Source organism: Streptomyces sp. AC550_RSS872 (assembly GCF_019049285.1).
In the GTDB taxonomy this organism is placed as follows: Bacteria; Actinomycetota; Actinomycetes; order Streptomycetales; family Streptomycetaceae; genus Streptomyces.
Genome location: NZ_JAGMUL010000055.1, coordinates 1 through 41,589 on the forward strand (window position 1 = coordinate 1; position 41,589 = coordinate 41,589).

Here is a 41,589-nt window from a genome sequence, read left to right on the forward strand (position 1 = left end):
GTCTCGGGCCGCGGCGGACTCCTCCTGGGCGCCGGCGGCCTCCGTGGGTAAGGGGGCGGCGGTCGTCGGCTGCGTGGAGGGGGAGGGGGTGGGGGACGCGCTGGACCGTGACGGGGAGGGGGGCAAAGACGCGGTCGCGGTCGCGGTCGGGGTCGGGGAGGGAGAGTGCGGTGTCGGCTGCGTACGCGGCGGAGCCTGCGGCTGCGATGCCTCGCTGGTGGACGGGGCCGGAACACTGGCCCGTACGCCGTCCGGCAGTGCCCTGTCCCGGGACGGCCTCTCGTAGGTGAACACGCCGCTCGCCAGTCCCGCGGCCGCGATCACGGCCACGACCGCGCCGCCCGCGCCGAGGAGGACCGTGCGGGTACGGCGGTGACGGGGCGCCGCTGTGTCCGGTGCGTCGGCTACGACGATGTGAGGGTCGGCCGGGCCGGACTCGAACAGGCTGAGGTCCCGTCTGCTGGGCGGGACGGCCGGCGCCGGCGGTATCGGCCGTAGCGGCATCGTTTCGTCGGGGCGGGGTGCGGCGGCAGCGTCGTCGCCGTCGGCCTCCGGCTCCAGCTCCACGTATGGGCGTATCCGAAGCGGATCGAAGTCCTCCGCCGCTGCCGCCTCCGCGGTGCGGGCGTCGCGCAGAGCCTCGGACACGCGTGGGCCGCAGCCGCAGGACGGCGTGTTGTCGGCGGCTCTCGGCGTACCGCACTCCGGGCAGGGGTGACCGTGCCGGCCTATCGGGCCCTCCTGGTCTTCCGGACCCTTCGTGTCCGTCCGCTCTGTCACGCGTTCGTCCCTCCCCCTCGCGAACTCCCCACACTATGCAGACGTTCCTCACGTGGTCTCCGGAAGCCCCCGGAAGGGCTGATTCCAAAGGGACTCGACAGGCCATAACCGGCTATAGCGATCACGATGGGGGGTGTAACGAGACCCTCGGGAGGTCTTCATGGCCGGGGACGCGCACGGTATGCCGGGAAATGTGCGTGGCGCGCAGCCCCCGGGGCGGGGAGCCGACACGCACGAGAACGTGCCCGGCAACGTCCTCGTCTCCATCGGCGCGCTGCTGCTCGGCATGCTGCTCGCCGCGCTCGACCAGACCATCGTGTCGACCGCCCTGCCCACCATCGTCAGCGATCTCGGCGGCCTGGAGCATCTGTCCTGGGTCGTGACCGCGTATCTGCTGGCCTCCACGGCCGCTACTCCGCTGTGGGGCAAGCTCGGTGACCAGTACGGGCGCAAGCGGCTCTTCCAGATCGCGATCGTGATCTTCCTCGTCGGGTCCGCACTGTGCGGAATGTCGCAGAACATGGCTCAGCTCATCGCCTTCCGGGCCGTGCAGGGGCTGGGCGGCGGCGGGCTGATGGTGCTGTCCATGGCGATCGTGGGGGACATCGTCTCGCCACGGGAGCGCGGGCGGTACCAGGGGTTGTTCGGGGGTGTGTTCGGGGCGACGAGTGTGCTCGGCCCGTTGCTGGGCGGAGTGTTCACGGAGCATCTGAGCTGGCGGTGGGTGTTCTACGTCAATCTGCCCGTGGGGGTTGTCGCGCTGGTGGTGATCGCGGGTGCGCTGCGGATTCCTCGGAAGTCGACCCGGCACGTCATCGACTATCTGGGGACGTTTCTGATCGCGTCCGTGGCCACGTGTCTGGTGCTGGTCGCTTCCCTCGGGGGGACCACGTGGGGGTGGGGGTCGGCGCAGATCGTCGGGCTCGCGGTGCTGGGGCTGGTGCTTGCCTGCGCGTTCGTCGCAGCTGAGCGGCGGGCCGCCGAGCCGGTGCTTCCGTTGAAGCTGTTCCGGGTACGGACCTTTGCCCTGTCGGCCGTCATCAGCTTCATCGTCGGGTTCGCCATGTTCGGCGCGATGACCTATCTGCCGACGTTCCTCCAGGTCGTGCAGGGTGTCAGTCCGACCATGTCCGGTGTGCACATGCTGCCGATGGTCGCCGGCATGCTGCTGGCGTCGACCGCGTCCGGGCAGATCGTCAGCCGTACCGGGCGGTGGAAGGTGTTTCCGGTCGCCGGGACCGGGGTCACCACGCTGGGGCTGTTGTTGCTGCACCAGCTCGCGGTGGACAGCTCCACCTGGGAGATGAGCTGCTTCTTCTTCGTGTTCGGGCTGGGGCTCGGGCTCGTCATGCAGGTGCTCGTGCTGATCGTGCAGAACGCCGTCTCGTACGAGGATCTCGGCGTCGCCACGTCCGGGGCGACCTTCTTCCGGTCCATCGGGGCGTCGTTCGGCGTCGCCATCTTCGGCACGATCTTCGCGGGCCGGCTCGACGACAAGCTCGTGGAGGCGTTTCGGGGGGTGCGGCTGCCGAGTGGGGTCTCGTTGGAGGGGCTGGAGGCCGATCCGCGCGACATCGCCCGGTTGCCGGAGGCGTTGCGGCCCGCCGCGCTGGAGGCGTACGCGTCCTCGATCACCGATGTCTTCCTGTACGCCGCGCCTGTGGCGTTGGTCGGGTTCGTGCTGGCCTGGTTCCTGCGGGAGGACCGGTTGCGGGGGTCGGTGACCGCGCCCGATGTCACCGAGACGCTCGCCAGTAATCCCGTGGAGCGGTCGTCGTACGACGAGGTGTGCCGGGCGTTGTCGGTGCTCGGGACGCGGGAGGGGCGGCGGGAGGTGTACCGGGAGATCACCGAGCGGGCCGGGTACGACCTGTTGCCCGCGGCCAGTTGGCTGTTGCTGCGGATCAAGAAGTACGGGTGGGTGGAGCCGGCGGTGCTCGCCGAGCGGAGTTCTGTGCCGTTGCCGGTGATTCTCGGTGCCGCTCGGCAGGTGGAGGAGCGGCGGTTGGCCGTGCGGGAGGGGCTGGACCTGGTGCTGACCGAGGGTGGGCGGGAGGTTGCCGCGCGGTTGGCTCGGGTCCGGGAGGAGTCGTTGGCGGAGTTGTTGGGGGACTGGTGGGGGCCGGGGCGGTCCACTGATCTGGTGCAGCTGGTGAAGGAGATCAATGAGGAGTTGTGCGGGTCGGACCGGGAACAGCCGGGGGCCTCCGGCGGTTGAGCGGGGGTGCCTGCGGCGGCCCGTTGCGGTGGGTGGGGGCTGGTCGCGCCCACGCGGCGGAGCCGCAAATCGATACAGCCCGCGCCCCTGAGATGCCTGCGGCGGCCCGTCTCGGTGAGTGGGGGTTCGTGTAGCGCGGGTTCGGTGGGTTGGTGGGGGTGGGGCCGCGCCGGGGGGTGTCCGTCCTCGGTCGGGCGGCTCGGTTCCTTGAGAAGGGCTCGGCGTCGACGCCCGCCGCTGCGGGCGGACACCCCCCGACACGGCCCCTTCGCGCCGTACGCGGCTGACGGTTCGTCCCCTCGTCGTCAGTACAAGGGCTTGGTGAACCAGTGCTCCGCGTAGACGTCGTTGTTGTGCGGGGGTGTTTCGGAGTAGCCGAGGCGGGCGTAAAGGGCTCGGGCCTCCCTCAGGTCGCTGCGGGTGTCCAGGATCATGCGGGTGGCGCCCAGGGAGCGGGCGGTGTTCTCGGCGGCCTGGACGAGCAGGGGGGCGCCGCCCTTGCCGCGCATCGGCTCGTGGATGAACACCCGGGTCAGTTCGGCGGTTTGTGGGTTCAGAAGGCGTACGCCGGCTGTGCCGGCCGGCTCGTTGTTGTGCCGGGCCACCAGCAACTGGCCCTTGGGGAGCAGGAGTTCGCTCCCGGTGTGGGCGGCGATCTCGCGTTCCAGTTCGGCCGGGTCCGTACGGCGCCCCTCGTGCAGAAGGTAGTAGCGGTCGCTGACCTCCGTGTAGTACGCCCGCCAGAGCGCGGTGGCGGTGGGGGAGTCAGGGGGTTCCGGGGCGACGGTCCAGGTCATGGGGTCATTGTGATGACGGGGGGCGGTGGCACCGCAAGCCGATATGTGTGGCCTCTCGGGCAGGCAGGGCTCTGTTGAAGCGGCGGCTATCCGCGTTCCCCGGCCGAGGTCGCCCGGGTGAACGTCAAGTGGGTGACTCCGCTGGGCGAGGAGATGGCCTCGATGTCGTAGGCCTGCTCCAGGCCCTCCAGTCCGTCCCAGAGGCGTTCGCCTCGGCCGAGCAGGATCGGGGTCACCACGATGTGCATGTGGTCGACGAGCTCGGCGGCGAGGAAGTCGCGGAGCAGGGTGACACCGCCGCCGATGCGTACGTCCTGGTCGCCCGCCGCCTCGCGGGCCGCCTCGAGTGCCTCGGCGGGCGACGCGTCGAGGAAGTGGAACGTCGTGCCGCCCTCCATCTCGATCGACGGGCGAGGGTGATGGGTGAGGACGAAGGTCGGCGTGTGGAAGGGCGGGTTGGGGCCCCACCACCCCTTCCACTCCGGGTCCTCGTGCCAGCCGGGCGGGCCGAACTTCCCGGCGCCCATGATCTCGGCGCCGATCCCCGGACCGTGCTGCCGTGCGAAGGCGTCGTCGACGCCGCCGGTTCCGCCGGGACGGCCGGTCATGCTGTGCCAGAAGCCGGTGGCGAACATCCACCCGTGCAGCCTTTCACCGGCGTGACCGAACGGTGTCTCCCGGCTCTGACCCTCACCGGTGCCGAAGCCGTCGAGCGAGATGGAGAAGTTGTGGACGCGGACGAGTGACATGGCCCTTCCTTTCCTTGTGCGGTCAACGCCTTTCACCATGACGTCGATCGGGGCGGCGCCGAATCGACACGCCGGGGGTGGCCGATTCGACGGCCGTTTGAGGCGCTTCCCGCGGGCAACCCGGCATACATGTCCACAGGTGTGATCATTCTGGTCGTGGTAGTGGCGGTCGTCGCGGTGATCGGCGCGGCCGTCCTTGCTCCGCGTGCTCGGGGTACGCGGAGCGGTCGGGGTCTGAAGCGGCGCTTCGGGCCCGAATACGAGCGGGCCGTGGCCCGGCACGACGGGGACGTCAAGGCCGCCGAGCGGGAGCTCGCCCAGCGGGTGGAGCGGCACGGCGGGCTTCGCGAGCGGGCGTTGGAGCCGGAGGAGGCCGAGCGGTTCGAGGCTCGGTGGACGGCGGCCCAGGAACACTTCGTCGACTCGCCGAAGGACGCCGTCGATGAGGCCGACCGGTTGCTCGCGGATCTGGCGCAGGCGCGCGGGTTCCCGGACGGCGCGCAGTACGAGGAGCAGCTCTCCGCTCTGTCCGTGCACCATGCGCACCACGTACACGGGTACCGGCATGTGCACCGGGTCGCCCACGCGCGGGTGAGCGAGGGGCCCGAAGGCGGGAAGCCGGGTACGGAGGAGATGCGGGAGGCCATGGTCGAGGCCCGGGGGCTGTTCGAGGATCTGACCGGGCCGGTCGGGCGTCGGCCCCGTGAGTCCGGGAGGGGCTCCGACGGTCATCGCGCCCATCTGCCGTGGGCCCTCAGCGGGCGTCATGTGAAGGGGAGTTGAGTGGCATGACGGATGTGACGAGGACCGGGCGCGAGGTCACCGCGCTCATGCCGCATGACGAGTCCGACAAGTTCGAGCTCAGGCTCCAGCACGCCGTCGCCGGGTTCGTCGACGGTCCCCGGGCCGCCGTCGAGGAGGCCGACCAGCTGGTCGAGGATCTCGTCGGGCGGGTCAGCGACGCCATGGCGCAGCGGCGTCGCACGCTGCGTACGTCCTGGCAGGCGGCCGACGAGCAGGCCGACACCGAGCAACTGCGGCTCGCGCTGCGTGACTACCGGGAGCTGGCGGAACGGCTGCTACGCCTCTGACACTCCTGGCACAGGTGACTAACCCTCTGTCCGGCGCCTCTCCTGCCACTCCCGTACCACCTGTTCCACGTCGTACGGCTTGCGGCCCAGGGGAGGGCCGGGCGGCGGCTTGAGGAGCATGTCACGGATCTTGGCGTTGACGTCTGTGATGATCTTTCGGACGGCTGATTCGGACCTGGCCGCGTAGGCCGCCGTCAGGGCGTCCTCCGCCTCCTTGCGCAGGGCGAGCGCCGGGGGCAGGACCGACAGGCCCTCGCGGGCCATCTTGCGTTTGACCCACCACAGTTCGTCGTACGGGGATTCCAGATCGTTCGGCAGGGGTTTGCCGGCTCCGGGCAGTTTGTCGAAGTCGCCGCGCTGCTGCGCATCTTGGATCTGCTTGTCGATCCAGGAATCGAACGGGACGCCGGGGGGCTTTCGCTCGGTCATGAGTTCATTGTGCCGGACGCGGCGGTGCCGGTCGATTTATCATGCGGCGTCGGTGGCCAAAAAGGCTGCCCCTCAAGGATGTTTCAGGAGGAGCGCACGTGCTCGAACTCACCATGGCCGCCGTGTCCGCGGCGGACGAGGGTGCCACGGCCGGCATGCTCATGGCCGACGCGCCCAGCGAGCCGGGTGCCGTGCTGCGGGTGGGCCGGGACAGGACGGTGTGCCGGCTCTCGACGCCGGACGACTGGCTGTTCGTGTCCCGGGTCCACCTGGAGTTCCTGTGCGGGCCGGACGGGGCGTGGCAGGTGACCTGGCTGCGCGGCTCGCAGCCCGACCCGTCCTCCGAGGTGCGGCTGACCGTCGGCGAGTACGCCCAGCCGATCGGCTACGGCGGGACCGTGCCGTTGCCCCGGGGCGGCAGCGGCGAGATCGTCGTCCAGGACCGCACCGCGCCGCGCAGCGTCAACGTCGGCTTCTATCACGAGGCTTGAACGTGCCGGGGCGGGCGGCTCACGCCAGGACGCGGGCCAGGGCGAAGCCGTCGTAGCCCTTGGCGCCCACCGTCTGGATCGCCGTACCGCTCAACCTCGGGTGGCTGCCGATCAGTTCGAGCGCGGCGCGGGTGCCCCGGACGTCCGGGGCCCTGTCGTCGGGGTCGGCGACCCGGCCGCCGCGCACCACGTTGTCCACGATGATCAGGCTGCCCGTGCTCGTGAGCCGGAGCGCCCAGTCGACGTAGTGCGGGTTGTTGGCCTTGTCGGCGTCGATGAAGACCAGGTCGAACGGGGCCGGGTTCTCGTCGGCCAGCTTGGGCAGCGACTCCAGGGCCGGGCCGACCCGCACCTCGACGATCTTGTCCAGGCCCGCCCGCGCGATGTTGCGGGTGGCGACCTCGGCGTTCTTGGAGTCGTACTCCAGCGAGATCAGGCGGCCGTCGGCGGGCAGGGCGCGGCCCAGCCAGATGGTGCTGTAACCGCCGAGGGTGCCGATCTCCAGGATGTTGCGGGCGCCCTGGATCTGGGCGAGGAGCTGGAGGAGCTTGCCCTGCGACGGGGTGACGTTGATGTGCGGGAGTCCGGCCGCGTCGCTGTCGCGCAGAGCCGCCTGGAGGGGGTCGTCCTCGGGGGAGAGGTGGGCGGAGAAGTACTCGTCGACTTCGTCCCAGAGCTGCGACTCGCTCATCGCCTTGCCTTTCGTATGGCTAGTTAGATGTGCTAACTACCCGTGTTCCGCGGCACTGATTCCCAGGATGGTGGATTCACGCGGTCCGCGCAGGCGGCCGACGGTTCGATGGCGGGTGCGGGTTGTGGTGGGTTGCTCGCGCAGTTCCCCGCGCCCCTGGGTTGGCGCCACATGCGACCTGCACCCGCCATCGAACCGCCACCCCCGAGCTATTGGGCGGAGCCCCGAGCGGGGCCCCAGGGGAGGCGGGGGAATCGGCGCACGACTATCGTCAACCGGGCAAAAGGAGAGCAGACGTCAGGTGAAGCGGGGGTTGCCTGCGTCTCTCCCGGGGCGGTGCAAGCGTGGGACCTGAGACGACCGGGGCGGGAGGCCGACGGGGCGTGGCGAATGCTGAGCGCGGTGGGCGAGCGGCGGAGGCGCTGGGAGGAGCTACCGCCGTCGGGGCGGTCCAGGCACGCGTCCGGGTGGCACGGCTCGGGCTGTGGCTGATCGCCGCGATTCTCGCCGTACGGCAGGTGGCCGTCGTCCTCAGCACGCCGCGCGGGGAACGGCTGACGGATCTGGAGACCTGGGTCGGGCCCGAAGGCGTCCTGCATGTGAAGGGTTCGCTGTACGAGTCGACACAGTTCACCGGTACGCCGTTCGGCGGACTCGTCCTGAAACCGCTCACCCGCGCCGCCGAGCAGGCCCTCGGCTGGGGCTGGACCTTCGGCACGCTGCTGCTGGTCGTCGCCCTCGGCCTGGTCGCCGCCCGCGCCCTGCCGCAGCCGGTGAGCCGCCGTACCTCGCTGCTCGCGGCCCCCGTCGCCGTCAGCCTGCTCATGCTGTCGCTGCCGGTGCGCAACGCCCTCTACCTCGGCCAGACCAGCATCATGCCGGTGCTGCTCGTCCTCCTCGGCTGCTTCGCGGTACGGGGCGAACGCGCCAGCGGCGTCCTCATCGGCCTCGCGGCCGCGCTTCAGCCGACCCTGCTGCTGTTCACCCCGCTGCTGTGGTTCACCGGCCGCCGCCCGGCCGCGCTGTCCACCGGCGCCACGTTCGCCGCGTGCACGGCGGCCGCCTGGGTGGCGATGCCCCGTGACTCGTACACCTACTGGGTGCACCACATGGCCGGCGTCGGCCTCGGCGGACGCGCCGACGACCTCGGCAACCAGTCCCTGCACGGCGCCCTGCTGCGGCTCGGGCTGACCGGGCCCCTGGAGATCGCGCTCTTCCTGCTCCTCGGAGCCGCCGTCGCCGTCCTCGCGCTGCGCCGCGCCGTGCGCTACGCCCACGACGGACAGCTCCTCCTCGCCGTCGCGATCACCGGCTGCGCCGCGATAGTCATGTCCCCGACCGCCTGGCAGCACCAGCTGCTGTGGGTGCTGCTCGCGGTCGTCGGGCAGGTCGGCAAGCGGGCGGGCGACCGGTACGTGTGGCCGGTCGCCGTCGTCCTCGTGATGACGCTGCCCGCCAAGATGATGGTGCCGGACAAGGTGATCCTCCACCCGCTGCGCGCCGACCTGGTCCTCCTGGCCGCGCTCGCCACGGCCGCCGTCGTCCCGTTCCTGTCGCGTACGTCGCCGTACTGGCAGACGCCGATCCCGACCCGGTACGCCGACCCGGTTCCCTCTCGCTTCCGGCACATCCCGCTGGTGGGAGCCCTGCGCCGGGTGATCACCCGCCCGAACCTGCTCTTCGAGCTCCTGCTGATCCGGGTCACCTACTACGTGTACGCCCAGATCCGCCTCGCCGCGGCCGGCGACTCCCACTCGGCCGGCCGGGTCACCGCCGAGGAGCACGGCCGGGAGATCCACTCCGTCGAACGCGCCCTGCACCTCGATATCGAGCACTGGGCCAACCACGCCGTCGTGAAGGTCGACTGGCTCCGGAACTTCTTCGACTTCTACTACGAGTCGTTCCACTTCGGCGTGCCGCTCACGATCCTCGCCGTCCTGTACTGGCGCCGCCCCGTCGAGTACCGCTGGGCCCGTACCGCGATCGGCTTCGCGACGGTGTTCGCCCTGATCGGCTTCTGGCTCTACCCGCTCGCCCCGCCCCGCCTGATGCCCGGCCTCGGCTTCATCGACACGGTCCACGGCCCCCAGGACTTCACCCGGCCCGACTACGGCACGCTGACCGAACTCACCAACCAGTACGCCGCGATGCCGTCCCTGCACTTCGGCTGGTCCCTCTGGTGCGGCCTCGTCATCCTCGTCCTCGCCCCCAAGTGGTGGATGAAGGCCCTCGGCCTCCTCCACCCCCTCTTCACCGCCATCGCGATCGTCGTCACCGGCAACCACTGGGTCCTGGACGCGGCCGGCGGAGCGGTGGTCGTGGGCGCGGGCTTCGGGGTGACGTACCTGTTCCAGGGGCCGCGCGCCCGGACGGTGACGGCACAGGCGGAGAAGGACCAGGTCAGCAGTGGCTCCCCGACCCCGCTGAAGGACGGTACTCCGAGCTGATCCGGTAGTCGCCGGGGGCGGAGACCGAGAGGCGGGTGAACTCGCCCCGCGGCGCGAGGCAGCCGCCGCCGTCCACGCGCAGCCACGGCGAATGGGCGATCCGTACGGTGGTCGTGCCCGCCCGGGGGAGGCGTACGACGAGGTCGGCGCTGGACGTCGACACGACCGTCGCGGGGGCGGAGACCAGCGGTACCGCGTCCCGCACCCGGTACACGCGCCAGTGCGCGTCCTGCCATACCGGCTCCAGCCACTCGGGCCGGTCCTCGCGTATCAGGCGGGCCTCGACCTTGGCGTAGCCGTCGGGCCTGCCGAGGGGGAGGACGACGTAGCCGACGGCCCAGCGGTCAAGCCAGGCCCGGTAGGTGGTGGCCGAGAAGGAGCCGTCGTAGAAGAGGCGGGCCCGCTCCATGTCGAGCTGGCGGTTCCAGCCGCGGGCCATGTTGACGTACGGGGCGAGGCCGCTGGCCTCGCGGTGGTTGCGGGCCGGGACGACCTCGACGCGGGTGCGGTCGGCGCCGAGGCGGTCGAGGGCGCGGACCACTCCGTGGGTCTCGGTGGCCCAGGCGGGCACCTTCGTGGAGACGTAGAGGTCGTCGCCGGTCTTCTTGCCGACCCAGGCGACGGAGAAGACGAGCGCGGTGATCAGCAGGTTCCGTCGGAGCTTCGCGAGGCGGGGCTGGGCGACCAGGACGGCCAGGAGAGCCGCGGGGGCGAAGAGCTCGGCGAAGCGCTCCACGTTCGTGCCGATGGGGGAGGGAATGAGGTACGTCAGGACGGCCCCCGCCGCGTACACGGCACCGCTCCACCGGGCGACCCGCCACGACCGCGGGGCGAGGAATGTCACGGCCAGGCCCAGGAAGAAGGGCGGCCATATGCGGTCCGCGAACATCAGCTGCTCGCCCTTGAAGGGGAAGAGGAGGGTCGTCGCGCCGACGGTGACCGCGGGCGGGAGAAGCAGGGTGAGAGCGCGGCGGTAGTCCCGGGTCAGGAGGAAGGCGGCACCCACGACCACCAGGAACAGGCCGGCCACCGGGCTCGCCATCGTCGCGAGGGCGGCGTAGGCGCCGGCCAGGACGATCCGTCGCTCCCGGGAGAGCAGCAGACACGCGGCGAGTCCGAAGGCCACGCCGAGGGCGAAGGTGGTGCGGCCGGAGGCCACGTTGCACCACAGGGCGAAGGACGCGAGCAGGGCCGGGCCCAGGGGTCTTCGGAGCCCCTCGACCCGGGTGATCAGGACGGCCGCGAGCCAGGTCGCCGCCAGCCCCGAGACGACGGTGACCGCCCGGACGCCCAGCGAGGCCATCAGGTACGGGGATATCAGGCTGTAGTTGGCGGTGTGGGTGCCGCCGTACCAGAAGAGGTTGTAGGCCGAGCCGCCGTGCCGCGTCGCGAAGTCGGTCCACGCGTACTGGGCGGCCAGGTCGCCGCCTCCGGTGGCGAGGAACGCCCACCAGAGGGCGTAGAAGGGGACGGTGGGGAGTGTGGCCAGGAGCGGGATGCGGTGGCGGGTCCACACCCTGCGCAGCAGCTGGTTCCGGGCAGGGGGCGCCGCCTGCGAGGCTGGGGCGTGGGTGAGTTGCTCGGCTTGGGCCACGTGATCGAAGACGTGGAATGGGGGAGAAGCGTTCATCGGCGGGTGAAGACGGCCACGTCGCTTCCGAAGGTGCAGGCCAGGGTGTCGGATCCGGGGAGGAGCAGGGCTTTGGAGGCTCCGGAGACATGGATGACGTCGAGAGCGGTGCGGTCAGTGAGGTCCCATATGCGGATCGTGTTGTCATAGGAGCTGGTGACCGCGACCGGGTGGCCGTCGACCAGGGTGCACGTCACCCAGAACGTCGGCTTGCTGTGGCCGGTCATCGGCTCGCCGAGCGGCTGACCTGTTCTGAGGTCCCAGACCCGTAGGGCGTGGTCCATTCCACAGGTCACCAACAGGGGGTGATCGGCTGTCCCGCCGCACGCCAGGGACCTCGCGTGGTGCTGGAACTCGGCGACGGGCCGTTGGGTTGCCAGATCCCAGATCCGCGTACCCTCGCTGTCCGAGGTGATGGCGAGCGGGCGACCGTCCAGGACGGTGCATGTGCGTTTTGTGTGCAGCTCCCGGTCACCTCGAAGAGGCGGGTAGAGGGCCTTACCCGTTTCGAGGTCCCACACGCAGGTTGTGCCGTCCAACGACCAGCCAAGGGCGACAAGGCGACCCTCGACGACCGCGCACGTCACACCAGTCACGTCGGTGGTGGAGCCTTCGAGCGGTGGGCCTACGGGCTGCCAGGTCTCCAGGTCTCGGGCTTGCAGCCTGCCGTCCAGGGAGCCGGTGACGACGACCTGGCGACCTCGCAGCACGGTACATGCCGTGGCAGCCCACGACCTTTGCGCGGGGCCCTTCAAGGGTTCGCCGACGGGTAGGCCCGTGCTCACGTCCCATCTGCGCACCGTGTGGTCGGCGGCGCTGGTGACAAAGACCGGTCGACCCTTGAGGACCCCGAGATCTGCGGCGCAGATCAAGTCGGTGTGACCGATCACGGGTCGGCCGAGGGCCTTGCGGGTGGTCAGGTCCCAGATCCGAACCGTGTCCCACGCGCTGCTCACCACGATCGGCTGTCCGGCCAACGACGTGCAGGTCAGCGACCCCATTGCCATGGTGTGGCCAGTGAGGAGCGCGATCTCCCGACACGTCGTGAGGTCCACGACCCTCATCGTGTAGTCGGAGCCGACGACGGCGACCGGACGGCCGTCCAGCCTTGTGCACGCCACCGCCTCAAGCCAGTTGTCAGGACCTTCGAAGGTTCCCAGAAGCCGCCATGTCTCCAGATCCCACAAGTGCACCTGCTCTGTGACTCCGCAGAAGACGACGACGGGGTGCCCGTCCAGTTCCGTGCACGCCATCTTGCTCGCCCAGAAAGGGCTGTCCGACGGCAGCCGCATCAGCTCTCGACGAGTCGCCAGGTCCCACATGGACAGGTCGGGGCCTGTGACGACGACCGGGCGGTCACGCACCGTGGCCACTGCCAGTGGGCACACACGATCACCCACGTCCATGGGCTCGCCCATCGGCCGTCCGGTGGTGAGGTCCCAGATCCGCACGGTGGTGTCGGTGGCGTCTGATCCGGTGACGGCGATCGGCCGGCCGTCCAGTGCCGTGCAGACCACTGCCGCCACGCTGCCGGTGTGGCCGGTCATGGGTGTGCCGATGGGGCGTCCGGTGGTGAGGTCCCAGATTCGCACGGTCTTGTCATCTGATCCGGTGACGGCGATCGGCCGGCCGTTCAGTGCCGTGCAGGCCACTGACCTCACGCTGCCGGTGTGGCCGGTCATGGGGGAGCCGATGGGCCGTCCGGTGGTCAGGTCCCAGATCCGCACCGTCGTGTCCGTCGAAGCGGTGACGGCGATCGTGCGGCCTTCCACCTCCGCGCACGCCACGTCCAACACGGCTCCGTCGTGGCCCGTGAGAACGTTGCGCAGATTGCCGTCCACATGGGAGCCGGACGCGGCGACGGGTTTCCAGGCCGACTCCGGGGACCGGCTGTTGAACGCTTCCAGTAGAGAGGGCTCGTTGTAGCGGGCGGCGTCCAGGGCGAGGACCTGGCGGCGCGCGCCCGCGTCGAGGTGCCAGTGCACTTCGAGGGACGCACGGTAGATCGCGGCGTGGAGCCGGGCGGTGTCACTCTCGACTTCCAACAAGAGGGGCACAAGGGAGTCGGTGTCGGCGTGGACGAGGTACTCGGGTTCCGCCACCAGACCGTCGAGCAGGCCCGCCCGGGACGCGTGGACGGCGATGTGGCGGAGGGCATAGGGGTGGGCGCGCGCCCAGTCGCGGCCGCCGTCGAGCCCAGGGGGCACCGCACGCCGCAGAGCATCGGTGAACGCCCGATGCGCCTCCCCCAAGTCCCGCCCCTGCCGCAGATACTCCGCCATCGCCTCGTGATACAGCCGGTACACCGACCGCCCGTCCTCGACGGCCTCCACCACATACGCCCCCGCGTCCCGCCGCAGCTGACGCAGGTCCTCGTTGGTGTACCGCCGCCCCGACAGCTCCGAGGCGAGTGGCGCCCAGATGTCCTCCCAGGGCAGGCCCTGGCCCTCGGCGTAGGCCAGCGGTCGCAACAGGTCGAGGATCTGGTCGGCGCCCTCGCCGAAGCGCTGGTGCAGGTCGCGGTGCATGGCGTCGGCCGCGGCGCTCGGGAGTGAGCGGCGCCAGACGGTGTTCCGGGGATCGGGCAGTACGGGTGTCGCGGCCAGTGTGCCGGCGGTGATGCGGGCGACGAGGAAGGAGTGGCCCGCCGCCGCGGCGACCGCCCGGGCCACCCCGAGACGTAGATCGTTCTCGCATTCCAGGTACGGCGACTCAGGGTGCGCGTCGACCAGGTTGCGGACCGCGTAGGCCAGCACCGCCTGCGGATCGGCGTACCGGGGCGAGTCCAGGTCGACCTGGTCGCCCCGCTCCAGTCCCAGCGGGGCCAGGAGGTGCGGCCGGGTGCCCAGCAGCAGCCTCAGACGGTCTCCCGCCAGTTCCATCAGCGGTCGCAGCACCTGGCCGCACAGGGCGCTCGGCGTCGCCGCCTCGTCCAGGCCGTCGATCAGTACCACGCGAGGACGGTCCGGTTCCGGCCCCGCGTTGAGGTGGTTCAACAGGTCCGCCACCGCCTCCACCGGCGGCAGCCGCAACGCCGCCGCCAGCGCCCGCACCACCTGCTGGTCGGTGAGGTTCTGGGCGTACACCGCCGTACGGATCGCCCTCGACGGCGGCAGCAGCTCCGCGCTCAGCCCCAGGCTCGACAACGGCACCGTCCGCCGGTACTCCGGATCACTCACCGCGGCCAACAGCCCCAGCACCGCCGTCTTGCCGGAGCCGGGGTCGCCCGTCACCACCAACGCGGGCCGCTCGTACGGTAGTTCAGTGAGCCAGGCCGTGATGTCCCGCAACGCCCGGTGCCGCCCGGAGAACCACCATCCCACCCGCTCCTCGTCCCGGTGCCCCATCGCCCGCCGCAGCAACCGGGTCCGGAACTCCACGTCCCGTCGGCTGTCCTGCTCCTCCCACTCCGCCGCCTGTTGCAGGGCCATGTCGGTGTGCGAGAGCCGGTTGCTGTGCTTGGCGTTGGGGAGAAAGGGCGGGATCTCGCCGGTGAGGCCGATGATCTCCCAGCCGATGTGCTGGAAGTCGGGGCGCTTGGGGTTGTTGCGGGTGGCCTCGACGACCGCGCCCAGGGAGAGCAGAGGGGGCGTGTAACCGGCCGTGGCGAGGCTGTTCACCGCCTCCGCCAGCAGCTCGGGGAAGGCACCCGTCTGTGCCAGCTCGTTCGGCTGCGCGGACGTGATGACAGCGAGGCCCGCGTCCTTCTCCCGCCAGCTGTTCTTCAACTTGGCCATGGCGGCGAGCAGTTCATTGCCGCCCTGACCCGAGAAACAGGTGTCCAGCATCAGCAGCAGGCGCCGCACCTTCGTCCCGGCGAGGATCTTCCGGGCCAGGGTGCTCGGCGGCAGCGCGTCGTGCAGGTCGTCGGGGTTGGTGTCCGAGGCGAGGAGTACGTACTCGTCGTTGTCGAGCAGTTCGCCGTGCCCGGCGATGTAGACCGCCACGATGTCGTCCGCCCGCCGCTCCGGTGAGCGACAGAACTCCCGTAGTTCCCGCAGCAGTTGCTGCTGGGTCGGGTTCGCGCCCAGGTCGGAGACGTGCTTGTAGCCGAGCTTGGTCGTGAACAGCTCCACCAGCGTGCGGCGCGCCTCGACCAGCCCCGGTCGGTCCCACTCCGGCGCGTGCGGGTAGTGGCTGACCGCGGTGGCGATGAGGAAGCGGCGCGGCCCGCCGTCCCCGGCAGCCGTACCGTCGCTCATACCAGCCCCTCCGCTACCGCCCGGCCCGTCTCCTTCGCGGTCAGGTACAGCGTGGCGTCGTGGGCGTGCGAGCCGTTGTGGACGACCTTCCCCGTCACCCCTTGCCCCGTCACCCCTTGCCCCGTCACTCCCGCACCGAAGAACAGGGACAGGTCCTTCACCGCCGCCACCACATCACCCTCGTCGGCGATGTTCGTCCATGCCGTCGTGCCCGGCCAGCCGCCCGGTTCAGGGCGCAGCCGGTCGTACACCATCCGCATCCCCAGCGGCGACCCCAGCGTCACCAGCGCCCGCACCTGGTGGCCGGGCCGCGCGCACAGCGCCTCGTACGCCACGACCGAGCCCAGTGAGTGGGCGACGACGACCCGGGTGTCCGGCCCGATCGCCTCCTCCACCCGGCGCCGCGCCGCGGCCCGCAAGCCGTCGTCCGTCAGATAGCGACGCACCTGCTTCAGGTCGAACACCAGGGCCCGCAAGGAGATGTCGGCGAAGAAGCGGGAGTGCTGAAGCACCCGCAACGCCGTCTGCACCGCCCTCGGTGAACGCGCCAGCGTGTCCGTCGTACCGGGCGGGGGCACCCCGGGGTCGGTGCGGGCGCACTGGGCCCACCACTCCAGCAGGAGCTCGGCCTCGAAGCCGGCCTCGACGTCGTCCGGCATGAACACCGGGTCCCCGACGCCGAGGGTGTGGCCCGGAGGGCGGAACAGGTCGCCGTAGAAGGCCATCCGCATCCCGTCCGGGCCCGGTCGTGGGCCGCCCGCCCGCTCCAGGCCGTCCGCGAGCGCCGGCTCCCAGTCCTTCAGCAGCGTGTTGCCGCCCAGCCGCTGCTTGCCCACCCCGTGCACACCGACGATTCGCGCCATCGCCTCGTCTGCCCCGTTCCCCGAACCGCGTAAGTCTCCTCACTCTAGACAGGAGGAGCGGGCGCCGGGGCGGGCAACAACCAAGCCGTACGCACGCGTTGGAGCGTGCCCCGGGCCAGGGTGTCGGCCGTGCCGATCTCGCGCCGGGCTCTGGCCAGAGCGGAGAAGGAGCCCGGGTGCCGGCGATCGGAGGCCTCGATGAACCGCTCTTCGTGGCGCCCATCCGGGCGCGGTCGTCGGTCGCTCCGGCCTGCTGGTGGATGAGATCGCCGAGGTCGTCGACTGCGCATCCTGGGTCCGCTCCAGAACGGCGTCACGCTCAGCGTCGTCACTCTCAGGTACTTCCGCACCAGCACTCGAACCACACCGCCTTGCCACCCCCTGCCAAGGGATCCACGCCCCACTTGTCGGACACCGCGTCCAGCAGCAGGAGCCCCCGGCCGCCCTCGTCCTGCGGCGCCGACTGCCGGTGAATCACCGGGAGTTGACCGCACCCGTCCGTCACCTCGACCCGAACCCCGCCCGTCTGCCGCAGGATCAGCACCTCACACCGACGGTCCGGAACATGCCGTACGACATTGGCGACCAGCTCGGTCACGCCCAGCTCCACGGCGTCGGTCATCTCGCGCATGCTCCACTCGCCGAGCAGCGAGCGCGCGATGGCGCGGATGTGCCGGGCCGAGTGTTCGCCGACGGTGAGGCGCAGTCGGTACTGGTGGCGGAAGGGGGCAAGGTAGGTGGGGGGAAAGTATCCGTTCACGGTACGAGCGTGACCTCGCGCGACTACTTTGGGCTACGGAACGGATACAACGGGTCCCGAAGTGGGCCGAGTTGCGTGAGAGGGGTTCTGCGTGACCCACATCAACACCCTTGACCCGGGCGCCTCGCCCCTGGACTACTTCGGCTTCGAGCTGCGCCGTTACCGCGAGGCCGCGGACCTGACGCAGAAGCAGCTCGGGGACATCGTGTACTGCACCGGCTCCCTGGTCGGCCAGATCGAGACGGCCCGCAAGCTGCCGACGTTGCCGTTCAGTGAGCGGGTGGACATCGCGCTAGGGACGGGCGGGGCGTTGTCGCGGCTGCATGAGCTGGTGATGCGTAGTCAACTTCCGGCCTGGTTTCAGCAGGTGGCGGAGTTGCAAGCGCGGGCGGTGGAGATCTGCTCGTTCGAGACGCACATGGTGCATGGCCTCCTCCAGACCAGGGCCTACGCGAGTGCCGTGCTCGGCGTCCTCGATCAGACTGACCTCGACGACCGCATCGCTGTACGGCTCGCCCGTCAGCGCATCTTCGGGGGAGAGGAACCCCCGGTGTTCTGGGCGATCCTCAGCGAGGCCGCGCTGTGCCAGGAGATCGGCGGCCGGGAGACCATGCGGGACCAACTCGCCCACCTGTTGTCCTTCGAGGGCAATCCCCGAATCAACATCCAGGTGCTGCCGTTCTCGGCTGGGGCGCACGCAGGGCTACAAGGCTCGTTCGACGTCTACCGCTTTGCGAGCGATCCGACCATCGTTTACACGGAGGGTTACAGCAGCGGGCATCCGACCGCCAACCCAGACACCGTCAAGGACTGCTCGCTCCGTTACGATCATCTGCAAGCCGCCGCACTCTCCATCAAGGACTCGGCGGAGTTGATCCGGCGCCTAATGGAGGAGCGTTATGGAGAGCACCGAGATTCTGACGGGGATCCAGTGGCGTAAGTCCAGCTACAGCGGCGACCAGGGTGGCAATTGCATCGAATGCGCGACCATGGGGCCCCTGACCTGGAGCAAGTCCTCGCACAGCGGCGAGAACGGTTCATGTGTAGAGGTCGCCGAAACCCCCCACACCACCATCGCCATCCGCGACTCCAAGAACCCGGCGGGACCGATCCTCACCCTCGACCCCGCCGCGTTCACCACCTTCGTCGACTGGGCGTCCGCAACTGCTGCATGACCGTCCCGTTGGCCAACCTGCAATGGAGGAGCGTTATGGCGAGCAACGCGATCCCGATGGGGATCCAGTGGCGTAAGTCCAGCTACAGCGGGGACGAGGGCGGCAACTGCATCGAATGCGCACCGCTCGGGGCCCTGGCCTGGCGCAAGTCCTCGCACAGCGGCGAGAACGGTTCATGTGTAGAGGTCGCCGAAACCCCACACACCACCATCGCCATCCGCGACTCCAAGAACCCGGCGGGACCGATCCTCACCCTCGACCCCGCCGCGTTCTCAACCTTCGTCAACTGGACCGCGGACAATTAGAGCGCGGCCCACGGAACCCGGCAGACGTGGGGCGCGGTCCCTTCCGGGCACAACGACCTGATCACCGTCTTCCGGACCGCCCGCCACGTCCGCAGGGAACAGGCCAACCGCACGCGCAGTTCGACCGCTTCCCGGGCGCCGCTGCTCTGACCGGGGTTCTCCCATCCCCACTGTTCCGCGAGATGGTCGTACGCATCAGCGGTCGTCATCCCGCTCCCGGGAAAGGTGCGGGCGACCGTCTCGTCGACAATCCGGGCCCGGCGTGCGCCCACGGCCTCGTCCACGAGTCCCTTGACCCATGCGAGCCCTTGCTCGTCCGCGTACAAACCGAACCTCAGGGTGCGCGTGCGCGTCCTCATGGGCACGAGGCTACAGGCGCTGGATGATCGTGCCGGTGGCCAGCCCACCCCCCGCACACATCGTCACCAGCGCGAACTCCTTGTCCGCCCGCTCCAGTTCGTGAAGCGCGGTCGTGATCAGCCGAGCCCCGGTGGCTCCGACCGGGTGGCCGAGCGCGATCCCGCCACCGTTCACATTGACCTTCTCCAGGTCCTGCTCAAACACCTGCGCCCAGCTCAACACCACCGACGCGAAAGCCTCGTTGATCTCCACGAGGTCGATGTCCTTCAACGACATCCCGGCCTTCCCCAGCACCGCATTCGTCGCGTCGATCGGTCCGTCGAGGTGGAAGTGCGGGTCGGCCCCCACCAGCGCCTGGGCCACGATGCGCGCCCTGGGCCTCAGCTTCAGCGCACGTGCCATCCGTTTCGACGCCCACATGATGGCCGCCGCGCCGTCGCTGATCTGGGACGAGTTGCCCGCCGTGTGAACGGCCGTCGGCATGACCGGCTTGAGCCCGGCCAGCGCCTCCATGGACGTGTCGCGCAGGCCCTCGTCCTTGTCGACGAGCCGCCACATGCCCTGCCCGGCGCGCTGCTCGTCCTCCGTCGTCGGGACCTGGACGGCGAACGTCTCCCGCTTGAACCGCTCCTCCGCCCAGGCGGCGGCGGCCCGTTCCTGAGAGAGCAGCCCGAGTGAGTCGACGTTCTCCCGGGTCAGGCCCCGATGCCGGGCGATCCGTTCCGCCGCCTCGAACTGATTGGGCAGGTCTACGTTCCACTCGTCCGGGAACGGCTTCCCGGGCCCGTGCTTGGATCCCGACCCCAGCGGCACCCGGGACATCGCCTCGACGCCGCAGCTGATCCCGACGTCGATGACGCCCGCCGCGATCATGTTGGCCGTCATGTGCGAGGCCTGCTGCGAGGAGCCGCACTGGCAGTCGACCGTCGTCGCCGCGGTCTCATAGGGCAGGCCCATGGTCAGCCAGGCCGTGCGGGCGGGGTTCATGGACTGTTCGCCGGCGTGGGTCACCGTGCCGCCGACGATCTGCTCGACACAGTCGGCGGGGATGCCGGTGCGGCCCAGGAGTTCGCGGTAGGTCTCGCCCAGGAGATAGGCGGGGTGGAGGTTGGCGAGCGCGCCGCCGCGCTTGCCGATCGGGGTGCGTACGGCTTCGACGATCACGGGTTCGGCAGCCATGGGTGCGGATCCTCTCCGAGGGCTCTGCGGGGAACTCGGCGGACTTGGCGGACTTGGCGGACTTGGCGGAACTGGTACGCGTTCTAGTTCTTCCTTGCAGTGTGCTGACGAAGGTTCAGTGACGGCAAGGGGTGTGCGGAGAACTGGGATGTCCATGGCTATTGCCAGTTGTAGAACCCGTTACTACCGTCACGACGACCCCTTTGCTGATGGACCGTCAGGAGCTGCCCATGCCCTGTCCAGCGCTTCCCGACGGGTTCGACTTCACCGATCCCGATGTGCTGCACCACCGCGTGCCCCTCCCGGAGTTCGCCGAGCTGCGCCGCGCCGAACCGGTCCGCTGGATCCCGCAGTCGGGCAATGTGGCCGGGTTCCAGGACGAGGGCTACTGGGCGGTGACCCGGCACGCGGACGTCAAGTACGTCTCGACGCACCCGGAGTTGTTCTCGTCCTCGCTCAACACCGCGATCATCCGCTTCAACGAGCACATCGAGCGCGACGCGATCGACGCCCAGCGGCTCATCCTGCTGAACATGGACCCGCCCGAGCACACCCGGGTCCGCCAGATCGTCCAGCGCGTCTTCACACCGCGCGCCATCCGCGCCCTCGAGGAACGCCTGCGGACGCGCGCGCTGACGATCGCCGCCAACGCCCGTGACCGCTCCGGCCCCTTCGACTTCGTCACCGAGGTCGCCTGCGAACTGCCGCTCCAGGCCATCGCCGAGCTCATCGGCATCCCGCAGGACGACCGGGCGAAGATCTTCGACTGGTCCAACAAGATGATCGCGTACGACGACCCCGAGTACGCCATCACCGAGGAGGTCGGCCAGGAGTCGGCCACCGAACTCATCGCGTACGCGATGAACATGGCCGCCGACCGGCGGGAGTGCCCGGCGAAGGACATCGTCAGCACGCTGGTGGCCGCCGAGGGTGAGGGCAACCTGCGCTCGGACGAGTTCGGGTTCTTCGTGCTGATGCTGGCCGTGGCGGGCAACGAGACCACCCGTAACGCCATCACCCACGGCATGCACGCCTTCCTCACCCACCCCGAGCAGTGGGAGCTGTACAAGCGGGAGCGGCCGGCGACGGCCGCCGAGGAGATCGTCCGCTGGGCGACGCCGGTCGTGTCCTTCCAGCGGACGGCCACTCAGGACACGGAGTTGGGCGGAAAGCGCATAAAGAAGGGTGAGCGGGTAGGCGTCTTCTATGCCTCGGCCAATCACGACCCCGAGGTCTTCGAGAATCCGGACACCTTCGACATCACCCGCGACCCCAACCCCCACCTCGGCTTCGGCGGCGGCGGACCCCACTACTGCCTGGGCAAGTCCCTCGCGGTCCTGGAGATCGACCTCCTCTTCAACGCCGTGGCCGACGCCCTCCCCGGCCTACGGCTGGTCGGGGGCCCTCGCCGGCTGCGTTCCGCGTGGATCAACGGCGTGAAGGAACTACAGGTCAGCACCGGCTGACCCGCCCCGAGGGAGGCAGGAGCACCCCCTATCCCTACGCCCCGTTCCTGCCTCCCCCGAGACGTGGGCCTCGTATGCATGGCCGCGTACACATGCGAAGGCGGCGGCCCCGGGGATCGGGGGCCGCCGCCTTCAGTTCCGTCTGGCGGTGTCGGCTCAGTACCAGCCGTTCGACTGCCAGAAGTTCCAGGCGCCGCACGGGCTGCCGTAGCGGTCCTTCATGTAGTCCACGCCCCACTTGATCTGGGTGGCCGGGTTGGTCTTCCAGTCGGAGCCGGCCGAGGCCATCTTGTTGCCCGGCAGGGCCTGAACCAGGCCGTAGGCGCCGCTGGAGGCGTTGGTGGCGCTCACGTTCCAGTCGCTCTCGTGGTCCACGATCTTGGAGAAGCACTGGTACTGGGCCGAGTCCGAGATCATCTTCTGCGCGATCTGCTGCGCCGAGCCGCCCTCGGTCGTCGCGGCCTGCGAGGGCGCGGCGGCGAACAGGGTGCCGGCGGTGGCGGCCGCCAGGACGACACCGGTGAGGGTCTTCTTCGAGGCGGAGACGCTGCGGAAGGAGGAAACGACGGACACGGTCACGGGGAGCCTTTCTTCGGGGACATCGGGTCGCGGGCATGCCGGAACCACGCGATGCGATGCGAGGCGGGGGCATACGTCGGCGCCGCGGCCCTGAGGGCACGTCGGCGCCGTGCGACGTCGTCCAGACAACCAGGCCGGGAAGGTGTCCGCAATGAGGGTATTTGCTAGTTGTGGTCGTATGCGGGGTGAAGGTCGTTTGTGTGACCTGGCTCTCAATGCGCAGGTCAGGGCGCATTATGGCGTGGACATGGCGTCCTGTTTGCCCGACTAAGGTAGATAGTAGGTGATGCGGGTCATGTGGGGTGGTTCACCGGGGGCGGGGTGCGGACGTGACCGTATGCGCGGAGCCCTTCACCCTGCGGGAGCGTCGAACGTGACCGGGCTCTCGAAAGCCGCGCGGCGGGTGGCTCGGCGCAGGGCCCGCAGGATCACCGGGCCGAGGGCGAGGGTCAGCACGACGGTGACGAGCGCCCGGCCGAGGTCCCAGCCGAGGGACGTGGCCAGGCAGTACGCGACGAAACGGGCGAGGTTCGCGGGGACGGCCGCCTCCGGGTCGAAGGCGACGTTCGAGGCCGGCGCGCTCATGAAGGGCCAGCCCGCGAGGTTCATGATCGTGCCGTAGGCGAAGGCCGCGAGGAAGCCGTAGACGGCGAGCATCAGCAGTTCCGCCCGGCCGCGCAGCCGGTCCTGGCCCGGCAGGAGGCCCGCGCCCATCGTGAACCAGCCCATCGCCAGCATCTGGAACGGCATCCACGGACCGACCCCGCCCGTCAGCAGCGACGAAGCGAACATCGTCACTCCGCCGAGGACGAAGCCGAAGCCCGGCCCGAGGACCCGGCCGCTGAGCACCATCAGGAAGAACATCGGCTCCAGGCCCGCCGTCCCCGCACCGATCGGCCGCAGCGCGGCCCCCGTCGCCGCCAGCACACCGAGCATCGCGACCGCCTTCGGGCCGAGCCCCGACTCGGAGATCGTGGCGGCGACGACCGCGACGAGGAGGACGAGCAGCGCCGAGAACAGCCAGGGGGCGTCCTGCGCGTGCGCGCCGATCCGGGAGTCGGGCGGCGCGAGGAACGGCCAGCCGAAGGCGGCGACGCCGACCGCGCTGACCAGGGTGAGGGCCGTGACGGAGCGGGGTCCCAGGCGGACGGCCCTGGCCTGGGGGGTCATGCGAGTGCCTCACGTACTTCGGCGACCGTGAGCCACTTCTGCGGGGCCAGGATCTTGGCCACCTGCGGGGCGAACGACGGCGACGCGACGACGACCTCCGGGGTCGGACCGTCGGCGATCACCTCACCGTCGGCCAGCAGGACCACCCGGTGCGCGAGCTCGGCGGCGAGCTCCACGTCGTGCGTGGCCAGCACGATGGCGTGGCCTCGGGCGGCCAGGTCGCGCAGGAGCGTGACGAGACGTGCCTTCGCCGCGTAGTCCAGGCCGCGGGTCGGTTCGTCGAGGAGGAGGAGAGGCGGGTTCGCGGTCAGGACCACGGCCAGGGCGAGTGTGAGGCGCTGGCCCTCGGAGAGGTCGCGGGGGTGGGTGCCGTCCGCGATGCCCGGGCCCGGGAGGAGTTCGGAGAGGAGGGCGCGGCAGGTGCCGGGTGCTGCGCCCGCGTCCTGGTCGGCGGCGGAGCACTCCGCTTGGACCGTGTCGGCGTAGAGGAGGTCGCGGGGTTCCTGGGGGACCAGGCCTACGCGGCGTACGAGGTCCCTGGGCGCGGTTTTGTGGGGGACGGCTCCGCCGACGTGGACCGAGCCGGTGGTGGGTGGGACGAGGCCGACGAGGGTGTTGAGGAGAGTGGATTTGCCGGCGCCGTTGCGGCCCATGAGGGCGATGGTTTCGCCGGGGGTGACGGTGAGGCTTACGTGGCGTAGGGCGTGGATGTGGGCGCGGGTTACGGAGACTGACTGTATTTCGGCTCCGTGGGGGGAGGGTGGGGTGGTTGCGGCGCGTTTGCGAGGGAACCAGCGGTGGGGGGTTGCGCCCAATAGCTCGGGGGGTGCGGTTTCGTCGCGACTGCGAGTCCGATGTGGTTGATCGCGCCCCGCGGCGGAGCCGCATATCGACACAGCCCCGCGCCCCTCAGGGGCGTTGTCCTGCCGTTTCTCAAGCTGTTCGCGTAGGTCCGCCGCCCTTCGGCGGGCGTCTCTGACTGTCAGCGGCAGAGGGGTCCAGTTCGCCAGGCGGCCCAGGGCTACCACTGGCGGGTACACCGGGGATACGGCCATTACCTCTGCCGGGGTGCCGAGGACCGGGGGAGCACCTGGGGCAGGGAGCAGGACGAGCTGGTCGGCGTACTGGATGACCCGCTCCAGGCGGTGTTCGGCCATCAGGACCGTGGTGCCCAGGTCGTGGACGAGGCGTTGGAGGACCGCGAGGACCTCTTCGGCGGCTGCGGGGTCCAGGGCGGAGGTGGGCTCGTCGAGGACGAGGACCTTGGGGTGGGGGGTGAGGACCGAGCCGATGGCGACGCGTTGTCGCTGGCCGCCGGAGAGGGTGGCAATGGGGCGGTCGCGGAGGCCGGTGAGGCCGAGGAGGTCGAGGGTTTCCTCGACGCGACGGCGCATGACGTCGGGGGCGAGCCCCAACGACTCCATGCCGTAGGCGAGTTCGTCCTCGACGGTGTCGGTGACGAAGTGGGAGAGGGGGTCCTGGCCGACCGTGCCGACGACGTCGGCCAGTTCGCGGGGCTTGTGGGTGCGGGTGTCGCGGCCTGCCACCGTGACGCGGCCGCGCAGGGTGCCGCCGGTGAAGTGTGGGACGAGACCGCTGACCGCGCCGAGGACCGTGGACTTGCCCACGCCCGACGGGCCGACCAGCAGGACCAGCTCGCCCTCGGGCACCTCGAAGTCGATGCCCTGGACGGTGGGTTCGAGGGCGCCGTCGTACGTCACCGATACGTCCTCGAAGCGGATCACGACGGCTCCTTGGGGGTGAGGAAGGCAGGCAGGAGACCCAGGAGTACGGCCGCCGAGGGCCAGAGGGGGAGGGCCGGGGCGGTCGGGGGGACCACACCGGGGTGCAGCGCCCCCGGGTCCCGGGAGGCGGCCACGGTGAGCAGCGCGGCGACCGCGACGCCGGAGGCGGTGACCAGCCAGGCCCGGGCATCCCAGGGGTCGGGGCGGTAACGGGTCCGCGGGGTGCGCCGGCCGCCGAGCCACAGGCCCGCCAGCGCGGCGGCCAGGCCGGTGAGGAGGACGGGGAGGCCGTAGGCGGCGCCTTGGGCGGTGAGCAGGCCGTACGTTCCGGTGCAGACGCCCAGGAGGCCGCCGAGGGTGAGGGCGGTGGTGGTACGGCGGACGGCGGCCGGGACCTGTGCGGTACGGCCGTAGCCGCGCGCGTCCATCGCGGCGGCGAGAGCGACCGAACGCTCCAACGCGCCCTCCAGGACCGGGAGTCCGACGTGCAGGAGGCCCCGGATGCCGCGGTCGGGGCGGCCGCGCAGCCGACGTGCGGCGCGCAGGCGCTGGGCGTCGGCGATGAGGTTCGGCGCGAAGGTGAGGGCGACGACCACCGCCACGCCCATCTCGTACAGCGCGCCGGGCAGCGACTTCAGCAGCCGCGCGGGGTTGGCGAGGGCGTTCGCCGCGCCCACACAGATGAGGAGCGTGGCGAGCTTCAGCCCGTCGTACAGCGCGAAGACGAGCGCCTCGGCCGTGACCGTGCCACCCAGCCGGATGCCCTGCGCCCAGCCGGGCAGCGGAACTTCGGGAAGCGTCACGATCACGTGCGTGCCGGGGATGGGCGAGCCGAGCGCCACGGCGAAGAACAGCCGGATCACCAGCACGGCGAGACCCAGCTTCACAAAGGCGGCATAGGAGCGAGCCCAGGGCGCGTCCGACCGACAGGTCGCCACCACATAGGCCGAGGTCACGATGAGGAGGGCGAGGAGAAGCGGGTTGGTGGTACGCGTGGCCGCAACCCCGAGCGACAGCGCCCAGAGCCACCAGGCACCGGGATGCAGCCCCCTTCGGCGGCCCGCCCCGCCCGGCGGCGCCTGCCTGCTGCCGCTGCACGTGTTCGTGGAGCTGAGAGGCCTCCACGAAGACAACGCCGGTGGGGGAGCGCCCCATAGGGGCGCGGGGCTGTGTCGATATGCGGCTCCGCCGCGGGGCGCGACCAGCCACGACGGCACCGCAGACAACAGATGACCCCCAGCCGCACTCCCAGCGGAGCGCCTACGCATTCCTGCGCCGCCGTGCCTGCCAGACCCCCGCCGCACCCAGCACCGCAACCACCGCGATCCCGGCCACCAAGCCCAGTGACGGGCCGCCGCCCGAGTCGTCCGGGGCTGCTTCCTCCTCCTGCCGGCCCCCGGCCACCTGCTCCCCACACCCCTTCGCCGGATACCCCGAGATCGCGCACAACAACGCGTTCGTGTCGTACCGCAGAGGCCTGGCCACCGAGGCCAGAGCCTCTGCCGTGGTCGCGTCCGGGGACACACGTGCGCAGACGGTACGGCGAGCCGGCGGCGTCTCGCCCGACGGGGCGTCCGCCGCCGTACCGAAGTCGATGACCAGAGCCACCCGCTTCTTGCCGTCCTGCGCGGGCGTCCTCGCGCAGATCACGGCGAACTCGGCGGCGCCCCTCGGCCGGGCGGCGTCGTCCGAGTCCTCGCTGACGGCGAAGCGGAAGCCCTGGACGTCGCCGTCGGAGGGCCGGGCGAGGGAGGGGCCCTGGGTCGCGTAGGACCACCGTTCGCCCTCGCGGTCCCAGAAGGACCAGTAGCGGTAGCCGGTCGCCTGTGCCTGGGCGGCGCCGGTCAGGACGACCAGCACGGCCAGGACGAGCGTGAGGGCGCGGCGGATCACGGTCACTTGCCCTTGTTGCGGCCGCTGAGCAGGAAGCCGATACCGATGCCGACGACCAGGAAGATGCCGACGTACCACCAGACGCCGAAGGGACTGCCGTCGTCCTCCTTCTCCTTCTCCTCCTCGGAGGGCGCCGCCGACGCCGTCCCCGACGCCCCGTTCGCCCCCGACCGCGGAGCCGGCCCCGTCGCGTTGAGCTGCTCGACGAGGTCCGTGCCGCCGAAGTCACGCGGGTCCGTGCCGGAGGCGTGCGCGGCGAAGATCAGCTGGGCGTAGGCGGCGGGGCCGCTCTGCTCGGCCCAGGCGGCGTGGTGCCGCTCCAGCCAGACCAGGACCTCCCGGCCCCGCTGGGTCAGGCCCGCGGCGGAGAGCGCCACCACGGCGTCGGCGGTGTTGCCGTAGTCCGGCTGGTCCTCGGCACCGGGCATCACGGACTTCAGATACCTCGTCCCGCTCAGGTCGCGGGCGAGGTGGACGGCACCGTTGAGGGCCGCGTCGGCGGGCGTCGGGTTCTTGCCGCCCAGGCACTTCCCCGTGTCCGCGGCCTCCTTGCCCGCAGCCGCCACGAGCCCCTTGCCGAGGAGACCCACGACGCCCGCGGCGGTCGCATCGGCGTTGGCCGCCGGCGCGCCCTTCTTGTCGGGCTGGAACGCGAACGCCCCCGCGTCGTCGTCACCGCACGGCAGGGACAGCGCCAGCAGGGCGTCGTACGGCGACTTGCCGCCCTCGCGTACGTCCGCCGGCTTCTCGCCGACGGCGGCGAGCGCACCGATCACGACGGACGTCGAGTTCGCGTCACTCGCGCCGCCCGGCATGTACCCCCAGCCGCCGTCCTTGTTCTGCACGGACTTCAGCCAGTCCACCGCCTTGCCGGTCGCCGTGCCGTGTCCGCCGAGCGCGGCGAGGGCCTGGACGGCGGCGGCCGTGTTGTTGGTGTCCACCGGGGTCTTCGGGCCACAGGCCTTCGAGACGTCGGCACGGAACGGGGCGAACGCGCCGTCGGCGCACTGCTGCCCGGTGAGCCAGTCCACGGCCTTCGCCGCCGGCTTCACGTCCACCGTGTCCTGGGCGAGCAGCGCGAGCGACTGCCGCCACACGCCGTCGTACGTGGGATCGCCCGTGCCGTACAGACCCGAGGGGAGCGTCACGGAGGGCGAGGCGGACGGAGTCGAGTCGGTGGCGAAGGCGGGCGTGACCGTGCCGAACACGGTGACGGCGGCCAGGACCGCGGCGCTGCGGCGAACGTACATGATCGGCGGATGCCCTTCCCTCAAGGGGCCGGGCAGCACAGGGGAGACCCCGGGCGGCTCGGCTCCGTATACCTCGACGGTGCCGTACTCCGGCCGGCTGCCGGGGCACGTGAGCCGGTCACGAATCCGTACAGGGCGATCCGGCTCACCGGGCTGCTACGACCGGTTCACGGTTGCGGGTCAGCGCCGGATTTGCACCGGCTTCCCCCTGTACGGGTGTGATGACGACGCGGCCACTCTACCGGCCCGTAGGGAAGCGGCTGGGGGAGGCTGTGAGCGGCGGTAGGTTCGGCCGCATGGGGATCAGGGGGAGTGCGGGACGGCGGCTGCTCGGGTCGGGGCGCGCGTCCGACGTGTACGAGATCGACGAGGCGTGGGTCCTGCGCCACGACCGGGAGGGCTACAGCGACGCACACGCCGAGGCCGCCCTGATGGAGCGGCTGCACGCGCACGGCTACCCGGTGCCCCGGGTGCGGCTCGCCGACTGCTCGCGCTCCGAGCTGGTGATGGAGCGGCTGTACGGCCCGACGATGCTGGAGGCCTTCGTCGCGGGCCGGACCGACGCGCGCGAGGCCGGGGCGACCCTGGCCCGCCTGCTGCGGCAACTGCACGCCGTCCCCGGCCGGGTGGTCCACCTGGACCTCCACCCGGAGAACGTGATGCTCACCGCCGACGGCCCCTACGTCATCGACTGGGCCAACGCGGAGGAGGGCCACCCCGGCCTGGACTGGGGCATGTCCGCGATGATCCTCGCGCAGGTGGCCCTGGCCGGCGAGCAGTTCGCCACGCCCGCCCGAGCGATGCTCGCCGCCCTCCTCGCCGACCCGTCCGACCTCACCGAGGACGGCCTCACCAAGGCCCGACGCCGACGCGCGGCCAACCCGACGATGAGTGCGCGCGAAGTCGAAGTGCTCGGTGCGGCGGAGGAGTTGGTCCGGTCGTCCATGGCCTAGGCATCCCGGATGCCGTCTCGGCGGGTGCTCCACGGGCGGGTGCTCCACGGGGCCCAGTAGACGGCCACGTACGTCATTGGACGGCCACGTACGTCACCGGCTCGCTCCCCGCCACGGCCTCGGCGCGCCCCAGCTTCACCAGCCGCCGCAGATGGGCCTCCGCCTCCGCGATGGCGATGTTCCGGGAGCCGTACGGGATGTGGGCCCAGGGGCGGTTCCACTCCATGCGCTCCGCGAGCTGCCAGGGGGTGAGGGGTTCGGCGAGGAGGGCCTGGAGGTCGGTGAGGCGGGACTCGTGGTGGGCCAGCAACTCCCGTACGCGGTTGGGGGCGTCGGTGAACGTGTGCTGGTGGGCGGGGAGGACCTCGGCGGGGGCGAGGCGGGCGACGCGTTCGAGGGAGGCGAGGTAGTCGCCGAGGGGGTCGGTGACGGTCGTGTCGTCGGGGTCCTCGTACAGGCCGATGTGCGGGGTGATCTCGGGGAGCAGGTGGTCGCCGGAGAACAGACGGCCATGGCCCGGGAGTTGGGAGGGGTGCTCCTCCTCCAGGTGCAGGCAGACATGGCCGGGGGTGTGACCCGGCGTCCAGATCGCGCGCAGGCGGCGGCCGGGCAGGTCGAGGAGTTCGCCGGGGACGATCTCGCGGTCGGGGGCGGCGGGGGAGAGGCCGGGGAGGGTGCTCGGGCGGTGGGCGGTGCGCAGCGGGGCCACGTGGGCGTCGGGGGCGCCGGCCGCGGTGAGCTTGGCCGCCATGTAGGAGAACCAGCGCCCCGGCCGGGTCGCGCGGGTGCGCCGTACGATCGCCGCGTCCGCCGCGTGCATCGCGATCCAGGCACCGGAGGCCTCGCGCACCTTGCCCGACAGGCCGTGGTGGTCGGGGTGGTGGTGGGTGATCACCACGCCGTGGATCTCGCCGGGCGCGGTGCCGCAGGCCACGAGCCCTTCGGCGAGGGTGTCCCAGGAGGCCGGGTCGTCCCAGCCGGTGTCGACGAGGACCGGGCCGCGGTCGGTGTCGAGGAGGTACACGAGGGTGTGGCCGAGGGGGTTGTCGGGGATGGGGACCTCGATGGACCGCACGCCGCCGCCGTGGTCGTACACCGTCGCCATGGGCTCCCCAATCGCCGCGACATGTTCCGGCCGACCGGTTCACTATAACTAGAACAGGTTCCGATGGGAGCCCGGGTCATCTACCAACGGTGTGTGAGGTCCGTGGACTCCTCCGGGGGGAACTGGTATCAGTTTCTGAAACAGCGTCAGAAACCAAGGAATCCCGCTCCAGCTCCGCAGGAGGCGTCGGCCATGACCGAGCTCGTGGAACACGGACAGCTGTTCATCGGCGGGGAGTTGACCGACCCCCTGGGCAAGGACGTCATCGAGGTCGTCTCGCCGCACACCGAAGAGGTCATCGGGCGCGTCCCGCACGCCTCGCCCGCCGACGTCGACCGGGCGGTCGCGGTGGCGCGCAAGGCCTTCGACGAGGGGTCCTGGCCGCGGATGAGCCTCGACGAGCGGATCGAGGTCGTCACCCGCATCAAGGACGGAATCGCCGTACGGCACGAGGAGATCGCCCGTGTGATCTCCGCCGAGAACGGCTCCCCGTACTCCTGGAGCGTCCTCGCGCAGGCCCTCGGCGCGATGATGGTGTGGGACGCGGCGATCACGGTCGCGCGGAACTTCACCTACGAGGAGGCGCGCGACGGCGTCCTCGGCAAGATCCTCGTCCGGCGGGAGCCCGTCGGTGTCGTCGCGGCCGTCGCCCCCTGGAACGTCCCGCAGTTCGTCGCCGCCGCCAAGCTCGCGCCCGCGCTGCTCACCGGCTGCACGGTCATCCTCAAGCCGTCGCCGGAATCGCCGCTGGACGCCTACCTCCTCGCCGAGATCGCGAAGGACGCCGGGCTGCCGGACGGCGTGCTGTCGATCCTCCCCGCGGACCGTGAGGTGAGCGAGTACCTGGTCGGGCATCCGGGGATCGACAAGGTCTCCTTCACCGGCTCGGTGGCGGCGGGCAAGCGCGTGATGGAGGTCGCGGCCCGCAATCTCACCCGCGTGACACTGGAGTTGGGCGGCAAGTCGGCGGCCGTCGTCCTGCCGGATGCGAATGTGGAGGCGACCGTCGCCGGAGTCGTCCCGGCGGCCTGGATGAACAACGGCCAGGCGTGCGTGGCCCAGACCCGGATCCTGCTCCCGCGCGCCCGCTACGACGAGTTCGCCGAGGCCTTCGCCGCGGCGGCCGGCGCGCTGGTGGTCGGTGACCCGCTGGACCCGGCGACCCAGGTGGGCCCGCTGGTGGCGCGGCGGCAGCAGCGCAGGAACCTCGACTACATCCGGATCGGCCAGGAGGAGGGCGCGAAGATCCTGACCGGCGGCGGGCGTCCGGCCGGTCTTGAGAAGGGCTGGTACGTCGAGCCGACGCTCTTCGGGGACGTCGACAACTCCATGCGGATCGCGCGAGAGGAGATTTTCGGCCCCGTCATCTGCCTGCTGCCCTACGGCGACGAGTCCGAGGCCGTGAAGATCGCCAACGACTCCGACTACGGTCTGAGCGGCAGCGTCTGGACGGCCGACACCGGGCACGGCATCGAGGTCGCGCGGCAGGTCCGTACCGGCACCTATTCGGTGAACACCTTCAGCCTGGACATGCTCGGCCCGTTCGGCGGCTACAAGAACTCGGGCCTGGGGCGGGAGTTCGGCCCCGAGGGCTTCGGCGAGTACCTGGAGCACAAGATGATCCACCTCCCGGCGGGCTGGGAGGCGTAGGGATGGGCGACCGCTGGCACATCGAGGTCGACCGGTCGGTGTGCATCGGCTCGGCCCAGTGCGTCCACCACGCCCCCGACGGCTTCCACCTCGACACCGCCCGCCAGTCCCACCCGGCCGACCCGGAGACGGACGCCCACGAGAAGATCCTGGCCGCGGCGGAGAGCTGCCCGGTGGAGGCGATCGTGATCACGGTGCTGGGGAGCGGGGAGCCGGTGTTCCCGCCCGAGGAATGACGCCAGAAAAATCCCATTTTGGGGGGTGCATTTCCGGGTGGATGTTCTATTCTGGAAGTAGGCCTACGGGATGAGTGAGGGAGTCCGAACCGGAGTAGCCGACTCTGGCAGGAGACAGACGGTTTCCGCTGGGGCCGACGTCGACGGTCCGGGCTGAGAGGCCGGAAGGCAGCAGTCAGGCCGGAAGGCGACCCCTAGAACCTGATCCGGGCAATACCGGCGAAGGGAACCCGTCTCGTAGGCCGTTTTCTGTGCCTGTGCCCGCGCTTCCACGTCCGCGCCTTTACGTCTCTACGTCCGCGCCTCCGGCGCCGTCAGGTCGATCAGCCGGCACACCGTCTCGATGTCGATCTTCACCTGGGCGATCGAGGCACGGCCCGACAGCCAGGTGATCAGGGCCGAGTGCCAGGTGTGCTCGATGACGCGGACGGCGGAGAGCTGCTCGGGGGTCGGGTTCTCAAGACCCATCGAGTCCAGAATGATCACCGTGGTCTGCCGGGAGACCTGGTCGACCTCCGGGGACACGCTGCGGTCGGCGAAGGTCAGGGCCCGGACCATCGCGTCGGCCAGGTGGGGCTCGCGTTGCAGGGCGCGGAACGCGCGCATCAGGGTCTCCGCCACCCGCTCCGCCGCCGTCTCCCCCTGCGGCGGCTTCTTGCGCAGCGTGCCGTGCATGTGCTCCAGCTGGTCCTGCATCGTGGCCACCAGCAGATGGATCTTGGACGGGAAGTAGCGGTACAGCGTGCCGAGCGCCACCTGCGAGGACTCCGCGACCTCACGCATCTGCACGGCGTCGAAACCGCCCCGGCTGGCGAGCTGCGCGCTGGCGTGCAGGATGCGTCGGCGGCGGGCCTCCTGCCGCTCGGTGAGAGGTGGTGAGGAGGGGCTCGCGCTACTGACTTCCGCAGGCATGGATCCCGTTCCGTGACAGTCGGTGAGGGTGAGTGACCGGACAGAGCATGCCAGTGCGCAGGCCGTGGCGTGAATCACCCGATCCATCGCTCACAGCGGCGCTACCTGCCGGTAGATTCAGAGCCTCTTGAACGATCAAGTCTGAAACTTGTTCTAGATTAGCGTCCCGCGTAATCTCGCGGGACATCGCAGGGAGAACGCAGGGAGAAGGGGGTCCGGAGTGACCGCTGAGGCCAGGGAGGCCGGGCCCTCACAGGACCCTGCCGCCGACGGCGAGCGACCGCTCGACATTGCGCTTCTCACCTATAAAGGGAACCCGTTCTGCGGCGGCCAGGGCGTCTACGTACGGCACCTCTCCCGCGAGCTGGCCCGCCTCGGCCACCGCGTCGAGGTCATCGGCTCCCAGCCCTACCCCGTCCTCGACGAGGGCGCGGAGTACGCGGACCGGCTGACCCTCACCGAGCTCCCCTCCCTCGACCTCTACCGCCAGCCCGACCCCTTCCGCACCCCGAAGCGCGACGAGTACCGCGACTGGGTCGACGCCCTGGAAGTGGCGACCATGTGGACCGGCGGCTTCCCCGAGCCGCTGACGTTCTCGCTGCGCGCCCGCCGCCACCTGCGGGCCAGACAAGGGCAGTTCGACGTCGTGCACGACAACCAGACGCTGGGATACGGGCTGTTGGGGGACGTGGGCGCACCCCTCGTCACCACCATCCACCACCCCATCACGGTCGACCGACAGCTGGAGCTGGACGCGGCTCAGGGCTGGCAGCGGCGGATGTCCGTGCGCCGGTGGTACGCCTTCACACGCATGCAGAAGAGGGTGGCGCGCCGCCTGCCGTCGGTGCTGACCGTGTCGGGCACGTCCCGCGCGGAGATCGTCGACCATCTCGGCGTACGCCAGGACCGCATCCACGTCGTGCACATCGGCGCGGACACCGACCTGTTCTCGCCGGATCCCTCGGTCCGGCGGATCCCAGGCCGGATCGTCACGACCTCCAGCGCCGACGTCCCGCTCAAGGGCCTCGTCTTCCTCGTCGAGGCACTCGCCAAGGTCCGCGCCGAGCATCCCGACGCCCATCTCGTCGTCGTGGGCAAGCGGCCCGAGGAGGGGCCGGTCGCACAGGCGATGGAACGGTACGGCCTGGAAGGCGCCGTCGAATTCGTCAAGGGCATCTCCGACGCCGAGCTCGTCGACCTGGTCCGCTCGGCGCAGGTGGCATGCGTGCCGTCGCTGTACGAGGGCTTCTCCCTGCCGGCCGCCGAGGCCATGGCCACCGGAACGCCGCTGGTCGCCACGACCGGCGGGGCGATCCCCGAGGTCGCCGGGCGCGACGGCGAGACCTGTCTGGCGGTGCCGCCGGGGGAGCCCGGTCCGCTGGCCGCCGCGCTGAGCCGACTGCTGGGCGACGCGGAGCTGCGCGACCGCCTGGGAGCGGCCGGACGCGACCGCGTCCTGAGGAACTTCACCTGGGCCAAGGCCGCCGAGGGCACGGTGGCGCGCTACCGCGAGGCCATAGCCCGCTCCACGGGCCGGGACAGCGGCCGCTCCACGGACGGGGACAGCGCCCGCTCCACGGACGGGGACAGCGGCCGCTCCACGGACGGGGACAGCGGCCGCTCCACGGGCCGGGACAGCGGCCGCTCCACGGGCCGGGACAGCGGCCGCTCCACGGACGGGGACAGCGCCCGCTCCACGGGCCGGGACAGCGGCCGCTCCACGGGCCGGGACAGCGGCCGCTCCACGGGCCGGGACAGCGGCCGCTCCACGGACGGGGACAACGGCCGCTCCGCCGCACCGAGCCCCGTCCACGCCGCCGCCCCGAGCCTCGCCGTCGCCCCCACCCCGAGCACCGGCAGCTCCGCGGCAACAGGCACCGACCTCGTTGCATCCGCGACCCCCACAGCTGTAGAAGGCGTCAACTCCGAAAGCAGGGCCACGTGCTGACCGTCGACTTCTCCCGGTTCCCGCTCGCCCCGGGCGACCGCGTCCTGGACCTCGGCTGCGGCGCCGGCCGGCACGCGTTCGAGTGCTACCGGCGCGGCGCCCAGGTCGTGGCGCTGGACCAGAACGGTGAGGAGATCCGCGAGGTCGCGAAGTGGTTCGCGGCGATGAAGGAGGCGGGCGAGGCACCCGAGGGCGCCACCGCCACGGCGATGGAGGGCGACGCCCTCGCGCTCCCGTTCCCCGACGAGTCCTTCGACGTCGTGATCATCTCCGAGGTCATGGAGCACATCCCGGACGACAAGGGCGTACTCGCCGAGATGGTCCGGGTGCTCAGGCCCGGCGGCCGGATCGCCATCACCGTCCCGCGCTACGGCCCCGAGAAGGTCTGCTGGACGCTGTCCGACGCCTACCACGAGGTCGAGGGCGGCCACATCCGCATCTACAAGGCGGACGAGCTGCTCGCCAAGATCCGCGAGGCCGGCCTGAAGCCGTACGGCACCCACCACGCCCACGCCCTCCACAGCCCCTACTGGTGGCTGAAGTGCGCCTTCGGCGTCGACAACGACAAGGCGCTGCCGGTGCGGGCGTACCACAAGCTGCTGGTCTGGGACATCATGAAGAAACCGCTGGCGACGAGGGTCGCCGAGCAGGCCCTCAACCCCCTGATCGGCAAGAGCTTCGTGGCCTACGCGACCAAGCCCCACCTCCCGGCGGTGGACGCCCGGTGACCACCCCCCGGACAGAACACCTCGTCCTGCCCGGGGTCCTCACCGCCGAGCAGGCCGCCGCGACCGTGGCGGGGATCCTCGCCGTGCAGCGGGAGGACGGGGCGATCCCGTGGTTCCGCGGGCATCACCTCGACCCGTGGGACCACGTCGAGGCGGCGATGGCCCTGGACACGGCCGGCGAGCACACGGCCGCCGAGCGTGCGTACACCTGGCTGGCGACCCACCAGAACGACGACGGCTCCTGGTACGCCGCCTACGCGGACGGGGCGCACGACGACGTCACCGACACCGGCCGCGAGACCAACTTCGTCGCCTACATAGCCGTAGGCGTCTGGCACCACTACCTCTCCACCGGCGACGACACCTTCCTGGACCGGATGTGGCCGTGCGTCTACGCCGCGATCGAGTTCGTGCTACAGCTCCAGCAGCCCGGCGGACAGATCGGCTGGCGCCGCGACGACGACGGTACGGCGACCGCGGACGCGCTGCTGACCGGTTCGTCCTCGATCCACCACGCCCTGCGGTGCGCGCTGGCCATCGCCGAGCAGCGGGAAGAGGCGCAGCCGGACTGGGAGTTGGCCGCGGGGGCGTTGCGGCACGCGATCCGTCGGCATCCGGAGCGGTTCCTGGACAAGGACCGTTACTCCATGGACTGGTACTACCCCGTGCTGGGCGGCGCGTTGACCGGCGCCGAGGCCAAGTCCCGGATGGAGGACGACTGGGACCGCTTCGTCGTACCCGGGCTCGGGGTGCGGTGCGTCGTGCCCAACCCGTGGGTGACGGGGGGCGAGTCGGCCGAACTCGCCCTCGCCCTCTGGGCGATGGGTGAGTCCGACCGGGCGTTGGAGATTCTCCAGTCCATACAGCATCTGCGGGACGCGGAGAGCGGGCTGTACTGGACGGGGTACGTCTTCGAGGACGACGCGATCTGGCCGCGGGAGCTGACGACTTGGACGGCGGGGTCGTTGTTGCTGGCCGTGGCGGCGCTGGGTGGGCATGAGGCGACGTGTGCGGTGTTCGGGGGCGAGCAGTTGCCTGCGGGGCTTGACCCGGATTGCTGCGCCTGAGAGCTCGGGGGGTTCTGCCCGACGGCGGGTGCGGGTTGTGTGTGCTTGATCGCGCTCACGCGGCGGAGCCGCCTATTGATACAGCCCCGCGCCCCTTCAGGGCGTTAGTGCCGATGTACTCGATTGGCTATGGCGTGGCCCACGAACAAGTACACCACCGCCGCCAGGCCGTAACCGGCCACCACGCGCGCCCACTCCTCGTCGAACGTGAACAGGTCGTGCGACCAACCCGCCAGCCACCGCGCCGCGTCATGGACGAACTGGACGAAGTCGTTCGCGCGGTTGGCGTCCAGCAGGTACATCAGGATCCAGAGGCCCAGGATGAGGGCCATGACGTCGGCCACGATCGCTATGACCGTGCCGGCCTGGTTCGCACCGTTGCGATATCGAGGGGACATGCCCTGCGGGTAGCCCCAGCCGCCTGACTGAAACCCGGGAGACCGTCCGCTGTCAGGACTGGCCGCCGGAACTACCGCCTCCTGCGGTCTCACTGGGGCTCCGTTCTATGAACACCATCGGGTCGTTCCCCTTCAGCTGCTGCCAGATGGTCACCAGCGCCACGATCTGTCCGACCAGGAACGCCACTTGGATCGAGGCCGTACGCCACTGGTACACGGACAGCAGCAGGCCCATCTTGGTCGGCCAGTAGTGCTTCTCCCCGCGGAAGGTGTCGATGTCCATCGCGACCCCGGTCAGGGTGAGGACGAGCAGCGTGAGGCTGAGGTGGAGCGGCCACGTGCCGAAGGGCTGGCCGACGATCCGGTTGCCGATCAACTGCACGAGCACCGGGGTCACGTAGACGAGGGCCAGCCCGAACGCGCGCGCCGGCCCGCGCCGGCCGGGCAGGACGCGCCACAACGCGCCCAGTGTGAAACCGGCGCCCACCCAGATCAGTTCCAGGGAGAGCGCGCTCGTCACCGTGTCGACGAACCCGAGGCGCTGCACGAACTTGTCGGCCCACCGAATGCCGCGGACGTGATCGGCCCAGATCATGAGGGCGACCGCGGGGAGCGAGATCAGCGCGGTGAAGTACGCGGCCCGGCAGGCGTTGCCCCACGTGGTGGCGCGCGGCCCCCAGGCCAGGGCCAGCTCCACGGGGCCGATGGAGGGCGGCAGCCGTATCCAGGTGTTCGGCAGGCCAGGCGGTGGAGAGGGATGCCGCAGCCGGTGCAGCCGGTCCAGTCTGTGTTCGAGGTCGGAGCGGTCGTCGTCCTGTTGGCCCTGCTCCAGTCGGCGCAGCCGGGCGTGCAACTCCCGGTGGCGCCGCGCCGCCCTGAGCAACCGCTGCCGGTCGGACCGCTCGGCCACCTCGTGCAGCCGATGGCTCGGGGAGAGCTTCCGGTACAGCACCGCACGTCTGGTACCGAGGAGGAGCAGGCCGGTTAGGGCGAGCCAGAGCGCCAGCAGGGGCAGCAGGGGCAGGGAAACACCTGCGTACCAGCCGACGACCGGAGTGACGCAGGCGACGAAGAAGACCTTCAGGATCCGCAGCTCCGCCGGTGGCACGGGAACGGCCGTCTCGACGGTCGCCCGGTCACGGGCGCGCAGGACGGCCACGATCGCCAGGGACGGGGCCCACCACCAGAAGTGCCCCCCGTGGACCCAGTCCAGCCAGTCCGACGGAAACCAGCGGACCTCGTCGAACAGCGCTGCCACATGGCGCAGACCGTAATCCTCGTTTCCCTGGCGCCTGCTGAGCCAACTCTGGTGCTCCCACAAATTCTGCGCGGTCCACACACTGAGCGCCGGTATCGCCGCCGACACCAGGACGAGCGCGCCCAGCACGGTGTGCGGAAAGCGACCTCGGGAGGATCCCGGCGCCGGAGCGGCGTGGGACCGCCACAGCCGCAGCAAGGAAGCCGTGGTGCCCACCAGCCAGACGAGGACGAGGCATGCACAGGCCGCGGCGAAGGCGTACATGGCCTGCCCGTCCCGGAACGACCGTACGTCCTCCGGATGTTCCTCCCAGTCGAGCCACCACTCGGAAGGCAACGAGAACAGGTCGGGACGGCATGCCACGACGGCGGTGCAGGCGGTGGCGGCGACGACGAACGCGACTGCGGTCCACCCGGGTCTGCCGAAGACGCACAGCGCGAGACCTGCGAGAAGGGTGAGCCCGAAGTGCACGGCTGTGCGGTGCTCGTCCGTCCAGAACAGAGCCGTCTCGTGATGGGCGAAGTGGCCCAGCAGAGCGTCGTCGAAGTAGTTGGCGAGCGTGAGCGCGAACGCCAGCCAGCTCATGACCAGGAGATTGCGGACCGTACGCACCTCGGCGTCGGTGGCAGACCCGGGAAGGGTGCCAGGTGAAGGGGCGGGAGCACGCCGTACGGTGCGCACCACCAGCAGGAGCAGGACCAGCAGCATTCCGTCGAACTGAACCAGCCAGGCCAGCGGATCGAACACGTACCACGGGTCCTCGCTCCACCGCGCGGCCGACGCCTTGGCCGCCGGCGGCTGGAGGGTCAGCCGCACCTCGGGAGGCTTGCCGCCCGCCTTCTCCCGGGTCCAGGTCAGCTCGGTCGTGGAGCCCGTGGTCGGGGCCGCGGACAGGCTCCGGGCGGCCCGCCCGCCGAGATCGACGGAGACCGACTGCCACCAGGCCGAGTCCAAGGAGGGCGGACGCACCAGCTCCAGGCGCCACAGCCGATTGCCCGAGCTGAGGCGCCAGGTCCCGAAGTCACGGTCCTGGAGACTGACGACCCAGGTCACGACGCGCTGGTCGACCGTCATCCACGTCTCGCCGACGGTCACCTTCGGCGGCTCGGTGCGGCCCTCCGTGTCCCGGTACTGGAGTGTGTCGTCCGGATCCCGGAGCAGACATCGCATGGCCGTCCGGTAGCGCTCGGTGTCCCCGTTGCGCAGCAGATCCGCCGCCAGCGCCCAGGACTTGGGCACCTTCACCGTGAGGCGCCCCTCGGCCTTGCTGTAATCCTCACCCTCGTGCTTGAGACGCACCGACGCGGTGACGCGCGCTGTCTTCAGTTGTTCGGTTCGGCATTCGTCGTCCGCCGCCCGCGCGTGGGCGGCGGGCATCATGCAGAGCAGCGCTGTCGTGACCATCAGTAAGAGAACGCGCCGCAGTCCCCGCCCCAACGAGCCCCCCACCAGCCTCGCACCGCATGGACCACAGACACATACCCCGCTCGGGCGCGACCTGCCCCCGGAACGGCCGCCTCCGTCAAAACGTCTGCGTGCTCTACGAGTTGAGCTCGGCCAGTACGCGCAGGGAGTGCGGGTCGGGTGCCAGGGCCAGCAGGTCGGTCACCGGTCCCTTGCGCCAGGACTCCAGCCGCTCGGCGATGCGTTCACGGGGGCCCACGAGGGAGATCTCGTCGGCGAAGGCGTCCGGGACGGCGAGGACGGCCTCCTCCCGATGCCCCTCCAGAAACAGCCGCTGAATCCGCCGCGCCTCCTCCTCGTACCCCATGCGCGCCATGAGATCGGCGTGGAAGTTACGGGCCGCGTGTCCCATGCCGCCGATGTAGAAGCCGAGCATGACCTTGACGGGCAGGAGCCCTTCGGGCACGTCGTCACAGACCTGGACGCGCGCCATGGGCGCGACGACGAAGTCCCGGGGGAGGTCGCGTACGGCCTCTCCGTACACCTCGGGCCTGCTCGGCGACCAGTACAACGGCAGCCAGCCGTCGGCGATCCGGACCGTCTGCGCGACGTTCTTCGGCCCCTCGGCGCCGAGCAGGACCGGGAGGTCGGCGTGCAGGGGATGGGTGATCGGCTTCAGCGCCTTCCCGATGCCGGTGGCGTCCGGGCCGCGATACGGGTGGGAGTGGAAACGCCCGTCGAGCTCGACGGGCGCCTCGCGCCGCAGCACTTGCCGTACGACATCGACGTATTCGCGCGTGGCGGTCAGCGGTGAGCGGGGGAACGGCCGCCCGTACCACCCCTCCACCACCTGCGGCCCCGACAGCCCGAGCCCCAGCATCATGCGCCCGCCGGAGAGGTGGTCGAGGGTGAGGGCGTGCATGGCGGTGGTGGTCGGGGAGCGGGCGGCCATCTGGGCAACGGCCGTACCGAGCCTGATCCTTGACGTCCGTGCGGCGATCCAGGTGAGCGGCGTGAAGGCGTCGGAACCCCAGGACTCGGCGGTCCACACCGAGTCGTAGCCGAGCCGCTCGGCCTCTTGGGCGAGCGGGACGTGGTCGGCCGACGGGCCGCGGCCCCAGTAACCGAGTGCGAGCCCGAGCCGCATGTCCGCCTCCTGACGTCCTGACGTTCCGTCAGTTGTGCATTGGGTTTGCGACTGTACGACGACGGCCCCTCACCGGGAAGGGTGAGGGGCCGCCGTACGGCTCTGTGTTTCTCTGGTTCAGCCGCGCTGAATCCCCGACGTGTCCTGGAGGACACCACGGCGACCGTCCTGCGTCTGCGCCACCAGGGCCGGACCGCGCTGCTCCACGGCCAGGTACCAGGTGCCCGGCGCCAGTTCGGCGATCGGCGTCGGCGAACCGTCCTCCGCGAACAGGGGCCGCGCCACGGGCACGGCGAACCAGAACGGAGAGAAGTCCGCGGCGGGCGCCTGCGGCTGAGGCTGCTGGGGCTGCTGCGGCTGCCCACCGAAGGGCTGCCCGGGCTGCGGCTGCCCACCGTACGGCTGCCCGCCCTGCGGCTGCTGAGCACCCGGGTAGCCGTAACCGCCGGGCGGCTGGGCGCCGTAGGGCTGGGGGGCGGCGGGGCTGGGGGTGGGGAGGAGTGCGGCCTGGAG

General features: G+C 70.7%; 35 protein-coding genes, 3 pseudogenes and 2 riboswitches. Of the genes and pseudogenes, 15 read left to right on the forward strand and 23 right to left on the reverse strand.

All coding sequences use genetic code 11. The features are described from left to right. A pseudogene (locus KUM44_RS22450) lies at positions 1-780 on the reverse strand (peptidoglycan-binding protein); the annotation flags it as partial. Positions 781-940: 160 nt separating this feature from the next. Here KUM44_RS22450 and KUM44_RS22455 point away from each other — a divergent pair. Further along, positions 941-2,998: an MFS transporter gene (locus KUM44_RS22455; RefSeq protein WP_217210343.1), complete on the forward strand. Its 2,058-nt coding sequence runs from the start codon at positions 941-943 to the stop codon at positions 2,996-2,998. 305 nt (positions 2,999-3,303) lie between these two features. Here the strand turns inward: KUM44_RS22455 and KUM44_RS22460 are convergent, their stop codons facing one another. Then, positions 3,304-3,795, reverse strand: coding sequence for a GNAT family N-acetyltransferase (locus tag KUM44_RS22460; RefSeq protein WP_217210344.1), 492 nt, complete (start codon positions 3,793-3,795; stop codon positions 3,304-3,306). An 86-nt stretch (positions 3,796-3,881) separates the two neighbouring features. Next, positions 3,882-4,544 carry a dihydrofolate reductase family protein gene (locus tag KUM44_RS22465; RefSeq protein WP_217210347.1) on the reverse strand — a complete coding sequence of 221 codons (663 nt, stop codon included), beginning with the start codon at positions 4,542-4,544 and terminating at the stop codon, positions 3,882-3,884. A 129-nt stretch (positions 4,545-4,673) separates the two neighbouring features. On the opposite strand from KUM44_RS22465, the gene KUM44_RS22470 reads away from it, so the two are divergent. Then, positions 4,674-5,327: a hypothetical protein gene (locus KUM44_RS22470; RefSeq protein WP_217210349.1), complete on the forward strand. Its 654-nt coding sequence runs from the start codon at positions 4,674-4,676 to the stop codon at positions 5,325-5,327. Between the two features lie 5 nt (positions 5,328-5,332). Beyond that, positions 5,333-5,635: a hypothetical protein gene (locus KUM44_RS22475; protein WP_217210351.1), complete on the forward strand. Its 303-nt coding sequence runs from the start codon at positions 5,333-5,335 to the stop codon at positions 5,633-5,635. Positions 5,636-5,653: 18 nt separating this feature from the next. Here the strand turns inward: KUM44_RS22475 and KUM44_RS22480 are convergent, their stop codons facing one another. Further along, positions 5,654-6,064: a DUF1992 domain-containing protein gene (locus KUM44_RS22480; protein ID WP_217210353.1), complete on the reverse strand. Its 411-nt coding sequence runs from the start codon at positions 6,062-6,064 to the stop codon at positions 5,654-5,656. Positions 6,065-6,162: 98 nt separating this feature from the next. Between KUM44_RS22480 and KUM44_RS22485 the strand changes: the two genes are divergently transcribed. Continuing rightward, positions 6,163-6,555 (forward strand): hypothetical protein, encoded by a 393-nt coding sequence (locus KUM44_RS22485; protein WP_217210355.1) that lies wholly within the window; start codon positions 6,163-6,165, stop codon positions 6,553-6,555. Positions 6,556-6,574: 19 nt separating this feature from the next. On the opposite strand, the gene KUM44_RS22490 is transcribed toward KUM44_RS22485, so the two are convergent. Continuing rightward, positions 6,575-7,246 carry an O-methyltransferase gene (locus KUM44_RS22490; protein WP_217210357.1) on the reverse strand — a complete coding sequence of 224 codons (672 nt, stop codon included), beginning with the start codon at positions 7,244-7,246 and terminating at the stop codon, positions 6,575-6,577. Between the two features lie 383 nt (positions 7,247-7,629). Between KUM44_RS22490 and KUM44_RS22495 the strand changes: the two genes are divergently transcribed. Next, a complete protein-coding gene (locus tag KUM44_RS22495) occupies positions 7,630-9,693 on the forward strand; it encodes a phosphatase PAP2 family protein (protein ID WP_217210359.1) in 2,064 nt (687 codons plus the stop codon). On the opposite strand, the gene KUM44_RS22500 is transcribed toward KUM44_RS22495, so the two are convergent. From KUM44_RS22500 to KUM44_RS22515, 4 genes are all read right to left on the reverse strand, one after another. After that, positions 9,647-11,287, reverse strand: coding sequence for a hypothetical protein (locus tag KUM44_RS22500; protein WP_374202064.1), 1,641 nt, complete (start codon positions 11,285-11,287; stop codon positions 9,647-9,649). The two genes, KUM44_RS22495 and KUM44_RS22500, sit on opposite strands and share 47 nt — an antisense overlap. A gap of 32 nt (positions 11,288-11,319) precedes the next feature. Next, a complete protein-coding gene (locus KUM44_RS46825; protein WP_217210362.1) occupies positions 11,320-15,525 on the reverse strand; it encodes a caspase family protein in 4,206 nt (1,401 codons plus the stop codon). Then, a complete protein-coding gene (locus KUM44_RS22510) occupies positions 15,522-16,388 on the reverse strand; it encodes a hypothetical protein (RefSeq protein WP_217210363.1) in 867 nt (288 codons plus the stop codon). The genes KUM44_RS46825 and KUM44_RS22510 overlap by 4 nt, the downstream gene beginning before the upstream one ends. A gap of 334 nt (positions 16,389-16,722) precedes the next feature. After that, positions 16,723-17,148 carry an ATP-binding protein gene (locus tag KUM44_RS22515; protein ID WP_217210364.1) on the reverse strand — a complete coding sequence of 142 codons (426 nt, stop codon included), beginning with the start codon at positions 17,146-17,148 and terminating at the stop codon, positions 16,723-16,725. Between the two features lie 91 nt (positions 17,149-17,239). Between KUM44_RS22515 and KUM44_RS22520 the strand changes: the two genes are divergently transcribed. The 3 genes from KUM44_RS22520 to KUM44_RS22530 are packed head-to-tail and all read left to right on the forward strand — an operon-like array spanning position 17,240 to position 18,628. After that, positions 17,240-18,088 carry a helix-turn-helix transcriptional regulator gene (locus tag KUM44_RS22520; RefSeq protein ID WP_217210365.1) on the forward strand — a complete coding sequence of 283 codons (849 nt, stop codon included), beginning with the start codon at positions 17,240-17,242 and terminating at the stop codon, positions 18,086-18,088. Next, complete coding sequence (locus KUM44_RS22525) at positions 18,048-18,323, forward strand: DUF397 domain-containing protein (RefSeq protein ID WP_217210366.1); 276 nt, start codon at positions 18,048-18,050, stop codon at positions 18,321-18,323. Before KUM44_RS22520 ends, KUM44_RS22525 begins: the two co-directional genes overlap by 41 nt. A gap of 35 nt (positions 18,324-18,358) precedes the next feature. Next, positions 18,359-18,628 (forward strand): DUF397 domain-containing protein, encoded by a 270-nt coding sequence (locus KUM44_RS22530; protein WP_217210367.1) that lies wholly within the window; start codon positions 18,359-18,361, stop codon positions 18,626-18,628. Here KUM44_RS22530 and KUM44_RS22535 read toward each other — a convergent pair. Both KUM44_RS22535 and KUM44_RS22540 read right to left on the reverse strand, forming a co-directional pair. Then, entirely contained in the window at positions 18,625-18,987 is a 363-nt protein-coding gene (locus KUM44_RS22535) for a hypothetical protein (RefSeq protein ID WP_217210368.1), read from the reverse strand. The two genes, KUM44_RS22530 and KUM44_RS22535, sit on opposite strands and share 4 nt — an antisense overlap. Positions 18,988-18,997: 10 nt before the next feature. After that, positions 18,998-20,167 (reverse strand): steroid 3-ketoacyl-CoA thiolase, encoded by a 1,170-nt coding sequence (locus KUM44_RS22540; RefSeq protein WP_217210369.1) that lies wholly within the window; start codon positions 20,165-20,167, stop codon positions 18,998-19,000. A 230-nt stretch (positions 20,168-20,397) separates the two neighbouring features. Between KUM44_RS22540 and KUM44_RS22545 the strand changes: the two genes are divergently transcribed. Next, positions 20,398-21,633, forward strand: a complete 1,236-nt coding sequence (locus tag KUM44_RS22545) for a cytochrome P450 (protein WP_217210372.1) — start codon at positions 20,398-20,400, stop codon at positions 21,631-21,633. Between the two features lie 156 nt (positions 21,634-21,789). Here KUM44_RS22545 and KUM44_RS22550 read toward each other — a convergent pair whose 3' ends face one another. The 6 genes from KUM44_RS22550 to KUM44_RS22575 form a co-directional block, all read right to left on the reverse strand. After that, positions 21,790-22,206: a transglycosylase SLT domain-containing protein gene (locus tag KUM44_RS22550; protein WP_217210396.1), complete on the reverse strand. Its 417-nt coding sequence runs from the start codon at positions 22,204-22,206 to the stop codon at positions 21,790-21,792. A 357-nt stretch (positions 22,207-22,563) separates the two neighbouring features. Further along, entirely contained in the window at positions 22,564-23,382 is an 819-nt protein-coding gene (locus KUM44_RS22555; RefSeq protein WP_217210373.1) for an ECF transporter S component, read from the reverse strand. Next, on the reverse strand, positions 23,379-25,127 hold the full coding sequence (locus KUM44_RS22560) for an ABC transporter ATP-binding protein (RefSeq protein ID WP_217210378.1): 1,749 nt from the start codon (positions 25,125-25,127) through the stop codon (positions 23,379-23,381). Before KUM44_RS22560 ends, KUM44_RS22555 begins: the two co-directional genes overlap by 4 nt. Next, the gene (locus KUM44_RS22565; protein ID WP_374202065.1) at positions 25,124-26,395 is read right to left on the reverse strand and encodes an energy-coupling factor transporter transmembrane component T; all 1,272 of its coding nucleotides are present in this window, start codon (positions 26,393-26,395) and stop codon (positions 25,124-25,126) included. Before KUM44_RS22565 ends, KUM44_RS22560 begins: the two co-directional genes overlap by 4 nt. Next, positions 26,388-27,020: an SCO2322 family protein gene (locus KUM44_RS22570; protein WP_217210398.1), complete on the reverse strand. Its 633-nt coding sequence runs from the start codon at positions 27,018-27,020 to the stop codon at positions 26,388-26,390. Before KUM44_RS22570 ends, KUM44_RS22565 begins: the two co-directional genes overlap by 8 nt. 2 nt (positions 27,021-27,022) lie before the next feature. After that, positions 27,023-28,270: a prenyltransferase/squalene oxidase repeat-containing protein gene (locus KUM44_RS22575; RefSeq protein ID WP_217210381.1), complete on the reverse strand. Its 1,248-nt coding sequence runs from the start codon at positions 28,268-28,270 to the stop codon at positions 27,023-27,025. Positions 28,271-28,403: 133 nt separating this feature from the next. Further along, positions 28,404-28,480, reverse strand: a riboswitch (cobalamin riboswitch). Positions 28,481-28,566: 86 nt separating this feature from the next. Between KUM44_RS22575 and KUM44_RS22580 the strand changes: the two genes are divergently transcribed. Next, complete coding sequence (locus KUM44_RS22580) at positions 28,567-29,223, forward strand: phosphotransferase (RefSeq protein ID WP_217210382.1); 657 nt, start codon at positions 28,567-28,569, stop codon at positions 29,221-29,223. A 73-nt stretch (positions 29,224-29,296) separates the two neighbouring features. Here KUM44_RS22580 and KUM44_RS22585 read toward each other — a convergent pair whose 3' ends face one another. Next, positions 29,297-30,328, reverse strand: a complete 1,032-nt coding sequence (locus KUM44_RS22585) for an MBL fold metallo-hydrolase (RefSeq protein WP_217210383.1) — start codon at positions 30,326-30,328, stop codon at positions 29,297-29,299. Between the two features lie 192 nt (positions 30,329-30,520). Here KUM44_RS22585 and KUM44_RS22590 point away from each other — a divergent pair, with 192 nt between their 5' ends. Further along, the gene (locus KUM44_RS22590) at positions 30,521-31,978 is read left to right on the forward strand and encodes an aldehyde dehydrogenase (protein WP_217210384.1); all 1,458 of its coding nucleotides are present in this window, start codon (positions 30,521-30,523) and stop codon (positions 31,976-31,978) included. 2 nt (positions 31,979-31,980) lie between these two features. Beyond that, positions 31,981-32,214, forward strand: coding sequence for a ferredoxin (locus KUM44_RS22595; RefSeq protein WP_217210385.1), 234 nt, complete (start codon positions 31,981-31,983; stop codon positions 32,212-32,214). 66 nt (positions 32,215-32,280) lie between these two features. Beyond that, positions 32,281-32,459: riboswitch (TPP riboswitch) on the forward strand. A 46-nt stretch (positions 32,460-32,505) separates the two neighbouring features. Here KUM44_RS22595 and KUM44_RS22600 read toward each other — a convergent pair. Continuing rightward, positions 32,506-33,126: a TetR family transcriptional regulator gene (locus tag KUM44_RS22600; RefSeq protein WP_217210387.1), complete on the reverse strand. Its 621-nt coding sequence runs from the start codon at positions 33,124-33,126 to the stop codon at positions 32,506-32,508. Positions 33,127-33,346: 220 nt separating this feature from the next. On the opposite strand from KUM44_RS22600, the pseudogene KUM44_RS22605 reads away from it, so the two are divergent. The 3 genes and pseudogenes from KUM44_RS22605 (at position 33,347) to KUM44_RS22615 (ending at position 36,869) form a co-directional block, all read left to right on the forward strand. Continuing rightward, positions 33,347-35,039: pseudogene (locus KUM44_RS22605) on the forward strand (glycosyltransferase family 4 protein). A gap of 28 nt (positions 35,040-35,067) precedes the next feature. Next, the gene (locus KUM44_RS22610; protein ID WP_093907931.1) at positions 35,068-35,802 is read left to right on the forward strand and encodes a class I SAM-dependent methyltransferase; all 735 of its coding nucleotides are present in this window, start codon (positions 35,068-35,070) and stop codon (positions 35,800-35,802) included. Beyond that, positions 35,799-36,869, forward strand: a complete 1,071-nt coding sequence (locus KUM44_RS22615; protein WP_217210389.1) for a prenyltransferase — start codon at positions 35,799-35,801, stop codon at positions 36,867-36,869. Before KUM44_RS22610 ends, KUM44_RS22615 begins: the two co-directional genes overlap by 4 nt. A 104-nt stretch (positions 36,870-36,973) precedes the next feature. Here KUM44_RS22615 and KUM44_RS22620 read toward each other — a convergent pair whose 3' ends face one another. From KUM44_RS22620 to KUM44_RS22635, 4 genes and pseudogenes are all read right to left on the reverse strand, one after another. Beyond that, on the reverse strand, positions 36,974-37,267 hold the full coding sequence (locus KUM44_RS22620) for a hypothetical protein (protein WP_217210390.1): 294 nt from the start codon (positions 37,265-37,267) through the stop codon (positions 36,974-36,976). A 52-nt stretch (positions 37,268-37,319) separates the two neighbouring features. Beyond that, positions 37,320-39,929, reverse strand: coding sequence for a DUF6185 family protein (locus KUM44_RS22625; RefSeq protein WP_217210391.1), 2,610 nt, complete (start codon positions 39,927-39,929; stop codon positions 37,320-37,322). A 136-nt stretch (positions 39,930-40,065) separates the two neighbouring features. Beyond that, entirely contained in the window at positions 40,066-41,076 is a 1,011-nt protein-coding gene (locus KUM44_RS22630; RefSeq protein WP_217210394.1) for an LLM class F420-dependent oxidoreductase, read from the reverse strand. Between the two features lie 117 nt (positions 41,077-41,193). Continuing rightward, positions 41,194-41,589: pseudogene (locus KUM44_RS22635) on the reverse strand (hypothetical protein); the annotation flags it as partial.

Coding starts and splice junctions, on each gene's coding strand:
- KUM44_RS22455 (WP_217210343.1), top strand. CDS start 941: ATGGCCGGGGACGCGCACGGTATGCCGGGAAATGTGCGTGGCGCGCAG.
- KUM44_RS22630 (WP_217210394.1), bottom strand. CDS start 41,076: ATGCGGCTCGGGCTCGCACTCGGTTACTGGGGCCGCGGCCCGTCGGCC.
- KUM44_RS22525 (WP_217210366.1), top strand. CDS start 18,048: ATGGAGAGCACCGAGATTCTGACGGGGATCCAGTGGCGTAAGTCCAGC.
- KUM44_RS22545 (WP_217210372.1), top strand. CDS start 20,398: ATGCCCTGTCCAGCGCTTCCCGACGGGTTCGACTTCACCGATCCCGAT.
- KUM44_RS22595 (WP_217210385.1), top strand. CDS start 31,981: ATGGGCGACCGCTGGCACATCGAGGTCGACCGGTCGGTGTGCATCGGC.
- KUM44_RS46825 (WP_217210362.1), bottom strand. CDS start 15,525: ATGAGCGACGGTACGGCTGCCGGGGACGGCGGGCCGCGCCGCTTCCTC.
- KUM44_RS22465 (WP_217210347.1), bottom strand. CDS start 4,544: ATGTCACTCGTCCGCGTCCACAACTTCTCCATCTCGCTCGACGGCTTC.
- KUM44_RS22470 (WP_217210349.1), top strand. CDS start 4,674: ATGTCCACAGGTGTGATCATTCTGGTCGTGGTAGTGGCGGTCGTCGCG.
- KUM44_RS22590 (WP_217210384.1), top strand. CDS start 30,521: ATGACCGAGCTCGTGGAACACGGACAGCTGTTCATCGGCGGGGAGTTG.
- KUM44_RS22585 (WP_217210383.1), bottom strand. CDS start 30,328: ATGGCGACGGTGTACGACCACGGCGGCGGCGTGCGGTCCATCGAGGTC.
- KUM44_RS22575 (WP_217210381.1), bottom strand. CDS start 28,270: ATGTACGTTCGCCGCAGCGCCGCGGTCCTGGCCGCCGTCACCGTGTTC.
- KUM44_RS22580 (WP_217210382.1), top strand. CDS start 28,567: ATGGGGATCAGGGGGAGTGCGGGACGGCGGCTGCTCGGGTCGGGGCGC.
- KUM44_RS22555 (WP_217210373.1), bottom strand. CDS start 23,382: ATGACCCCCCAGGCCAGGGCCGTCCGCCTGGGACCCCGCTCCGTCACG.
- KUM44_RS22510 (WP_217210363.1), bottom strand. CDS start 16,388: ATGGCGCGAATCGTCGGTGTGCACGGGGTGGGCAAGCAGCGGCTGGGC.
- KUM44_RS22530 (WP_217210367.1), top strand. CDS start 18,359: ATGGCGAGCAACGCGATCCCGATGGGGATCCAGTGGCGTAAGTCCAGC.
- KUM44_RS22480 (WP_217210353.1), bottom strand. CDS start 6,064: ATGACCGAGCGAAAGCCCCCCGGCGTCCCGTTCGATTCCTGGATCGAC.
- KUM44_RS22565 (WP_374202065.1), bottom strand. CDS start 26,395: ATGCGTAGGCGCTCCGCTGGGAGTGCGGCTGGGGGTCATCTGTTGTCT.
- KUM44_RS22620 (WP_217210390.1), bottom strand. CDS start 37,267: ATGTCCCCTCGATATCGCAACGGTGCGAACCAGGCCGGCACGGTCATA.
- KUM44_RS22535 (WP_217210368.1), bottom strand. CDS start 18,987: ATGAGGACGCGCACGCGCACCCTGAGGTTCGGTTTGTACGCGGACGAG.
- KUM44_RS22460 (WP_217210344.1), bottom strand. CDS start 3,795: ATGACCTGGACCGTCGCCCCGGAACCCCCTGACTCCCCCACCGCCACC.
- KUM44_RS22625 (WP_217210391.1), bottom strand. CDS start 39,929: ATGGTCACGACAGCGCTGCTCTGCATGATGCCCGCCGCCCACGCGCGG.
- KUM44_RS22540 (WP_217210369.1), bottom strand. CDS start 20,167: ATGGCTGCCGAACCCGTGATCGTCGAAGCCGTACGCACCCCGATCGGC.
- KUM44_RS22490 (WP_217210357.1), bottom strand. CDS start 7,246: ATGAGCGAGTCGCAGCTCTGGGACGAAGTCGACGAGTACTTCTCCGCC.
- KUM44_RS22475 (WP_217210351.1), top strand. CDS start 5,333: ATGACGGATGTGACGAGGACCGGGCGCGAGGTCACCGCGCTCATGCCG.
- KUM44_RS22600 (WP_217210387.1), bottom strand. CDS start 33,126: ATGCCTGCGGAAGTCAGTAGCGCGAGCCCCTCCTCACCACCTCTCACC.